The sequence below is a fragment of the Enterobacter sp. HSTU-ASh6 genome (assembly GCF_026319105.1).
In the GTDB taxonomy this organism is placed as follows: domain Bacteria; phylum Pseudomonadota; class Gammaproteobacteria; order Enterobacterales; family Enterobacteriaceae; genus Enterobacter; species Enterobacter sichuanensis.
The window spans coordinates 1-57671 of the sequence record NZ_WSPD01000021.1 but is presented as its reverse complement, the minus strand read 5'-3'; the positions used below and the strand labels follow the sequence as shown (position 1 = coordinate 57671).

50 protein-coding genes and 7 tRNA genes (1 of these 57 running past the window's edge) are annotated in these 57671 nt (G+C 55.1%); 36 read left to right on the top strand and 21 right to left on the bottom strand.

Annotation, left to right across the window (positions count from 1 at the left end; translation table 11 throughout):
• The 6 genes from odhB to sdhC form a co-directional block, all read right to left on the bottom strand.
• A protein-coding gene (odhB, locus tag GM298_RS20145) for a 2-oxoglutarate dehydrogenase complex dihydrolipoyllysine-residue succinyltransferase (RefSeq protein WP_047958039.1) crosses the window boundary here: on the bottom strand, positions 1-646 show its 5' portion. The gene continues 575 nt to the left of window position 1, outside the view; 646 of the gene's 1221 nt are visible here — the first part of the coding sequence; it begins with the start codon at positions 644-646; its stop codon lies beyond the left edge, outside the window.
• 14 nt (positions 647-660) lie between these two features.
• Positions 661-3468: a 2-oxoglutarate dehydrogenase E1 component gene (gene sucA, locus GM298_RS20140; protein WP_045286158.1), complete on the bottom strand. Its 2808-nt coding sequence runs from the start codon at positions 3466-3468 to the stop codon at positions 661-663.
• Positions 3469-3706: 238 nt separating this feature from the next.
• Positions 3707-4423 carry a succinate dehydrogenase iron-sulfur subunit SdhB gene (sdhB, locus tag GM298_RS20135; RefSeq protein ID WP_014883037.1) on the bottom strand — a complete coding sequence of 239 codons (717 nt, stop codon included), beginning with the start codon at positions 4421-4423 and terminating at the stop codon, positions 3707-3709.
• A 15-nt stretch (positions 4424-4438) separates the two neighbouring features.
• Complete coding sequence (gene sdhA, locus GM298_RS20130) at positions 4439-6205, bottom strand: succinate dehydrogenase flavoprotein subunit (protein ID WP_025756374.1); 1767 nt, start codon at positions 6203-6205, stop codon at positions 4439-4441.
• Complete coding sequence (gene sdhD, locus GM298_RS20125; protein ID WP_012016623.1) at positions 6205-6552, bottom strand: succinate dehydrogenase membrane anchor subunit; 348 nt, start codon at positions 6550-6552, stop codon at positions 6205-6207. Before sdhD ends, sdhA begins: the two co-directional genes overlap by 1 nt.
• Complete coding sequence (gene sdhC, locus GM298_RS20120; RefSeq protein ID WP_020684965.1) at positions 6546-6950, bottom strand: succinate dehydrogenase cytochrome b556 subunit; 405 nt, start codon at positions 6948-6950, stop codon at positions 6546-6548. The genes sdhD and sdhC overlap by 7 nt, the downstream gene beginning before the upstream one ends.
• Before the next feature lie 639 nt (positions 6951-7589).
• Here sdhC and GM298_RS20115 point away from each other — a divergent pair.
• Positions 7590-8873 (top strand): citrate synthase, encoded by a 1284-nt coding sequence (locus GM298_RS20115; protein ID WP_025756373.1) that lies wholly within the window; start codon positions 7590-7592, stop codon positions 8871-8873.
• Positions 8874-8958: 85 nt separating this feature from the next.
• Here the strand turns inward: GM298_RS20115 and nei are convergent, their stop codons facing one another.
• From nei to GM298_RS20080, 7 genes are all read right to left on the bottom strand, one after another.
• Positions 8959-9750, bottom strand: coding sequence for an endonuclease VIII (gene nei / locus GM298_RS20110; protein WP_025756372.1), 792 nt, complete (start codon positions 9748-9750; stop codon positions 8959-8961).
• Positions 9751-9760: 10 nt separating this feature from the next.
• Positions 9761-10507, bottom strand: coding sequence for a 5-oxoprolinase subunit PxpA (pxpA, locus tag GM298_RS20105; protein WP_126801396.1), 747 nt, complete (start codon positions 10505-10507; stop codon positions 9761-9763).
• Positions 10494-11426, bottom strand: a complete 933-nt coding sequence (gene pxpC, locus GM298_RS20100; RefSeq protein ID WP_025756370.1) for a 5-oxoprolinase subunit PxpC — start codon at positions 11424-11426, stop codon at positions 10494-10496. Before pxpC ends, pxpA begins: the two co-directional genes overlap by 14 nt.
• Complete coding sequence (gene pxpB / locus GM298_RS20095) at positions 11420-12076, bottom strand: 5-oxoprolinase subunit PxpB (protein WP_266155130.1); 657 nt, start codon at positions 12074-12076, stop codon at positions 11420-11422. The genes pxpC and pxpB overlap by 7 nt, the downstream gene beginning before the upstream one ends.
• 14 nt (positions 12077-12090) lie before the next feature.
• On the bottom strand, positions 12091-12834 hold the full coding sequence (locus GM298_RS20090) for a type 2 GTP cyclohydrolase I (protein WP_025756368.1): 744 nt from the start codon (positions 12832-12834) through the stop codon (positions 12091-12093).
• A gap of 10 nt (positions 12835-12844) precedes the next feature.
• Positions 12845-14257 carry a deoxyribodipyrimidine photo-lyase gene (phrB, locus tag GM298_RS20085; protein ID WP_025756367.1) on the bottom strand — a complete coding sequence of 471 codons (1413 nt, stop codon included), beginning with the start codon at positions 14255-14257 and terminating at the stop codon, positions 12845-12847.
• A 605-nt stretch (positions 14258-14862) separates the two neighbouring features.
• Positions 14863-15069: a YbfA family protein gene (locus tag GM298_RS20080; RefSeq protein ID WP_014069366.1), complete on the bottom strand. Its 207-nt coding sequence runs from the start codon at positions 15067-15069 to the stop codon at positions 14863-14865.
• Between the two features lie 308 nt (positions 15070-15377).
• On the opposite strand from GM298_RS20080, the gene kdpF reads away from it, so the two are divergent.
• The 9 genes from kdpF (at position 15378) to potE (ending at position 27310) form a co-directional block, all read left to right on the top strand.
• The gene (kdpF, locus tag GM298_RS20075) at positions 15378-15467 is read left to right on the top strand and encodes a K(+)-transporting ATPase subunit F (protein ID WP_015386886.1); all 90 of its coding nucleotides are present in this window, start codon (positions 15378-15380) and stop codon (positions 15465-15467) included.
• Complete coding sequence (gene kdpA, locus GM298_RS20070) at positions 15467-17146, top strand: potassium-transporting ATPase subunit KdpA (protein ID WP_025756366.1); 1680 nt, start codon at positions 15467-15469, stop codon at positions 17144-17146. The genes kdpF and kdpA overlap by 1 nt, the downstream gene beginning before the upstream one ends.
• Positions 17147-17164: 18 nt before the next feature.
• On the top strand, positions 17165-19213 hold the full coding sequence (gene kdpB / locus GM298_RS20065) for a potassium-transporting ATPase subunit KdpB (protein WP_088244128.1): 2049 nt from the start codon (positions 17165-17167) through the stop codon (positions 19211-19213).
• 12 nt (positions 19214-19225) lie between these two features.
• Entirely contained in the window at positions 19226-19801 is a 576-nt protein-coding gene (gene kdpC, locus GM298_RS20060; RefSeq protein ID WP_025756364.1) for a potassium-transporting ATPase subunit KdpC, read from the top strand.
• The gene (gene kdpD, locus GM298_RS20055; protein WP_045286152.1) at positions 19802-22489 is read left to right on the top strand and encodes a two-component system sensor histidine kinase KdpD; all 2688 of its coding nucleotides are present in this window, start codon (positions 19802-19804) and stop codon (positions 22487-22489) included.
• Positions 22486-23163, top strand: coding sequence for a two-component system response regulator KdpE (gene kdpE / locus GM298_RS20050; RefSeq protein WP_266155126.1), 678 nt, complete (start codon positions 22486-22488; stop codon positions 23161-23163). Before kdpD ends, kdpE begins: the two co-directional genes overlap by 4 nt.
• A gap of 278 nt (positions 23164-23441) precedes the next feature.
• Positions 23442-23546 carry a leader peptide SpeFL gene (gene speFL, locus GM298_RS20045; RefSeq protein WP_003858645.1) on the top strand — a complete coding sequence of 35 codons (105 nt, stop codon included), beginning with the start codon at positions 23442-23444 and terminating at the stop codon, positions 23544-23546.
• A gap of 255 nt (positions 23547-23801) precedes the next feature.
• Positions 23802-26000, top strand: coding sequence for an ornithine decarboxylase SpeF (gene speF / locus GM298_RS20040; RefSeq protein WP_266155125.1), 2199 nt, complete (start codon positions 23802-23804; stop codon positions 25998-26000).
• Positions 25997-27310: a putrescine-ornithine antiporter gene (gene potE, locus GM298_RS20035; RefSeq protein WP_266155124.1), complete on the top strand. Its 1314-nt coding sequence runs from the start codon at positions 25997-25999 to the stop codon at positions 27308-27310. The genes speF and potE overlap by 4 nt, the downstream gene beginning before the upstream one ends.
• Before the next feature lie 90 nt (positions 27311-27400).
• Here potE and pgm read toward each other — a convergent pair whose 3' ends face one another.
• Positions 27401-29041 carry a phosphoglucomutase (alpha-D-glucose-1,6-bisphosphate-dependent) gene (gene pgm / locus GM298_RS20030; protein ID WP_266155123.1) on the bottom strand — a complete coding sequence of 547 codons (1641 nt, stop codon included), beginning with the start codon at positions 29039-29041 and terminating at the stop codon, positions 27401-27403.
• Positions 29042-29065: 24 nt separating this feature from the next.
• Positions 29066-29614: a replication initiation negative regulator SeqA gene (seqA, locus tag GM298_RS20025; RefSeq protein ID WP_025756358.1), complete on the bottom strand. Its 549-nt coding sequence runs from the start codon at positions 29612-29614 to the stop codon at positions 29066-29068.
• Positions 29615-29797: 183 nt separating this feature from the next.
• Here seqA and ybfF point away from each other — a divergent pair, with 183 nt between their 5' ends.
• The 4 genes from ybfF (at position 29798) to fur (ending at position 32410) form a co-directional block, all read left to right on the top strand.
• Entirely contained in the window at positions 29798-30571 is a 774-nt protein-coding gene (gene ybfF, locus GM298_RS20020; protein WP_266155122.1) for an esterase, read from the top strand.
• A 128-nt stretch (positions 30572-30699) separates the two neighbouring features.
• Positions 30700-30987, top strand: a complete 288-nt coding sequence (gene ybfE / locus GM298_RS20015; protein WP_023334913.1) for a LexA regulated protein — start codon at positions 30700-30702, stop codon at positions 30985-30987.
• A gap of 155 nt (positions 30988-31142) precedes the next feature.
• Positions 31143-31673: a flavodoxin FldA gene (fldA, locus tag GM298_RS20010; protein WP_008501067.1), complete on the top strand. Its 531-nt coding sequence runs from the start codon at positions 31143-31145 to the stop codon at positions 31671-31673.
• A 290-nt stretch (positions 31674-31963) separates the two neighbouring features.
• On the top strand, positions 31964-32410 hold the full coding sequence (fur, locus tag GM298_RS20005; protein WP_014169146.1) for a ferric iron uptake transcriptional regulator: 447 nt from the start codon (positions 31964-31966) through the stop codon (positions 32408-32410).
• A 107-nt stretch (positions 32411-32517) separates the two neighbouring features.
• On the opposite strand, the gene chiQ is transcribed toward fur, so the two are convergent.
• The 4 genes from chiQ to nagE all read right to left on the bottom strand — a co-directional run bounded on the left by chiQ (position 32518) and on the right by nagE (position 38596).
• Positions 32518-32847 carry a ChiQ/YbfN family lipoprotein gene (chiQ, locus tag GM298_RS20000; RefSeq protein WP_025756356.1) on the bottom strand — a complete coding sequence of 110 codons (330 nt, stop codon included), beginning with the start codon at positions 32845-32847 and terminating at the stop codon, positions 32518-32520.
• 46 nt (positions 32848-32893) lie between these two features.
• Complete coding sequence (chiP, locus tag GM298_RS19995) at positions 32894-34291, bottom strand: chitoporin ChiP (protein ID WP_025756355.1); 1398 nt, start codon at positions 34289-34291, stop codon at positions 32894-32896.
• Between the two features lie 446 nt (positions 34292-34737).
• Positions 34738-36405: a glutamine--tRNA ligase gene (glnS, locus tag GM298_RS19990; RefSeq protein WP_025756354.1), complete on the bottom strand. Its 1668-nt coding sequence runs from the start codon at positions 36403-36405 to the stop codon at positions 34738-34740.
• Positions 36406-36574: 169 nt separating this feature from the next.
• Positions 36575-38596, bottom strand: coding sequence for an N-acetylglucosamine-specific PTS transporter subunit IIBC (nagE, locus tag GM298_RS19985; RefSeq protein WP_266155121.1), 2022 nt, complete (start codon positions 38594-38596; stop codon positions 36575-36577).
• A 328-nt stretch (positions 38597-38924) separates the two neighbouring features.
• On the opposite strand from nagE, the gene nagB reads away from it, so the two are divergent.
• The 5 genes from nagB (at position 38925) to asnB (ending at position 44870) form a co-directional block, all read left to right on the top strand.
• Positions 38925-39725, top strand: coding sequence for a glucosamine-6-phosphate deaminase (gene nagB, locus GM298_RS19980; protein WP_013097568.1), 801 nt, complete (start codon positions 38925-38927; stop codon positions 39723-39725).
• Between the two features lie 55 nt (positions 39726-39780).
• Positions 39781-40929 (top strand): N-acetylglucosamine-6-phosphate deacetylase, encoded by a 1149-nt coding sequence (nagA, locus tag GM298_RS19975; protein WP_025756352.1) that lies wholly within the window; start codon positions 39781-39783, stop codon positions 40927-40929.
• Positions 40930-40937: 8 nt separating this feature from the next.
• Positions 40938-42158, top strand: coding sequence for a DNA-binding transcriptional regulator NagC (gene nagC / locus GM298_RS19970; protein ID WP_025756351.1), 1221 nt, complete (start codon positions 40938-40940; stop codon positions 42156-42158).
• Between the two features lie 45 nt (positions 42159-42203).
• Positions 42204-42956 carry a ribonucleotide monophosphatase NagD gene (gene nagD, locus GM298_RS19965; protein ID WP_025756350.1) on the top strand — a complete coding sequence of 251 codons (753 nt, stop codon included), beginning with the start codon at positions 42204-42206 and terminating at the stop codon, positions 42954-42956.
• Between the two features lie 249 nt (positions 42957-43205).
• Positions 43206-44870, top strand: coding sequence for an asparagine synthase B (asnB, locus tag GM298_RS19960; RefSeq protein WP_025756349.1), 1665 nt, complete (start codon positions 43206-43208; stop codon positions 44868-44870).
• Here the strand turns inward: asnB and GM298_RS19955 are convergent.
• Positions 44861-45055, bottom strand: a complete 195-nt coding sequence (locus GM298_RS19955; RefSeq protein ID WP_025756348.1) for a hypothetical protein — start codon at positions 45053-45055, stop codon at positions 44861-44863. The genes asnB and GM298_RS19955 overlap by 10 nt on opposite strands.
• A gap of 42 nt (positions 45056-45097) precedes the next feature.
• Here GM298_RS19955 and GM298_RS19950 point away from each other — a divergent pair.
• The 7 genes from GM298_RS19950 to GM298_RS19920 all read left to right on the top strand — a co-directional run bounded on the left by GM298_RS19950 (position 45098) and on the right by GM298_RS19920 (position 45795).
• Positions 45098-45174: transfer RNA gene (locus GM298_RS19950), tRNA-Met, on the top strand.
• Between the two features lie 9 nt (positions 45175-45183).
• Positions 45184-45268: transfer RNA gene (locus GM298_RS19945), tRNA-Leu, on the top strand.
• A gap of 23 nt (positions 45269-45291) precedes the next feature.
• Positions 45292-45366 (top strand) — tRNA-Gln (locus GM298_RS19940).
• Positions 45367-45398: 32 nt separating this feature from the next.
• Positions 45399-45473: transfer RNA gene (locus GM298_RS19935), tRNA-Gln, on the top strand.
• 17 nt (positions 45474-45490) lie between these two features.
• A tRNA-Met gene (locus GM298_RS19930) sits at positions 45491-45567 on the top strand.
• A gap of 42 nt (positions 45568-45609) precedes the next feature.
• A tRNA-Gln gene (locus GM298_RS19925) sits at positions 45610-45684 on the top strand.
• A gap of 36 nt (positions 45685-45720) precedes the next feature.
• A tRNA-Gln gene (locus GM298_RS19920) sits at positions 45721-45795 on the top strand.
• 122 nt (positions 45796-45917) lie between these two features.
• Here the strand turns inward: GM298_RS19920 and ubiF are convergent.
• Positions 45918-47093, bottom strand: coding sequence for a 3-demethoxyubiquinol 3-hydroxylase (gene ubiF, locus GM298_RS19915; protein WP_266155120.1), 1176 nt, complete (start codon positions 47091-47093; stop codon positions 45918-45920).
• Positions 47094-47228: 135 nt separating this feature from the next.
• On the opposite strand from ubiF, the gene miaB reads away from it, so the two are divergent.
• The 10 genes from miaB to rihA all read left to right on the top strand — a co-directional run bounded on the left by miaB (position 47229) and on the right by rihA (position 57502).
• Positions 47229-48653 (top strand): tRNA (N6-isopentenyl adenosine(37)-C2)-methylthiotransferase MiaB, encoded by a 1425-nt coding sequence (gene miaB, locus GM298_RS19910; RefSeq protein WP_025756346.1) that lies wholly within the window; start codon positions 47229-47231, stop codon positions 48651-48653.
• 163 nt (positions 48654-48816) lie between these two features.
• Complete coding sequence (locus GM298_RS19905; protein WP_025756345.1) at positions 48817-49863, top strand: PhoH family protein; 1047 nt, start codon at positions 48817-48819, stop codon at positions 49861-49863.
• On the top strand, positions 49860-50327 hold the full coding sequence (gene ybeY / locus GM298_RS19900) for an rRNA maturation RNase YbeY (RefSeq protein ID WP_266155119.1): 468 nt from the start codon (positions 49860-49862) through the stop codon (positions 50325-50327). Before GM298_RS19905 ends, ybeY begins: the two co-directional genes overlap by 4 nt.
• Before the next feature lie 89 nt (positions 50328-50416).
• Positions 50417-51295: a CNNM family magnesium/cobalt transport protein CorC gene (gene corC, locus GM298_RS19895; RefSeq protein ID WP_025756344.1), complete on the top strand. Its 879-nt coding sequence runs from the start codon at positions 50417-50419 to the stop codon at positions 51293-51295.
• A gap of 5 nt (positions 51296-51300) precedes the next feature.
• The gene (lnt, locus tag GM298_RS19890) at positions 51301-52839 is read left to right on the top strand and encodes an apolipoprotein N-acyltransferase (protein ID WP_266155116.1); all 1539 of its coding nucleotides are present in this window, start codon (positions 51301-51303) and stop codon (positions 52837-52839) included.
• 399 nt (positions 52840-53238) lie between these two features.
• Positions 53239-54144, top strand: coding sequence for an amino acid ABC transporter substrate-binding protein (locus GM298_RS19885; protein WP_266155114.1), 906 nt, complete (start codon positions 53239-53241; stop codon positions 54142-54144).
• A 155-nt stretch (positions 54145-54299) separates the two neighbouring features.
• Positions 54300-55040, top strand: a complete 741-nt coding sequence (gene gltJ / locus GM298_RS19880; protein ID WP_008501048.1) for a glutamate/aspartate ABC transporter permease GltJ — start codon at positions 54300-54302, stop codon at positions 55038-55040.
• The gene (gltK, locus tag GM298_RS19875) at positions 55040-55717 is read left to right on the top strand and encodes a glutamate/aspartate ABC transporter permease GltK (protein ID WP_025756342.1); all 678 of its coding nucleotides are present in this window, start codon (positions 55040-55042) and stop codon (positions 55715-55717) included. The genes gltJ and gltK overlap by 1 nt, the downstream gene beginning before the upstream one ends.
• Positions 55714-56439: an amino acid ABC transporter ATP-binding protein gene (locus GM298_RS19870; protein ID WP_008501046.1), complete on the top strand. Its 726-nt coding sequence runs from the start codon at positions 55714-55716 to the stop codon at positions 56437-56439. The genes gltK and GM298_RS19870 overlap by 4 nt, the downstream gene beginning before the upstream one ends.
• Positions 56440-56560: 121 nt before the next feature.
• Positions 56561-57502 (top strand): pyrimidine-specific ribonucleoside hydrolase RihA, encoded by a 942-nt coding sequence (gene rihA, locus GM298_RS19865; protein ID WP_266155111.1) that lies wholly within the window; start codon positions 56561-56563, stop codon positions 57500-57502.
• Positions 57503-57671: the final 169 nt, after the last annotated feature.

Here is a 57671-nt window from a genome sequence, read left to right as displayed (position 1 = left end):
CCATGATTGGCTTCATGTTCACTTCGTTGAAGGTGGTCAGCATCGCCGTGGAATTTTTCGCTTCCAGCAGACGCTCAGCCACACGCTTACGCAGGCGAGTCATAGGGACACGTTTTTCGCTGCGCGCGCCCAGAGCAGGCTGGGCTGCAGGGGCTGCCGCTGGCGCTTTCGCTTCTGCCTGAGCAGGCGCTTTCGCCAGGTGTTTGTCGATGTCTTCGCGGGTCAGACGACCGCCCACACCGGTACCTTTAATGGCTGCCGGGTCAAGGCTGTGTTCAGCCAGCAGGCGACGGATCGCCGGGCTGAGCGCGTCGTTAGACTGTTCTTCCAGAGAAGCCTGCTGGCGCTGAGCCGGTGTAGAGGCTTTCTCTTCAGATTTCGCGCTGGACTCTTTGCCCGCGCTGTTGCCTTCACGCAGGCGACCCAGGATCTGACGAGAGGTGACGGTGGTACCTTCATCTTCCAGCACTGCGTCCAGAACGCCATCCGCCGAAGCCGGTACTTCCAGTACCACTTTGTCAGTTTCGATTTCTACCAGCACTTCATCACGCTTAACGGCATCGCCTGGTTTTTTGTGCCAGGTAGCGACGGTCGCATCTGCTACAGATTCAGGCAGGTCGGGAACAAGAATATCTACGCTACTCATTATGTATCCTTTAATTAATCGACGTTCAGCGCGTCATTGACCAGATCTTGTTGCTGCTTCTGGTGAACGGACATATACCCTACCGCCGGAGAGGCGGAGGCCGGGCGACCTGCATAGCGCAGGGCTGACCCAAATGGAATCACTTCACGGAAATGATGCTGGCTGCAGTACCATGCGCCCTGGTTGAGCGGCTCTTCCTGGCACCAGACAAAATCATGTACGTGAGCGTACGGTTTCAGCGCTTCCTGCACCGCCTGGTGCGGGAACGGATAAAGCTGTTCGATACGCACGATGGCGACATCTTTCTGATCGTTCTTACGGCGCTGTTCAAGCAGGTCGTAATAAACCTTACCAGAACACATCACCACGCGCTTCACGGCCTGCGGATCCAGCTCATCAATTTCACCGATAGCCGGCAGGAAGGTGCCGTTGGCCAGCTCATCCAGGCTGGAAACCGCCAGCGGGTGACGCAGCAGGGATTTCGGCGACATCACCACCAGCGGACGGCGCATACCGCGCAGCGCCTGACGACGCAGCATGTGGTAAACCTGAGCCGGGGTTGACGGTACGCAGACCTGCATGTTCTGCTCAGCGCAGAGCTGCAGATAACGTTCCAGACGCGCGGAGGAGTGTTCCGGGCCCTGACCTTCATAACCGTGCGGCAGCAGCATCACCAGGCCACACATACGGCCCCATTTCTGCTCGCCGGAAGAGATGAACTGGTCGATAACCACCTGCGCACCGTTGGCGAAGTCACCGAACTGCGCTTCCCAGATAGTCAGGGTACGCGGTTCAGCCGTGGCGTAACCGTATTCGAAGGCCAGCACCGCTTCTTCAGACAGCACGGAGTCCCAGACCTTGAACTGGCCCTGACCGTTGTGCACGTGCTGCAGCGGGGTGTACGTTGAACCGTTGGACTGGTTATGCACGACCGCGTGACGGTGGAAGAAGGTGCCACGGCCCGCATCTTCACCGGACAGACGAACAGGAATACCTTCGTCAACCAGTGTCGCGTAAGCCAGGGTTTCCGCGCCGCCCCAGTCGAACAGCTTCTCGCCTGCGGCCATAGCCTGGCGATCAGCATAAATTTTCGCCACGCGAGACTGCATCTCAATAGCGTCTGGTACGGTGCTGATGCGTTTAGCCAGCTCCTGCAGGCGCTTCATCTCGACCTTGTTCGGGTAGCTCTCATCCCACTCGTGGTTGAGGTACGGCGACCAGGTAAAGGAGTGCATGTTCATCGGACGCAGCTCTTTCACCACGCATTCACCTGCATCCAGCGCGTCGCGGTAGAGGTTGACCATCTCGGTCGCATCTTCCAGCGTCGCCACTTTTTCGCTTTCCAGCTTGTCAGCGTAGATTTTGCGCGGGGTCGGGTGTTTTTTGATTTTCTGGTACATCAACGGCTGGGTTGCACTCGGCTCGTCGGCTTCGTTGTGGCCGTGACGGCGGTAGCAGAACAGGTCGATGAACACATCGCGTTTGAAGGTGTTACGGAAGTCCAGCGCCAGACGGGTCACGAAGGCGACCGCTTCCGGATCGTCCGCGTTAACGTGGAAGATCGGCGCCTGAACCATCTTACCGATGTCGGTACAGTATGGGGTAGAACGCGCATCCAGCGGGTTAGAGGTGGTGAAGCCCACCTGGTTATTGATGACGATACGCACGGTACCGCCCACTTCATAACCACGCGCTTTTGACATGTTCAGGGTTTCCTGAACCACGCCCTGTCCTGTGACCGCCGCATCACCGTGGATGGTGATTGGCAGCACTTTATTGCTGCTTGGCTCGTCCAGACGATCCAGACGCGCACGCACGGAACCGATAACCACCGGGCTGACGATCTCCAGGTGTGACGGGTTAAACGCCAGCGCCAGGTGAACCAGACCGCCTTCGGTTTCGATATCAGACGAGAAGCCCATGTGATACTTCACGTCGCCGGTGCCAAGGTGTTCTTTATGTTTGCCCGCGAATTCGTCGAACAGGTCCTGCGGTTTTTTACCCAGCACGTTGACCAGTACGTTCAGACGACCACGGTGCGCCATGCCCAGCACCACTTCACGAGTGCCGCTCTTGCCTGCGTGACGAATCAGCTCTTTCAGCATCGGCACCAGCGCATCGCCGCCTTCCAGCGAGAAGCGTTTTGCGCCCGGGAATTTCGCGCCCAGATAGCGCTCAAGCCCTTCCGCTGCCGTCAGTTCATTGAGGAAGCGTTTTTTCTCGTCAGCCGAGAAGGTCGCGTGGCCTGCTACGGATTCGATGCGCTGCTGGATCCAGCGTTTCTCTTCGGTAGAGGTAATGTGCATGTATTCCGCGCCGATGGAGCCGCAGTAGGTTTGCTTGAGCGCGTCAATCAGATCGCCCAGCTTCATCGTGTCTTTGCCGATGGCAAAGGAACCTACGTTAAAGCTTTCCTGGAAATCGGCCTCGGTCAGATCGTGATACGCCGGATCGAGATCGGCCACACGGTCTTGTTTCCACAGTCCCAGCGGATCGAGATTCGCATGCTGGTGACCACGGAAGCGATAAGCGTTGATAAGCTGCAGGACTTTAACCTGCTTCGCATTGGTGTCAGGGTCGGAAATCGCAGAAGAGTAACGTGAGGCATCCTTCGCCAGACGACGGAAATAATCACGTGTTTTGGAATGGAATTGATCCGGTTTGACTCCCGTGCCAGGCAACTGCTGGAACATGGAACGCCAGTTTGCGTCCACTGAGTCAGGATCGGTTAAGAAGTCTTCATAGAGCTGTTCTATCCAGCTCTGGTTGGCACCAGAGAGGTAAGAAGAGTCCAGCCAGGCTTTCATTGCGCCGTTCTGCATCGTGATCCCTTAAGCATTTTTATGCTTACTTTCGCCGTAGAAACTACCACGTACACACCGTGTACGTGCCGGGGTTCACCTGCGAGCTCTTTTCATTTGGCCCGCGAAGGAACCTTTAGAAACTGTCTAAACTTCAGGGCAGTTTTTAAAGGTTTCTGCATTTTGCCCGGTGGCGCTACGCTTACCGGGCCTACAGACTCGTAGGCCGGATAAGCGCAGCGCCGTCCGGCAAATTTACTTACGCACTGCGCTGCAGCAGCATCGACTTAATATGGCCGATGGCGCGCGTCGGGTTCAGCCCCTTCGGACACACACTGACGCAGTTCATGATGCTATGGCAGCGGAATACGCTGAAAGCGTCACTCAGTCCTTCCAGACGGCTTTCGGTTTCGGTGTCGCGGCTATCGATCAGGAAGCGATAGGCAGCCAGCAGACCGGCCGGGCCGATAAACTTGTCCGGGTTCCACCAGAACGACGGGCAGGACGTTGAACAACATGCACAAAGAATACACTCGTACAACCCATCGAGTTTTTCACGCTGCTCTGGAGACTGTAAGTGCTCACGAGCGGGTGGATTTTGCCCATTATTCAATAAGTAAGGCTTAATCTTCTCATATTGTGCATAGAATTGCCCCATGTCTACCACCAAATCACGCACGACCGGCAGACCTGGCAGAGGACGGATAACAATTTTCTGACCCGGACGCTGCAGCGCTGAAATTGGCGTGATGCAGGCCAGGCCATTTTTGCCGTTCATGTTCACACCGTCAGAGCCACAGACCCCTTCACGGCATGAGCGACGGAACGACAGGGTCGGATCTTTCTCTTTCAGCTGGATTAAGGCATCCAGCAGCATCATGTCACGACCTTCTTCCGCTTCCAGGGTGTAGTCCTGCATACGCGGAGCATCATCAACATCCGGGTTATAACGATAAACTGAGAATTCGAGTTTCATTATCCTGTCTCCGCATTAGTAAGTACGAATCTTCGGCGGGAACGCCGGACGCAGTTTCGGTTCCATATTGACGCTACGACGCGTCATGGATTCCGACTCTGGCAGATACAGGGAATGGCACAGCCAGTTTTCATCGTCACGCTCCGGGAAGTCGAAGCGGCTATGGGCGCCACGGCTTTCGGTACGGAAGTTTGCCGCCATCGCGGTCGCGAACGCGGTTTCCATCAGGTTATCCAGCTCCAGACACTCTACGCGCTGGGTGTTGAACTCGCTGGAGGTGTCATCCAGACGGGCGTTTTTGAGACGCTCGCGGATCGCTTTCAGCTGCTCAAGACCTTTGGCCATCGCGTCGCCTTCGCGGAATACCGAGAAGTTGTGCTGCATGCACTCCTGCAGCGCTTTACGGATTTCCACCGGATCTTCGCCGTTACGGTTACCGTTCCAGCGGTTGAGGCGCTCAAGAGAGGCATCAATTTCGTCGTCGGTCGCATCACGCAGCGCACCCTGCTCGGCAATGGATTCCTGCAGATGCAGACCCACCGCACGACCAAACACCACCAGGTCCAGCAGGGAGTTGCCGCCCAGACGGTTAGCACCGTGTACCGATACGCAGGCGATTTCGCCCACTGCGAACAGGCCAGGGATAACCACATCTTCGCCCTGCTCGTTTACGGTCAGCGCCTGACCGGTCACCTTGGTCGGAATACCGCCCATCATGTAGTGACAGGTTGGGATGACAGGGATCGGCTCTTTCACCGGGTCGACATGTGCGAAGGTGCGCGACAGTTCCAGGATGCCCGGCAGACGGGATTCCAGCACCTCTTTACCCAGGTGGTCGAGTTTCAGCTTCGCGTGAGGACCCCATGGGCCATCACAGCCGCGGCCTTCACGGATTTCGATCATGATGGAACGCGCCACCACGTCACGACCCGCCAGGTCTTTCGCATTCGGGGCATAACGCTCCATAAAGCGCTCGCCATGTTTGTTCAGCAGGTAACCCCCTTCACCGCGGCAACCTTCCGTTACCAGCACGCCCGCACCGGCGATACCGGTTGGGTGGAACTGCCACATCTCCATATCCTGCACCGGCACGCCCGCGCGGATAGCCATACCGACCCCGTCACCGGTGTTGATGTGGGCATTGGTGGTGGACTGGTAAATACGGCCTGCACCACCGGTCGCCAGCACGGTTGCGCGGGCTTTGAAGTAAACGACTTCACCGGTTTCGATGCACAGTGCGGTACAACCGACGATTGCGCCATCGGCGTTTTTCACCAGATCCAGCGCGTACCACTCGGAAAAGATGGTGGTGTGATTTTTCAGGTTCTGCTGATACAGGGTGTGTAGCAGTGCGTGACCGGTACGGTCAGCCGCCGCCGCGGTACGTGCCGCCTGCTCGCCGCCGAAGTTTTTCGACTGGCCGCCAAACGGACGCTGATAGATGGTGCCATTTTCCAGACGGGAGAACGGCAGACCCATGTGGTCCAGCTCCAGAATCGCTTCCGGGCCGGTTTTACACATATATTCGATGGCATCCTGGTCACCGATGTAATCGGAACCTTTTACCGTGTCGTACATGTGCCATTCCCAGTTATCTTCATGGGAGTTACCCAGCGCAACGGTAATACCGCCCTGCGCAGACACAGTATGGGAACGGGTTGGGAAGACTTTAGAGAGCAGCGCACAGCTCTGGCCGCTCTGGGAAATTTGCAGTGCGGCACGCATACCTGCGCCACCCGCACCAATGACGACAGCATCAAATTCTCTGACTGGCAGTTTCATTACACACCCCACACCACAACAAATCCATAAATAACGTAAACCACCAGAGCAACAACAATGGCCAGTTGCAGAGGGAGGCGAATCGCCAGAGGTTTAACGTAATCGGTCAGCACCTGCCACATACCAATCCAGGCATGAATAAGGATGGAGAACAGCGCCAGCAGGGTGAACACTTTGGTGAAGGCCGATCCGAAGAACCCACTCCAGATTTCCCACGTAAGCTCCCCGCTGGTGGCGAAGAAACCGATCATATAGATGATGTAAAGGGTGAGAACGATGGCGGTAGCACGGACCAGAATGAAGTCATGTACGCCGTTGCGTCCTAATGCGGAGGCGTTGCTTACCATACGAGAACTCCTGCGAGAAGTGAAAGCACGACTGTAATCACAAATGAAATGTTAGCGGAGCGTTTCCCGGCTTCGAAGGTCTCTTCGAGATAGCCAAAGTCCATCAGCATATGGCGAACACCCACCACAACGTGGTACGCCAGTGCGGTCAGAATGCCCCACATGATGAATTTCACGAAGAAGCTGTTCATGATGGCCGAGGCCTGGAGGAATCCTTCAGGGGAAGAGAGGCTGGTACCCAGTAACCACAGCAGAATGCCGACCGCCACAAACGTAATCACACCTGAAACACGGTGCAGAATGGACGCTATTGCTGTTACAGGGAACCGGATCGTTTTCAGATCCAGATTGACAGGTCTTTGTTTTTTCACATTTCTTATCATGAATAACGCCCACATGCTGTTCTTATTGTTTCCTTCCTCCGGACTGCGATGCGGGTCAAGCAGCGTTCCTTTTCTATAACTGCGCGTCATGCAAAACATTGCTTCCAGATGCTAAAACGACACGTTACAACGCTGGGTGGCTCGGGATTGCAGGGTGTTCCGGAGACCTGGCGGCAGTATAGGCTGTTCACAAAATCATTACAATTAACCTACATACAGTTTGTTGGGTTTTCTCTGGAACAGTGATCAGGGTCACGATAACAACATCTTTTTAATTTTTAATCATCTGATTTGACAAATGTTAAACAATATTGTTACAAACGTCATCAGAAAAGGCATATAATGCGCAAAAGTTATGAGGTCTCTCTTTCACCTGACAAATAGTTATGTAACAGTGTGATGGTATTGACCGAAGTTATCAGGACAGTTATTAGTGATATACAGGTTTGAATAATTCGGACTGCAAAAACGCTGATTTGCTGTGGTTTCACTGATATTTCATTCGTTTACCTGCAAGGCGCCATAGCTCTGTACCCTGGTTTGTCCTCGTGAGCTGAGCGGTAAGCCAAATAACAATCTGGTAACGATGATTAACAGCTGAAGGCAAATCCGGTAAAGCGCAGTCTTAAGCATAAGGCGCTAAGGAGACCGTAAATGGCTGATACTAAGGCAAAACTCACCCTAAATGGTGATGATGCTATTGAACTGGATGTGCTAAAAGGCACGCTCGGTCAGGATGTTATTGATATCCGTACGCTGGGTTCCAAAGGGATGTTTACCTTTGACCCTGGATTTACTTCTACCGCATCTTGCGAATCCAAAATCACCTTCATTGACGGTGACGAAGGTATCCTGCTCCATCGCGGCTTCCCTATCGATCAGTTAGCCACCGAATCCAACTATCTGGAAGTGTGCTATATCCTGCTGAACGGCGAAAAACCGACACAGGCTCAGTTCGATGAATTTAAAACCACCGTGACCCGTCACACCATGATCCATGAGCAGATCACCCGTCTGTTCCATGCGTTCCGTCGTGACTCTCACCCGATGGCGGTGATGTGCGGGATTACCGGTGCGCTGGCGGCGTTTTACCACGACTCTCTGGACGTGAATAACCCGCGTCACCGTGAAATCGCCGCTTACCGTCTGCTGTCCAAAATGCCTACCATGGCGGCGATGTGTTACAAGTACTCCATCGGCCAGCCGTTTGTGTACCCACGCAATGACCTCTCCTACGCGGGTAACTTCCTGCGCATGATGTTCTCCACGCCGTGCGAAGAGTACGAAGTGAACCCGGTACTGGAACGCGCGATGGACCGTATTCTGATCCTGCACGCTGACCACGAACAGAACGCATCGACCTCTACCGTTCGTACCGCAGGCTCTTCAGGCGCTAACCCGTTCGCCTGTATCGCTGCGGGCATCGCCTCCCTGTGGGGACCGGCGCACGGCGGCGCGAACGAAGCGGCACTGAAGATGCTGGAAGAGATCAGCACCGTTGAGCACATTCCTGAATTCGTGCGTCGCGCGAAAGATAAGAATGACTCCTTCCGCCTGATGGGCTTCGGTCACCGTGTTTACAAAAACTACGACCCACGCGCAACCGTGATGCGCGAGACCTGCCACGAAGTGCTGAAAGAACTGGGCACGAAAGATGATCTGCTGGAAGTGGCGATGGAGCTGGAACACATCGCGCTGAACGACCCGTACTTCATCGAGAAGAAACTCTATCCGAACGTCGATTTCTACTCTGGCATTATTCTGAAAGCGATGGGTATTCCGTCCTCCATGTTCACCGTGATCTTCGCCATGGCCCGTACCGTTGGCTGGATTGCGCACTGGAACGAAATGCACAGCGAAGGCATGAAAATCGCCCGTCCTCGTCAGCTGTACACCGGCTACGAGCAGCGTGATTTTAAGTCTGATCTGAAGCGCTAAAAGTCAAGCCCGGTGGCGCTACCGCTTACCGGGCCTACAAATGCGAAACGTAGGCCGGGTAAGGCGTAGCCGCCACCCGGCTTTTTTATTTTTGACAATGCGGACACCAGTAAAACGGTCTTGAGGAGAGCATTGTCCTCTCTATAATCCCGCCGCACCGCTCGCACTTTTTCCCCGCCCGATGAAATACCTTGAACCGGAAAAGCGCGCCGTGATGCTTATTCTCGTCCACCACCCCGCGCGTGTTGTACGACAGCCGCGGAATGTCCAGCAGCGCGTGGGACAGCGCCTCCAGCTGTTCATCGCTCAGCTGAGAAGCTTTGTGCTGCGGTGCCAGCCCGACTTCCCAGAGGATTTCCACCCGCAGGTAGTTGCCAAGTCCGGCCAGAAACGCCTGATCGAGGAATAACCCGGAAAATTGCCGGTTGCGGAATTTGGGAGACAACAAGCGGGCTTTGACATCGCTCGCCGTCAGGCGCATATCCAGCACATCGGGCCCGACCCGCTGTAAAAACGGATGCGTAAGCAGTTGCTCAGGCGTTAACATTTCGATATCAGATGCGCTGTACAGCAGGATCGCTTTCTCTGCCGTTTGCAGCCTGACGCGCAGCACGCGGGTGGTTTGCGGCTGTTCATCCGCGTTAACCACGCGCCACACGCCGTAAAGCTGGTTGTGGCTATATAACGTCAGGTTATGGGAAAAGTGCGTAAGCAACGCTTTTCCGCGCGTTTCAATATGCGTCACCGTTTGCCCCACCAGCGGGGCTTCAAACGGTTTCAGTTGAGGGAAAGCAAACCAGACATCCGTCAGCGGTTTACCTTTTATCGCCGCCTCGAGGCTATCCGCCGCGCGACGGATCTCCGGGCCTTCTGGCATTTTTCTGTCCTTATGATGATCGGGCGCTAACGAGAATACCTTGCTCTGCAAAAGCCGCCCGTAAGCGGCGCGCAAACTGCAGCGCATGCTCGCCATCGCCGTGTAAACAAACCGTTTCCGCCTGTACGCTGGCCGTTGAGCCATCCGTCGCGTTGACGGTCCCCTCACGCACCATCTGAAGGGTCTGCGCCAGCGCCTGAGACGCATCGGTGATTAATGCGCCGGGCTTGGACCGGGGGACCAGGCTACCATCAGGCAAATACCCTCTGTCGGCAAAGACTTCCTGACGCGTGGTTAACCCCAGACGCTGCCCCGCACGAATAAGCTCGCTTCCCGCCAGGCCAACCAGTATCAGCTGCGGGTTGCAGTCCCGTACCGCGCGGGCGATGGCGTCAGCCAGAACGGGATCTTTTGCCGCCTGATTGTAGAGCATGCCGTGCGGCTTCACGTGACGCAGCACCCCCTTCTCGGCGCGAACAATCGCCTCCAGTGCGCCTGTCTGATAGAGCGTCTGGGCGTAAACCGTCTCCGGTGGGAGATCCATCGCGGTACGGCCAAAATTCTCCCGATCCGGAAAGCTCGGGTGAGCCCCCACCGCCACGCCGTTTTTGATGGCGTTTCGCACGCTCTCAAGCATCGTTTGGGCATCGCCCGCGTGAAAACCGCAGGCAATGTTGACCGACGAAACCAGCGTCATCAGTTCAGCGTCAGCACTACCGCCCTCGCCCAGATCGGCGTTTAAATCAATCTTTACCATCGAGCCTCCACGCCAGTTGTTCCAGATAACGCTGCTGATCCTGACGCGCCTTGAGCGCCTCCTCCAGCGAACATTGCACGAAGTGAATCGGCTGCCCCAGGGGGATTTGCGCAAGATGATAGCGATCGGCTTCAATAATGCAGGCAATACGCGGGTAACCGCCCGTTGTTTGCGCGTCATTCATCAACACTATCGGTTGACCGTTCCCCGGCACCTGGATGACGCCGGGCAATAAGCCGTGGGAAAGCAATTCACGCTCTGTCGTACGGGTCAGTGGCTGCCCCTGCAAACGGTACCCCATGCGGTTACTTTGTGGGCTGAGCTTCCACGGCGAGCGCCAGAAGGACTCTTTAGAGACCTCGTCGAACTCATGGTATTCCGGCCCCGGTAAGGCGCGGATCTGGTTGCCCCAGAGCAGTTGCTTCACCCCCTGAGCCGTCGAGAAGTGGCGCGCAGAGGGGTGAATCGCCAGACGGTCGCCATCGCGTAGCAACCGTCCTTCGTGACCGCCAATGCCGGCTTTCTGATCGGTACTGGCTGACCCCAGCACCGCCGGCACGTCAATCCCGCCCGCGACCGCAAGATAGCTGCGCACCCCGTGCAGAGGACGCTTAAGCGTTAAACGCTGTCCGGCTTTCGCACGTAGCCGCCAGCCGGTCCAGACCGCTTTGCCATCCAGCGTGGCATCGCACCCGGCGCCGGTTAAGGCAAACCAGGTCTCCTGACCAAACTCAATGACACACTGCCCGAGCGTAATTTCGAGCGCAGCCGTATTGCCGGGGTTGCCCACCAGCACATTAGCAATCTCCAGCGCGGGCCTGTCCAGCGCGCCGCAATAGCTCACGCCAGACTGGCGCATGCCAAAGCGGCCCGCATCCTGAACGGAAGTGTAAAGCCCAGCTCGAATAAGCGTTAACATACCCCCTCCTTCTGCGGAATAAAGCGGAGGGTATCGCCGGCACGCAACAGGACCGGCGATGCCTGTCCGGGTTCAAATAACGGCATGGACGTATGTCCGATAAGCTGCCAGCCGCCAGGCGAAGCCAGGGGATAAATACCGGTCTGCTCGCCGCCTATTGCGACGGTGCCAGCCGGTACACTCAGGCGAGGCTCCGCGCGACGCGGCGTATGCAGCCGCGGGGAGAGCCCGCCAAGGTAAGGGAAGCCCGGCTGAAATCCCAGGAACCAGACAACGTAATCAACCGAAGCGTGCAGCTCGACGACCTGCTTTTCCGTTAACCCGCAGTGTTCCGCGACAACCGGGAGATCGGGTCCCCCCGCGCCACCGTACACCACCGGGATCTCAATCGTTCTGGAGTCAGGCTCCAGCGCTTCACTCTCTTCCCACCAGCGCTGTAAACGTTCGATAGCATCCAGCGCCAGCGTGTGCGGGCTACGCAGCACGACGGTAATGTTATTCATACCTGGAATGGCCTCAATCACCTCTGGCATGTCGGCCAGACGCTGGGTCAACCGCCAGATTCGCTTTTGCGTCGCCAGCGTAACAGGCGGCTCCAGCTCCAGTACCACTGCGGTTTCACCCAGAAGATAACAACGCGCTCGCTGCACTTAACTACCTCTCATCAGGCCGGATTAGGGATATCAATAAAGGTCACATCCAGATCGGTATTTTCCGTCAGCCACTCACTGAGGGCGCGAATGCCGCCACGCTCCGTCGCATGGTGGCCTGCCGCGTAGAAATGGAGCCCCTGCTCCCGGGCGGAGTGAACCGTCTGCTCAGAAACTTCACCGGTAATAAACGCATCGACACCGAAGCGCGCGGCGCTATCGATAAAGCCTTGCCCGCCCCCGGTACACCAGGCGACACGCTTCACGAGATCGGGCCCGGTATCGCCGCACCACAGGGGACGACGCCCGAGACGCGCTTCGATCCATGAGGCCAGTTCCAGCCCCGGCACCGGCATCGCTAACTCGCCCCACGGCACCAGCGGCTCAATTTCGCCCATCACGGTTATGCCTAATAATCGCGCCAGCTGGACGTTATTCCCCAGCTCCGGATGCGCATCCAGCGGCAGATGGTAACCGTACAGGTTGATGTCATTCGCCAGCAGCGTTTTCAGACGGTTGCGCTTCATACCGCGGATAATCGGCGATTCGTTTTTCCAGAAGTAGCCGTGATGAACAATCACCGCGTCGGCTTCCTGACGAACCGCCTCGTCCAGCAGCGCCTGGCTTGCCGTCACGCCGGTGATAATTTTCTGCACCGTTTCGCGTCCTTCCACCTGCAGGCCATTCGGACCGTAGTCGCTAAAGGAGACGGTATTCAGTTTTTCGTTAATCAGGCTTTCCAGTTCGCTGTTTTTCATCATCACTCTCTCAAGCTTTGCGGGCGGCTTCATAGGCCGCCAGCGTGGCGACGCGCGCCTGTTTATGGTCGACAATCGGACGCGGATAATCGAGCTTCACGCCCTGTTTATCCGCCCATGTCCACGGGTCGTGGATCGCTTTAGCAGGAACATTCCTGAGCGCGGGTAACCAGTGGCGAATAAAGTCGCCGTTGGCATCAAATTTTTGCCCCTGGGTCGTGGGATTAAAAATGCGGAAATAAGGGGCCGCATCGGTACCGGTAGAGGCCGCCCACTGCCAGCCGCCGTTATTCGCCGCCAGATCGCCATCGATCAGCCGGGAAATAAAATAGCGCTCCCCGACACGCCAGTCGATAAGCAGATCTTTTACCAGGAAGCTGGCGGTAATCATCCGCAGGCGGTTGTGCATCCACCCGGTTTCATTCAGCTGGCGCATCGCGGCGTCCACAATCGGATAGCCTGTTTCACCTTTCTGCCAGGCCTCTAAAAGCGCTACATCGTGCTGCCATTTTACGTTATCGGTCCAGGGAATGAATGGACGATGCTTACATAAATCAGGGTGATACGTCATCAGATGGCGATAAAACTCGCGCCAGATAAGTTCGTTCAGCCACACCGAGCCTGAGCCACCATCCAGCGCCTGAGGCTGCTCCGCCAGAAGACGATGTAAACACTGGCGAGGAGAAAGGACGCCCAACGCCAGGCTCGCGGATAAACGGCTGGTTCCTTCAATCGCCGGGAAATCCCTGCGCGCGTCATAGTCTCCTGCGCCCTGTTTGCAAAACTGGCGCAGCTTCGCGATAGCGGCCTTCTCGTTTGCGGGAAACAGAAGCGCATCGAATGCCTGTTGGGGATAGTTAAACGTTAATTCAGGCAGATCGGTTATGGCATCCCCTCTGGTGGAGGGCGCGGGTACGCACTCCGGCAGCACCTCTTTAAGGCGTTTCACAAAGGCATTTTTAAAGGGCGTAAACACCTTGTACATTTCATGGCTGCCGGTCATGACGCTGCCCGGCGCCAGCATCACGCTGTCATCAAATCCCTGACACTGAACCTCGCTCAGTAACGTCTCCAGCTGGCGATCCCGCTGACGCTCGTTCAGTTCGTACTGGTAGTTATAAAAAAGATGCGTGACATCATTCTGCTGGCAAACTTCCTGTATCGTCAGAAGCTGCGCAGCGAAGTCACTGACCTCTCTATAAATCAATGGAATGCCTTTTTCGGCAAGCGAGCGTTGCAAGTCGTTCAGATGTGCACTGAGAAAAGCCGCCTGTCGCGGCGCCATATCATGCTGCTGCCACTGGCCAGGCGTAGCAATAAACAGCGCCAGCACCCTGGCATCCTGAGAGCGGCAGGCTGCCGCGAGAGCGATGTTGTCATGTACGCGCAGGTCCGCGCGAAACCAAACCAGATGGGTGGGCATAAAACTCCAGGCAAATATCCATTATGTCCGTAAGGGCACGCCACCAAAGGAAAAAGCGGCGAGCTTTTACTGTACTTTGCCATGAAGTGTAGACGGGATGAAATAAAAAAGGCCGCCCGAGGCGGCCTTAACGCTACTTGTCCTGCGCTATCGAGGTGAAAGCAATGAACGTAATCGGTTCATCATGCTTTACCACAAGTACGCTGGCGACAATGAACGCAATGCATATATAGCGTTTCACTATGCGGTCCCTGCAGCTTACCGCTCCACCGTTCACCACCGGTGATAAATCGGTGGACACAAGCTCTGTGTGGAGCCTGACTCACGGTTGTGGAAATACCTCTCCCGTGACCGGTGCCCATTTGCGAGATGGCGGAAAGGGACGCTGCATAGTAATCTCCGCACGCACGAAGCGTAATCCATTGCAATTGTTTTTAAGAATATATTTAGGATCCAAGCGTTTGAATCTTCAGCTTGCAGAAGTATGCTTGAAAACCTCTGTGTGAGAGCCTGAAAAATCACCCAACGGACCGCGAATCCCGAGGGACAAAAAAACCGCCACATTGCTGTTGGCGGTTTTTTTATTGCTGTGTGTCGTCTTAGTATCAGTAGAAATCGCAGGTCGCTTTCTCGGCCTGGTCCATCCACACCGGCTTCTCGCTGGTTTTCGCCCAGACGCGGTGCAGATAGCTGTAAAAACGTGCACGATCTTTCCAGAACAGCATCACCGGCAGGGCCAGTACACCAGCCACTACGGCGAAAGTGCGACGCATGAACACGATATGAGCCGGATACTCTTTATAAAGATCCATATTTTCTCCCCTATAGTTGGCCGGAAACGTCATCCGGAAAATTCAAAATCTGTGACCTGGCTAAAATAATATCGCTTTGTTTGTAATTTTACTACTCATCCGACCACTTATTTTCGTCTGTTTAGTGAAAATTTACCTTCACGCCGTAATTAAGTTACAAAAAAGTTAACGATTTACTTATCAATAGTTAAATTGTGGCTTTTGCCATTTTTATACTTTTTTTACACCCGCCCTTCTCATTTTTGCGAAATCTTTGCGCCGCAAATCCTACCGTTAGAGCAACAACAAAAGTCACCCGGAGGTGGATTGTGAGTGCAGGTCTTATTACCGGCATCGTGCTGGTGTTCCTGTTATTGGGTTATCTGGTTTATGCCCTGATTAACGCGGAGGCATTCTGATGGCTGCTCAGGCGTTTTTGCTTATTGCCAGCTTCTTAGCGGTATTGTTGGTTCTGGCAAGGCCGCTGGGATCGGTACTGGCACGGCTGATTAACAACGTCCCCTTGCCCGGCACGGGAAGCGTTGAAAAAGGGATCTGGCGTGTACTGGGAATCGACGATCGGGAGATGAACTGGCGTGAATACCTGTTCGCCATTCTGCTGCTCAATATCGCGGGGCTCATTGCGCTTTTTGCCATGCTGATGCTGCAGGGCAACCTGCCGCTGAATCCGCAACACTTACCGGGTTTGTCCTGGCATCTTGCGCTGAACACGGCGGTCAGCTTTGTCACCAACACCAACTGGCAGTCCTATGCCGGTGAAACCACGCTCAGCTACTTCAGCCAGATGGCCGGGTTAACCGTGCAGAATTTCCTCTCTGCTGCCAGCGGTATCGCGGTGATCTTCGCCCTGACGCGTGCGTTTGCGCGTCAAAAAATCAGTACCCTTGGAAATGCCTGGGTCGATTTGACACGCATTACCCTGTGGATCCTGCTGCCGATTGCGCTGCTGATCGCGCTGTTCTTTATTCAGCAAGGCTCCCTGCAAAACCTGCTGCCTTACACGTCATATACCACCCTTGAAGGCGCAAAACAGCTCCTGCCGATGGGCCCGGTGGCGTCACAGGAGGCCATCAAGATGCTGGGGACGAACGGAGGGGGATTCTTTAACGCCAACTCGTCGCATCCGTTTGAGAACCCCACCGCACTAACCAATTTTGTGCAGATGCTGGCGATCTTCCTGATCCCCGCCGCGCTCTGCTTCGCCTTTGGCGATGTGGTCAACGATCGCCGTCAGGGGCGCACCCTGCTCTGGACCATGTCGCTTATCTTTGTAGTCTGCGTAGCGCTGGTGATGTGGGCCGAATGGCAGGGTAATCCGCACTTCCTTTCACTGGGTGCCGATAGCGCGATCAACATGGAAGGGAAAGAGAGCCGCTTTGGCATTCTCGCCAGCAGTCTGTATGCGGTGGTTACCACGGCAGCCTCTTGTGGGGCGGTTAACGCCATGCATGACTCGTTTACCGCACTGGGTGGCATGATCCCGATGTGGCTGATGCAGATTGGCGAAGTGGTGTTTGGCGGCGTGGGCTCCGGTCTTTACGGCATGCTGCTGTTCGTACTGCTGGCGGTGTTTATTGCCGGTCTGATGATTGGCCGCACACCGGAATACCTGGGGAAAAAAATCGACGTTCGCGAAATGAAATTAACCGCACTGGCGATTCTGGTCACCCCGGCGCTTGTACTGCTCGGCACCGCACTGGCCCTGATGACCGAGGCCGGACGCAGCGGCATTTTTAACCCCGGGATCCACGGCTTTAGCGAAGTGCTCTATGCCGTCTCCTCTGCCGCCAACAACAACGGCAGTGCCTTTGCAGGCTTAAGCGCCAACTCACCGTTCTGGAACTGTCTGCTGGCGTTCTGCATGTTTGTGGGTCGCTTCGGGATCATTGTGCCGGTTATGGCGATTGCCGGATCGTTGGTGAATAAAAAAATTCAACCGACCACTACCGGCACATTGCCGACCCACGGCGCGCTGTTTATCGGCCTGCTGACGGGCACCGTGTTGCTGGTCGGCGCCCTGACCTTTATCCCCGCCCTCGCGTTAGGCCCGGTCGCGGAATACCTCTCTTTACGCTGATTTTGCGGAGAAATTGTCATGAGTCGTAAACAACTGGCCCTGTTCGAACCGTCATTAGTTCGCCAGGCGCTCATGGATGCGGTGAAAAAACTCAGCCCGCGCGTGCAGTGGCACAACCCGGTGATGTTTATTGTCTGGGCGGGAAGCGTCCTGACCACCGCCCTGGCGATCGCCATGGGAACGGGCCACATGCCGGGAAACGCGATGTTTACCGGAGCCATCAGCCTGTGGCTGTGGTTTACCGTGCTGTTCGCCAACTTCGCAGAGGCGCTGGCGGAAGGTCGGAGTAAAGCCCAGGCCAACAGCCTGAAAGGAGTGAAAAAAACCGCCTTCGCGCGCAAGCTACGTGAACCAAAATACGGCGCGCAGATGGACCACGTCCCGGCGGATGAACTGCGTAAAGGCGATGTGGTGCTGGTGGAAGCGGGCGACATCATCCCCTGCGACGGGGAAGTTATTGAGGGGGGCGCATCGGTGGACGAAAGCGCCATCACCGGGGAATCTGCGCCGGTGATCCGTGAATCCGGCGGCGATTTCGCCTCCGTGACGGGCGGGACACGCATTCTCTCCGACTGGCTGGTGATCCAGTGCAGCGTTAACCCGGGAGAGACCTTCCTCGACAGGATGATCGCCATGGTGGAAGGCGCGCAGCGTCGGAAAACCCCGAACGAAATTGCGCTGACCATCCTGCTGGTGGCCTTGACCATCGTCTTCCTGCTGGCAACGGCAACGCTCTGGCCGTTCTCCGCCTATGGCGGCACCGCGGTCACCGTCACTGTTCTGGTGGCACTGCTGGTCTGTCTGATCCCCACCACCATTGGTGGTCTGCTGTCGGCCATCGGCGTGGCCGGTATGAGCCGCATGCTCGGTGCCAACGTCATCGCCACCAGCGGGCGGGCGGTGGAAGCCGCCGGTGACGTGGATGTCTTGCTGCTGGATAAAACCGGGACCATCACCCTGGGTAACCGCCAGGCGTCAGACTTCTTTCCCGCCCCGGGCGTGGATGAAAAAACGCTGGCGGATGCCGCCCAGCTCTCTTCCCTTGCCGATGAAACCCCGGAAGGCCGCAGCATTGTGATCCTCGCCAAACAGCGCTTCAACCTGCGCCAGCGCGACGTGCAGAGCCTGCATGCCACTTTCGTGCCCTTCACGGCGCAAACCCGCATGAGCGGCATCAACATCCAGGACCGCATGATCCGTAAAGGTTCCGTTGACGCCATCCGTCGCCACATTGAGGCCAACAACGGTCATTTCCCACCGGAAGTGGACAGCCTGGTCGAGAGCGTGGCCCGTCAGGGAGCGACGCCGCTGGTGGTGGCCGAAGGGGCGCGCGTGCTCGGGGTCATTGCCCTGAAGGACATCGTCAAAGGCGGCATCAAAGAGCGCTTTGCCCAGCTGCGCAAGATGGGGATCAAAACGGTGATGATCACCGGGGATAACCGGCTGACTGCCGCGGCGATTGCCGCCGAAGCGGGCGTGGATGATTTTCTTTCCGAAGCCACCCCGGAAGCCAAACTGGCATTGATTCGTCAATATCAGGCGGAAGGCCGTCTGGTGGCGATGACCGGTGACGGGACCAACGATGCCCCTGCCCTCGCACAGGCTGACGTGGCGGTAGCGATGAACTCCGGTACCCAGGCCGCAAAAGAGGCGGGCAACATGGTCGACCTGGACTCCAACCCTACCAAGCTGATTGAAGTGGTGCACATCGGCAAGCAAATGCTGATGACCCGCGGTTCGCTGACCACGTTTAGCATCGCCAACGACGTGGCGAAGTATTTCGCCATCATTCCGGCCGCGTTTGCTGCGACTTATCCGCAGTTAAACGCGCTGAATGTGATGCATCTGCACTCCCCGGCCTCGGCCATTCTGAGCGCAGTGATTTTTAACGCCCTGATTATTGTCTTCCTGATCCCGCTGGCGCTGAAAGGCGTGAGCTATAAGCCGCTCACCGCCGCCGCCATGCTGCGCCGTAACCTGTGGATTTACGGCCTGGGCGGGCTGGTGGTGCCCTTCATCGGTATCAAGGTTATTGACCTGCTGTTGACGCTGTTCGGCCTGGTTTAAAAGGTGAATCAAATGACGATGTTACGCCCCGCTATACTTCTGTTTATTCTGCTGTCTCTTATTACCGGCGGGTTGTACCCGTTGGTGACCACCGCGCTGGGCCAGTGGTGGTTTAAGGATCGGGCCAACGGCTCGCTGATTATGCAAAATGGCGAAAACCGCGGTTCGCGCCTGATTGGTCAGAACTTTACGGATGCCCGCTACTTCCAGGGACGCCCTTCCGCCACTGCCGAAAGCCCGTATAATCCGATGGCATCCGGCGGCAGTAACCTGGCGGGCAGCAACCCTGAGCTGGACAAAGCCGTCACTGAGCGCGTGGCCGCTCTTCGCGCCGCTAATCCACAGGCCAGTCAGCATGTTCCCGTGGAGCTGGTAACCGCCTCGGCCAGCGGGCTGGACTATAGCCTGACGCCGGCAGCGGTGGCATGGCAGATCCCGCGCGTCGCCGCTGCCCGTCAGTTGACCGTTGAGCAGGTTAGCCAGCTTGTTGCCGAGCACACGCAAAAGCCGCTGGTCAGCTTTATCGGCATGCCCGTGGTAAATATTGTTGAGCTGAATCTGGCGCTGGACGCGCTAAGGAAAAACTAAATGACCGACGAGCCCATGCGCCCGGATCCGGACAGGCTGCTCGAACAAACAGCTGAAGCCCATCGCGGCAAACTGAAAATTTTCTTTGGCGCCTGCGCAGGCGTCGGGAAAACCTTCGCCATGCTGACAGAAGCCCAGCGGCTTCGGGCACAGGGGCTCGATATTCTGATCGGCGTGGTTGAAACCCACGGCCGCAAAGAGACCGCATCGCTGCTGAAGGGGCTGGCCACTCAGCCGCCCCGACGCATCAGTCATCGTGGTCGGTTAGTCACCGAATTCGATCTCGATGCCGCCCTCGCCCGCCGTCCCGCCCTTATCCTGATGGACGAACTGGCGCACAGCAATGCGCCAGGCTCACGCCATCCAAAACGCTGGCAGGACGTGGAAGAGTTACTGGAAGCCGGCATCGATGTATTCACGACGGTTAACGTTCAGCATCTCGAAAGCCTGAACGACGTGGTGAGCGGCGTGACCGGCATTCAGGTCCGTGAGACGGTGCCCGATCCCTTCTTTGATTCCGCGGACGAAGTGGTGCTGGTCGACCTGCCCCCCGATGATTTGCGCCAGCGCCTGCATGAAGGCAAAGTCTATATCGCCGGTCAGGCCGAACGCGCCATCGAACATTTCTTCCGTAAAGGCAACCTGATTGCCCTGCGCGAGCTGGCCCTGCGCCGCACCGCCGACCGGGTGGACGATCAAATGCGCGCCTGGCGTGACCTGCAGGGACAGGAACGCGTCTGGCATACACGGGACGCCATCCTGCTGTGCGTGGGACACGGCAGCGGCAATGAAAAACTTGTCCGCACCGCCGCTCGCCTGGCGGCCAAATTTGGCAGCGTCTGGCACGCGGTGTATGTCGAAACGCCGCAGTTGCACGCGCTGCCTGAAAACCAGCGTCGCGCTATTCTGAGTTCGCTGCGCCTGGCGCAGGAGCTGGGCGCGGAAACCGCCACCCTTTCCGATCCTCAGGAAGATAAAGCCATTCTGCGCTACGCGCGTGAGCATAACCTGGGGAAAATCGTGATTGGCCGTCGCCAGCATCGCCGCTGGTTTAGCCGCGAATCCTTTGCCGACAAACTGGCCCACCGCGCGCCGGATCTGGATCTGGTGATCGTGGCGCTGGATGACAAACCCACGCCGTTACCCAACCGCGCACCGGACAGCCGCACCTTCAGCGATAAGTGGCGCATTCAGCTCCGCGGCTGTCTTGTGGCCGTGGTGCTCTGTGCCCTGATCACCGTCATTGCCAGCCAGTGGCTGATAGCCTTTGATGCCGCCAACCTGGTGATGATCTACCTTCTTGGCGTGGTGGTGGTGGCGCTCTTTTACGGACGCTGGCCGTCGGTACTGGCGACGGTTATCAACGTCATCAGCTTCGATCTGTTCTTTATTGCCCCCCGCGGAACGCTCGCCGTGTCGGATGTGCAGTACATACTCACCTTTGCGGTAATGCTCACCGTCGGGCTGGTGATCGGGAATCTGACGGCGGGCGTACGCTATCAGGCGCGTATCGCCCGCTACCGCGAACAGCGCACCCGCCATCTCTATGAGATGTCGAAATCGCTGGCGGTGGGCCGTACCCCGCTGGATATTGTGCAGACCAGCGAGCAGTTTATCCGCTCGACGTTTCATGCCAGCAACCTGATTTTACTCCCGGACGAACATGGCAAGCTGCGCCCGCTGACGTCGGCCTCGGGCATGACGCCCTGGGACGAGGCTATCGCGCGCTGGAGCTTTGACAAAGGGTTACCGGCTGGCGCAGGGACCGACACCCTGCCCGGCGTGCCCTATCAAATTCTGCCCCTGCGCAGTGCCGATAAAAATCAGGGGCTGGTCATCGTTGAGCCCTCCAACCTGCGCCAGCTGATGATCCCTGAACAGCAGCGGCTGCTGGAAACCTTCACCCTGCTGGTGGCCAGCGCGCTGGAACGGCTGGCGCTCACCGCCAGCGAAGAGCAGGCCCGGCTGGCAAGCGAACGTGAAAGTATTCGTAACTCGCTGCTGGCGGCGCTGTCTCATGACCTTCGAACCCCGCTCACCGTCCTGTTTGGTCAGTCAGAAATCCTGACGCTGGACCTGGCGGCGGAAGGCTCTAAACACGCCCTTCAGGCCAGCGAGATCCGCCAGCACGTGCTGAATACCACGCGCCTGGTGAATAACCTGCTTGATATGGCGCGTATCCAGTCAGGCGGTTTTAACCTCAAAAAAGAGTGGCTCACGCTTGAAGAGGTGGTAGGCAGCGCCCTGAAAATGCTCGAGCCTGGCCTCGGTGGGCGGCATATCGCGCTCAACATGCCCGAGCCACTCACCCTGATTCACGTTGATGGCCCGCTGTTTGAACGCGTGCTGATCAACCTGCTGGAAAATGCCGGCAAATATGCCGGTGCCAGTGCACGGATTGGCGTGGATGCGACGGTGGAAGAAGGAACGCTGCATCTTGACGTCTGGGATACTGGTCCGGGCATTCCTGCCGGGCAGGAGCTGGCAATCTTTGAAAAATTCGCGCGCGGCAATAAGGAGTCGGCCATTCCAGGCGTTGGGCTGGGGCTGGCCATTTGCCAGGCGATCATTGACGTTCACGGCGGGTCCATTTCCGCAGAGAATCGTCCGGAAGGCGGTGCGCGTTTTTGTGTTACACTTCCTCTGGAAACCCCGCCAGAACTTAATGAATTACCAGAGGATTTGTGATCAACGTTCTGATTGTTGAAGATGAGATCGCCATTAGCCGGTTTCTGCGCGCTGCGCTGGAAGGAGATGGCCTGCGCGTGCATGATGCGGGTACGCTTCAGCGGGGTTTAATTGAAGCCGCCACCCGCAAACCGGACCTGGTGATCCTCGATCTTGGTCTACCGGACGGCGACGGCATCGATTTCATTCGGGAAGTCCGCCAGTGGAGCCAGATGCCGATTCTGGTGCTCTCCGCCCGCACAGAAGAGACGGATAAAATTGCCGCGCTGGATGCCGGGGCGGATGACTACCTGATTAAACCCTTTGGTATCGGCGAACTGCAGGCACGCCTTCGCGTGGCGCTGCGTCGTCACAGTGCCTCTACGCCTGCCGACCCCACTTACACGTTTGGTGATATCCGGGTTGACCTTGCCGCACGACGCATTGTGCGCGGTGAAGAGGAGATCCATCTCACGCCAATCGAGTTTCGCCTGCTCGCCGTGCTGCTCAACAACCACGGCAAGGTGCTCACCCAACGCCAGCTATTAAGTCAGGTATGGGGCCCCAATGCCGTAGAACATAGTCACTATTTGCGCATATATATGGGGCACCTTCGTCAGAAACTCGAAATCGATCCCGCTCGCCCTCGCTATTTATTAACTGAAACCGGTATCGGTTATCGGTTTATGCTATGAATAACTATTCATTTTATTTTAAATAAAAACAAAACCAACCAGAAAAATAGTCCAAAAATAACTCACCGTTATTTTATCGGGTTATTTTCGCTCATTTAAGACATTAACAATACAATCCATTAACAGACCATCAACAAATCAGCATTTTGATCTGCGATATTCATCAAAAACGAATATTTATTTCTGATTTGATCGGTTAACGGTGATCTATTTCACAGTTAATAGCCTTTTCCTGGATAAAATGACCATGCTTTCAATTACTGAAAGGAAAATGAAACATGGAAAACAACAATCGTTTAATGCCCCATATAAGGCGGACAACACATATCATGATGTTTGCCCACCGAAACTGCTTTGACTTTCATCTCTTTAATGCCCGGTAGTCCTTCGACTTCTGGCGCACTCGCTTACAGGTTATCCTGAAACTCCCTATTTTACAGGCTGTTGCCTGTAACCTCGTGCGCTCATTTAACGTGATTCAGACTCATCCGCACCGGGCGGACTGAATTGCCATCATAAAAAAGCAATTCACTGATTTTTAATCAGCGGCCTCCTTTTGCTTTTTTTTCCGGAAAATTATCGATTTCTTTTTTGCAAGAAATCGAGGGACTTTTATTACCTAAAATAAAGAGAGAAAGATGAACAGTTTAAAAATTGCAGCCAGCCGTGCCTGTCCGGATTGTTTTACCACCCAGCGTGAACTGGTGGATGTGCGGGCCTCGGATTATATTGATGTTGCCGCTATTGTTCTGGCCGTCAGCGATATTACCGACGGTATACTGGACGAAATAGAAGCCACCGGATTTGGTATTCCTGTTTTTGTCGCGACGCACAAAGAAGAGATCATCCCGGCAGACTATTTATCACGCATTCATGGCGTATTTGAGTATTCAGACACCAGCAACGACTTTTATGGACGTCAACTTGAAGCGGCAGCGCAGAAGTATGAAACCCAGCTGCGCCCGCCGTTTTTCCGCGCCCTGGTCGATTATGTGAAACAGGGCAACAGCGCGTTTGACTGCCCGGGGCATCAGGGCGGGCAATTCTTCCGCCGTCACCCTGCCGGGAACCAGTTTGTCGACTTCTTTGGCGAGACGCTTTTCCGTGCCGATCTGTGCAACGCCGACGTGGCGATGGGCGACCTGCTGATCCACGAAGGCGCACCGTGCATCGCCCAGCAGCATGCGGCCAAAGTCTTTAATGCCGATAAGACTTACTTCGTACTGAATGGCACTTCATCATCTAACAAAGTGGTGCTTAACGCCCTGCTCACGCCGGGTGACCTGGTCTTGTTCGACCGTAACAACCATAAATCCAACCATCACGGTGCCCTCCTTCAGGCAGGCGCTACGCCGGTCTATCTGGAAACCGCGCGCAACCCGTACGGTTTTATCGGTGGTATTGACGCCCACTGCTTTGATGAACGTTATCTGCGCGAGCTTGTGGCAGAGGTGGCGCCTGGCCGTGCACGCGATGCGCGTCCATTCCGCCTAGCGGTGATCCAGCTGGGTACCTACGATGGCACCATCTATAACGCCCGTCAGGTGGTGGATAAGATTGGTCATCTGTGCGATTACATCCTGTTTGACTCGGCCTGGGTGGGTTACGAGCAGTTTATTCCGATGATGGCCGACTGCTCTCCGCTGCTGCTGGAGCTGAACGAAAACGATCCGGGGATCCTGGTGACCCAGTCTGTGCACAAACAGCAGGCGGGCTTCTCACAGACCTCGCAAATCCACAAGAAAGACAGCCACATCAAAGGTCAACAGCGCTATGTCCCGCATAAGCGGCTGAATAACGCCTTTATGATGCACGCCTCCACCAGCCCGTTCTATCCGCTGTTTGCCGCGCTGGACATCAACGCCCGGATGCATGAAGGCCAGAGCGGCCGCAACATGTGGATGGATTGCGTGGTGAACGGTATCGAAGCGCGAAAATTAATTCTGGAGAACTGCCACTACCTGCGTCCGTTCGTACCCGAAACGGTAGATGGTCGTCCCTGGGTAAGCTGGGACACGGCGGAAATTGCGACCGACCTGCGTTTCTTCCATTTCGTGCCGGGTGAACACTGGCACGCTTTTGAAGGCTACGCTGAGCACCAGTATTTTATCGACCCGTGCAAGCTCTTGCTGACCACGCCGGGCATTAACGCCCGCACCGGCGAGTATGACAATTTTGGCGTGCCTGCCACTATCCTCGCCAACTTCCTGCGTGAAAATGGCATTGTGCCGGAGAAATGCGATCTCAACTCGATCCTGTTCCTGCTCACGCCAGCGGAAGATATGGGCAAACTGCAGCAGCTGGTGGCGCAGCTGGTCCGCTTCGAAAAACTGCTCGAGAGTGATGCCCCGCTAAAAGAGGTGCTGCCTTCCATCTGCAGACAACATCCGGATCGCTACGCGGATTACACCCTGCGCCAGATCTGCCAGGAGATGCATGACCTGTACGCCCGCCACAACGTGAAACAGCTACAGAAAGAGATGTTCCGCAAATCCCACTTCCCACGCGTGATGATGAACCCGCAGGACGCGAATTACGCCTATCTGCGCGGCGAGGTCGAACTGGTATCCCTGCGCGACGCGGAAGGCCGCATCGCCGCTGAAGGCGCCCTTCCTTATCCGCCAGGGGTGCTATGCGTTGTCCCGGGGGAAGTCTGGGGCGGTTCCGTGCTGCGCTACTTTGCCGCGCTGGAAGAAGGCATCAACCTGTTACCGGGCTTTGCGCCCGAGCTGCAAGGGGTCTACGTCGAAGAGTGCGAGGGTCGCAAACAGGTTCGCTGCAATGTCATCAAACAACCCGCCGCTCAGCCCGCGCTGCTGAAAGGAGAGACATTATGAGTAAGTCCAATAAGATGGGCGTAATGCAGCTCACCATCCTCACTATGGTGAATATGATGGGATCGGGGATCATCATGCTGCCCACCAAGCTTGCAGAAGTGGGGACCATTTCGATTATCTCCTGGCTGGTGACCGCCTTAGGTTCAATGGCGCTGGCATGGGCGTTTGCCAAGTGCGGAATGTTCAGCCGCAAGTCAGGCGGTATGGGGGGCTATGCCGAATATGCCTTTGGTAAGTCCGGCAACTTTATGGCCAACTATACCTACGGGGTGTCACTGCTAATCGCTAACGTGGCCATTGCTATTTCCGCCGTCGGTTACGGCGCAGAGCTGTTTGGCGCGACGCTTAGCCCGGTACAGATTGGTTTAGCCACCATCGGCGTACTGTGGATCTGCACCGTGGCCAACTTTGGCGGCGCGCGCATCACCGGCCAGCTCAGCAGCATCACCGTCTGGGGCGTAATCATCCCGGTTGTCGGCCTGTGCATCATCGGCTGGTTCTGGTTCAGCCCGACCCTGTACGCTAACTCCTGGAACCCGCACCATGTACCGTTCTTTACCGCAGTGGGCTCTTCTATCGCCATGACGCTATGGGCCTTCCTCGGCCTGGAATCCGCCTGTGCGAATGCGGAAGTGGTGGAGAACCCGGAAAAGAACGTCCCGATTGCCGTTCTCGGCGGCACGCTCGGCGCGGCGGTGATCTATATCGTCTCGACGAACGTGATTGCAGGCATCGTGCCGAACATGGACCTAGCAAACTCCACGGCGCCGTTCGGGCTGGCTTTTGCGCAGATGTTCACTCCAGGCGTCGGGAAAGTGATCATGGGTCTGATGGTGATGTCCTGCTGCGGGTCACTTCTCGGCTGGCAGTTTACTATCGCTCAGGTATTTAAATCTTCGGCTGATGAAGGCTACTTCCCGAAAATCTTCTCCCGCGTGACCAAAGCCGATGCGCCGGTGCAGGGCATGTTAGCGATTGTCATCTTCCAGAGCGGATTGTCGCTGATGACCATCAGCCCGTCGCTGAACAGCCAGTTCAACGTGCTGGTCAACCTGGCGGTCGTGACGAATATCATTCCATATATTCTGTCGATGGCGGCGCTGGTGATTATTCAGAAGGTCGCGAAAGTGGAACCACGCAAAGCGCGCGTGGCGAACATCGTGGCGTTGATTGGGGCGATTTACAGCTTCTATGCGCTCTACTCATCCGGGCAGGAGGCGATGCTGTATGGTGCGATGGTGACCTTTATGGGTTGGACGCTGTACGGTCTGGTGTCACCACGGTTTGAATTGAAGAATAAGCACAGTTGAAAAAAAGCCCGGTGGCGCTAGCGCTTACCGGGCCTACGATCGTTGTTGTAGGCCGGGCAAACGCAGTGCCGCCCGGCACACAAACCGCACTTACGCGTTTTTCAGCACTTCGCTGACAATCTCTACCGCTTCTTTCTCAATCTGCTGACGGTGCTCAGCGCCAAGGAAACTTTCGCAATAGATTTTATACGCATCTTCCGTACCGGATGGACGTGCCGCGAACCAGCCGTTGTCGGTCATCACTTTCAGTCCGCCAATGGATGCACCGTTACCCGGTGCCGCCGTCAAACGGGCAGAGATCGGGTCGCCCGCCAGGGTGCTTGCGCTGACCATCTCAGGAGAGAGTTTCGACAGCGCCGCTTTCTGGGCAGACGTCGCGCTGGCCTGAATACGGTTATAGCTCGGCGCACCAAAGCGTGCCGCCAGGTCGTTATAATGTTCCTGCGGGTTTTTACCGGTGACCGCGGTGATTTCCGCCGCCAGCAGGCACATGATGATGCCGTCTTTATCGGTTGACCACGGCGTGCCGTCGAAGCGCAGGAAAGATGCCCCCGCGCTCTCTTCACCACCGAAGCCGAAGCTGCCGTCGTGCAGACCGTCAACAAACCATTTGAAGCCAACCGGTACTTCCACCAGCTTGCGCCCCAGCGCATCGACCACGCGGTCGATCATGGCTGAAGAGACCAGCGTCTTACCGACAGCCACCTCTTTGCCCCACTGCGGACGGTGCTGGAACAGGTAGTTAATCGCAACCGCCAGATAGTGGTTCGGGTTCATCAGTCCGGCCGGGGTGACAATACCGTGGCGGTCATAATCCGGGTCGTTAGCAAACGCCAGGTCGAATTTATCGCGCAGCGCCAGCAGGCCCGCCATGGCACACTCTGAGGAACAGTCCATACGGATCGCGCCATCTTTATCGAGGTGCATAAAGCGGAAGGTCTGATCGACGTGATCGTTCACGATGGTCAGGTCCAGCTTGTAATGCTCTGCGATACGTTTCCAGTATTCAATACCGGAGCCGCCCAGCGGATCCACGCCCAGCTTCAGCCCGGCTTTCTGAATTGCCGCCATATCGACGATATCCGCCAGCCCTTCCACGAACGGCTGAACCAGATCCTGTTCTTTCACGTGACCCGATGCCATGGCGGCATCCAGAGAAATACGTTTCACGCCTTTCAGGCCATCTGCCAGCAAGGCGTTGGCGCGATCTTCCACCACTTTGGTGACGTTGGTGTCAGCCGGACCACCGTTAGGCGGGTTGTATTTGATGCCGCCGTCTTCCGGCGGGTTGTGGGATGGCGTGATAACGATGCCGTCCGCCAGCGCGCCACCTTTTTTGTTGTGCACAAGGATAGCGTTAGAGACCGCAGGCGTTGGGGTAAAACCGTTGTTCTCCTGAACAATCACATCGACGCCGTTTGCCACCAGCACTTCCAGCACCGAAATAAAGGCAGGTTCAGACAGTGCATGGGTATCTTTCCCCACGTAGCACGGACCGGTAACGCCGTTTTTAGCGCGCTCTTCTGCAATGGCCTGAGCAATGGCCAGAATGTGCGGTTCGTTAAAGCTGTGGCGCGCCGCGCTACCGCGGTGGCCAGATGTACCAAACTTCACTGCGTGTTCTGCGTTGCCCACGACCGGTTTCAGCACGTAATACTGCGCGGTCAGCTGAGCGACGTTAATCAAATCGCTTTGTTGTGCAGGTTGGCCTGCACGGCTGTGATTTGCCATTACCGGGTCCTTCTGATGCAAGGGTTAAATTGTACCGCAAACCTTTTCAGTCAATTCCGCCGGGAACTGCATGGACTGCATGATGTGTTCAATCATGCTGCACTTGCGGCCCGTATTGGTATTGGTGATCACCCAGTACGGAGTGCCAGGGACATGTTTGGGTTTGGTTTGGTTGCCATTTTGCAGCAGCGTCTGCTCATCACCCGCGAAATAGACGCGAGTACGACCGTGAAGCGACTCGGTCGCCTCAGCAAACGCATTGTTATCCAGTGAATAAAGTGTAGACAGCACCAGCATAAAGCGGTTAACCGCCTTTTTCTGCTCCGCATATTCATCGGACAGGAGCAGCTCGCGCATCGCGCGCACTTTATCTTTTGCCGGTGTCACGGCAGGTTTTGCTTGTGCGACAACGCCCGGCTGAGACACGACATCTTTGGTGACTGGGGTAGCAGGCTGTGAAGCGGCGGAAATTTTAAGCATGCGCCGTAAAATGTCGGACGCGCTCTCCCCGATATGCCGCGTCTGGCTGGCAATATACTGATAGAGTTCGTCATCAACTTCGATTGTTTTCATCTTAATCCAGTGCGATATCTTATCTGAATACAAGTCATTGGGATTATAAGGTCAAATCCCAACAGCGGATAGCGTCAAACCAGGTTGGCCACAAAAGTCAGATTAAACTGGAACCTTGCAGCCGGGCGGCAGAATGGTCAACATGATACCCTAACCTGACATACGTAAAAAAAGAACTTTGCCATGAAATTGAATACCCGAGCGCAAACTGCACAATCGCCGAACAATAATTCTCCCATCGTACTGGTTCACGGGCTTTTTGGCAGTCTGGATAACCTGGGCGTGCTGGCGCGCGATCTGGTTACTGACCACGATATTTTGCAGGTCGATATGCGCAATCACGGTCTTTCCGGGCGTTCAGACGAGATGACCTATGTCGCGATGGCGCAGGATCTGCTGGATACGCTGGACGCCAACAGCCTGCAGAAGGTAACCCTCATCGGGCATTCAATGGGCGGCAAAGCGGTGATGGCCCTCACAGCGCTTGCGCCGGAGCGTATTAACGGCCTGGTGGTGATTGATGTCGCGCCTGTCGATTACGACGTTCGCCGTCATGACGAAATTTTTGCCGCCATCAATGCGGTCACCGAAGCGGGTGTCGCGACCCGCCAACAGGCGGCGGCCGTCATGCGTGACCATCTGGATGAAGAAGGCGTTGTGCAGTTCCTGTTGAAATCGTTTGTGGACGGACAATGGCGTTTTAACGTGCCGGTGCTCTGGGCGCAGTACAACAACATCGTGGGCTGGGAAACGGTACCGGCCTGGCCACACCCTACCCTCTTCATTCGTGGCGGTAACTCTCCTTATGTTACCGACGCGTACCGCGAGGCCATACTGGCGCAATTCCCGCAGGCGCGTGCCCACGTCATTGCCGGTGCCGGACACTGGGTTCATGCCGAAAAACCTGACGCCGTGTTGCGTGCCATTCGTCGCTATCTCTCTGATACGGCAAATTGATTAAAAAGAGAGCGACTGGAAGACTGCGGGCTTCCAGTCGTTGGCGCGCCGTTTTTGGTGATGTATGATGGCGCGCTTATCGCCCGGGCATTAGCAGGGCGGCGTGTTTCCCCCGAAGTCTCAGAATCATGGCCAAAGAACAAACGGACCGTACGACACTAGATCTGTTCGCGAATGAGCGTCGCCCGGGACGACCCAAGACGAATCCGCTTTCGCGCGATGAACAGCTGCGTATCAATAAACGCAATCAGCTTAAACGCGATAAAAATCGTGGGCTTAAGCGTGTCGAACTGAAGCTTAACGCCGACGCCGTCGATGCGCTGAACGAGTTGGCTGACGCGCGCAATATCAGTCGCAGCGAACTCATTGAAGAGATGTTGATCGCCCAGCTTGAGACGTTGCGCAGCCAGGCATAAGTCTGAAAATCCCCTTAATGACCCTTTTCATGTAGCACAGAGTGCAGTCCTGCGTGATAGCTGTTTCCGCAGGGTTGCCAGTTCTGCTATTATTGCCCTTATCCGTGGCCAAATTGCGCCACCATACTATTAAGTTTCAAGAGGTTATTTTACTCATGGCAATCATCGGCATTTTCTTCGGCAGTGATACCGGCAATACCGAAAACATCGCAAAAAACATTCAAAAACAGCTCGGTAAAGACGTTGCTGATGTGCATGACATCGCCAAGAGCAGCAAAGAAGACCTCGAAGGCTATGACATCCTGCTGCTGGGCATTCCGACCTGGTACTACGGCGAAGCCCAGTGCGACTGGGATGATTTCTTCCCGACGCTGGAAGAAGTGGACTTCAACGGTAAACTGGTTGCCCTGTTTGGCTGTGGCGATCAGGAAGACTACGCCGAGTACTTCTGTGACGCACTGGGCACTATCCGCGACATCATCGAGCCAAATGGCGCCGTGATTGTTGGCCACTGGCCGACTGCCGGCTACCACTTCGAAGCGTCTAAAGGCCTGGCGGATGACGACCATTTCGTGGGTCTGGCCATCGACGAAGACCGTCAGCCTGAACTGACCGCAGAGCGTGTTGAGAAGTGGGTGAAGCAGATCCGCGAAGAGCTGCACCTGGACGATATTCTCAACGCCTGAGTTTTATCACGGCGCAACGGCGGTTGCGCCCATGTTCCAGGTCAAACCGATTAAATTAATCGCTACAATCTTTTAACTTTTTCGTCCAGACCTGTACAATGTCTCCCTGATAAAACGTGGTTTTCCATTGCGCAAGTTTGTTGGTGATACCACGTTTTTATAAGCATATTTTGCCTGAGACTTGCAGTTTTCATTTAGCCATGGCAGTTCTATAATGAGACGCATTATCCCAGGTGCATTTTCTGTCACTTCCTAAGAAGTGAATCGTTTAGCAACAGGACAGATTCCGCATGACTGACAACAATACCGCATTAAAGAAGGCTGGCCTGAAAGTTACGCTTCCTCGGTTAAAAATCCTCGAAGTGCTTCAGGGTCCAGACAATCACCATGTCAGTGCGGAAGACCTTTATAAACGTCTTATCGACATGGGTGAAGAGATTGGGCTGGCTACCGTTTATCGCGTGCTGAACCAGTTTGATGACGCGGGCATTGTTACCCGTCATAATTTTGAAGGCGGGAAATCTGTCTTCGAACTGACCCAGCAACAGCACCACGATCACCTGATCTGCCTCGATTGCGGCAAGGTCATTGAATTTAGCGATGATTCCATCGAAGCGCGTCAGCGTGAAATCGCGGCGCGTCATGGCATCCGTCTGACCAACCACAGCCTGTACCTGTATGGTCACTGTGCTGAAGGCGATTGCCGTGAAGATGATCACGCGCACGACGCAAAATAATTTGTGTTCATGCTCTGAGCCAGCCGCAAGGTTGGCTTTTTTTTGGCCTGTTTTCAGGCATAAAAAAACCCGGCAAGCGCAGCGCCACCGGGCAGGGTAACAGCGAATCAGTTACTGTTATTGCTACGAATCTCTTTCCAGATCTGATCGCAACGCTTCGCCACTTCCTGATCGTTACCGGTTTTACGCGCCTGGATACAGGCCTGGTAATCCATCACGCGCACCGTCTCCTGCGTCGCGAACTGCTCATGCGCTTTCTCTTTCTTCAGCACATTCAACACGCTCTGACAGGCTTCAATTTTCTCCGGCGAACCCTCAGCAGTATTGATACATGCGCTATAAGCCTCTTTCAGCCGGGAATCTTCTTCCGGTGCCTGAGTCTGAGCACACGCCACCAGTCCCGACGCCAGCAGCGCGACAATTACGATTTTTTTCATCATGTACAGTCTCCTGTCCGGCGGGCACTGCCCGCCAGACGATTCATCAGAAGATGGTGAACGGTGCGATAACCATGAATTTCACGTCACGTTCATCCTGGAAGATGTTGCCGTAACCGCCCGCATAGCTCGGGATATCGGAGTGGTTGTCATACTGGGTGAAGTGCAGTTTGAACATCGTGCCTTTTGCGCGACCATCCTGCAGGGTATAGATCGCATCCAGGCTGTAGGAGGACTCTTTCAGGCGATAGTTTGGATCGTAGTAAGCGTCTGGTGTGGCCATATCGGCAGGTTTTGCATCCCAGGCGTAAGCGTAAGAAGCCCCCACCGCCCAGCCAGGCAGGTTCCAGTTTTTCAGGTCATACATCGCACCGAAGAAGACCGCTTTCTCGCCGTCGGCGTTGAAGTCTGAACGGTTATCCCACCAGATATCAAGACGTCCGTTGGACGATGCATAGGTCGGGGTCATACGCTGCAGGAAGTAACCCTGCTGCCCTTCCGCCTTCACCCACGTTCCTTCCAGACGTAAATCAACCTGGCCTACCTTGTAGCCGAATGTCAGAGCCTGTAACCATGCTGTACCGTCATAGATGTCGTTGACACCACCATCACTGACTTTATCGCGCGTGCCGTAGAACTGATAGCTGGTGCTCAGCGGGCTCCCGGCGATATCAAATTTGTAACTGGCTTTGGCAAAGTACTGATCGACGTAACCTTCTGCCTGACCAAATGCCGCTTCAAGAACCAGATCGTTTTTGAAGTCGTATTTCGCGCCCAGCGAGTGCAGGTAATCGACTTTGGTTTTTTTATCGTTCTGGTAGAACTTGTCCATTTCGATGTGCCATGGAGCTTTGTACTCGTTGGTCCACATGTAAGAGAAGCTCAACGCACCCGCATCACCATAGTCGAAGTTCGCCCCGGCTTCGGCCCCCTGATAAGTGCCCGGCATAAAGCTCCAGTGCGGCGCTAACAGCGTCTGGCCGGTTGGCTGAATATAGCCCCCGCGCGCCCATACCGGGCCGTATTTAAATTTCGCTGCGGCCTTGTAAAGGCTGATACCGCTTTTATCTCCAGACCAGTCTTCTTTATAGGCTTTGTTGCTGGAGGAGAAGGCAATTTCGTTAGGGTGGGCGCTGTCGCCGTTTTCCGCCATTTCGATCGCGGTGAACGCAGCAATATCCAGACCGAACATATCCGCGGCGTAGCCTGACTGGAAGTCCAGGTTGGCGTTCCAGGTGGAGTGAGAAAGGTTGGTTTTGTATTTGTCTTCGGTAACGTCTTTACGGTCACGCTCACGCTGCCAGTAATAAATACCGCCCGTGAGGGTAGAATCTTCGATGAAACCCGCCGCTTTTGCCTCTGGGGTAACGACCAGGCCCGACATAGCTGTCACACCGGCAATAGCCAGCGCCAGCGCACTACGTTTGCCACTGAACGTACGCATAGATTATTCCTCTTTGACGAATTAAAACGCCTGAAACGGCGAAAATAAAAAAGACCCAATGGTCAGGGGTAGTTTTAAATACCCTCGAATTAACTACCGTCTTTAGGTTATTTTTCGCGACGCGAATTATCAATGCTTTTCAGCGGGCAAAAGTCAGGATTATGACGAAGTGCACATAATTGGTAGTGCTTTGTAACATTTACCGGAGGACGAGATTTGGCGGGGTAAGACATTAAATATCAGTAGTTAAAATCGTTAAACTCTGTAACGTTTTCCTCATTCTGTTTTTATGCAAACAAACAAACTTTTTTCAGGAAAATAAGTAGCACCACATTGACCTGATATTTTCACCGAAAGGTTTACAGCCCGGCTTTAACGATATGATCATAAATAAAAAAAACGCCGCAATACGCGGCGTTTGTCTCTCATTGACCAATACAGCGTTATTATTCGCCGATCTTAGTCCAGGTATCGCGCAGACCTACGGTACGGTTAAATACCGGTTTTTCCGCCGTGCTGTGACGGCTGTCGAGGCAGAAGTAACCTTCACGTTCGAACTGGAACGCTTTGCCCGCTTCAGCCGCTTTCAGTGATGGCTCCGCATAGCCCTGTTTGATAACCAGTGATTCCGGGTTAATGGTCGCCAGGAAGTCTTCAGCCGCACCCGGGTTAGGCACGCTGAACAGACGATCGTAGAGGCGAATTTCGACCGGCAGCGCGTGGGGCGCACTCACCCAGTGAATAACGCCTTTTACCTTGCGTCCGTCCGCCGGATCTTTGCTCAGGGTCTCTGCGTCGTAAGAGCAGAAGATGGTGGTGATGTTACCTTCCGCATCTTTCTCCACACGCTCGGCTTTGATGACGTAAGCATTACGCAGACGCACCTCTTTACCCAACACCAGACGCTTGTACTGCTTGTTAGCTTCTTCGCGGAAGTCAGCACGATCGATCCAGATTTCACCGCTGAACGGCACGTCACGGCTTCCCATTTCCGGTTTGTTCGGATGGTTAGGCATGGAGACCAGCTCGCTTTCACCCTGCGGATAGTTCTCGATAACCAGTTTCACCGGGTCGATAACCGCCATCGCGCGCGGTGCGTTTTCGTTGAGGTCTTCGCGAATGCAGGATTCCAGAGACGCCATTTCAATTGTGTTGTCCTGCTTGGTCACGCCAATGCGTTTGCAGAACTCACGAATAGACGCGGCAGTATAACCACGACGACGCAGACCAGAGATGGTCGGCATACGCGGGTCATCCCAACCCTCAACGTGCTTGTCGGTGACCAGCAGGTTCAGCTTACGCTTGGACATCACGGTGTATTCCAGATTCAGACGAGAGAACTCGTACTGACGCGGATGCACAGGAATGGTGATGTTATCCAGTACCCAGTCGTACAGACGACGGTTGTCCTGGAACTCCAGCGTACACAGCGAATGGGTGATACCTTCCAGCGCATCGCTGATGCAGTGGGTGAAGTCGTACATCGGATAGATGCACCACTTGTTACCGGTCTGGTGGTGTTCAGCGAACTTGATACGGTACAGCACCGGATCGCGCATTACGATGAACGGAGACGCCATGTCGATTTTGGCACGCAGACACGCTTTGCCTTCTTCGAAGCCACCCGCACGCATTTTTTCAAACAGCGCCAGGTTCTCTTCCACGCTGCGATCGCGGTAGGGGCTGTTTTTACCCGGTGCGGTCAGCGTACCGCGATATTCACGGATTTCATCCGCAGACAGCTCGTCGACATACGCCAGACCTTTGTTGATCAGCTCAACCGCATAGGCGTACAGCTGATCAAAATAGTCAGAGGAGTAGCAGATATCGCCAGACCAGTTGAAGCCCAGCCATTGCACGTCGTTCTTGATCGACTCAACGTATTCGATGTCTTCTTTTACTGGGTTGGTGTCATCGAAACGCAGGTTGCACTGTCCGTTATAGTCCTGGGCAATGCCAAAGTTCAGGCAAATTGATTTTGCATGACCAATGTGCAGATAGCCGTTCGGCTCCGGCGGGAAACGGGTATGGATCGTGGTGTGCTTACCACTGGCCAGATCTTCATCGATGATCTGACGAATAAAGTTACTCGGGCGGGCTTCTGCCTCACTCATCGTGGATTCCTCAAAGCGTAAACAACGTATAACGGCATATGATCTTATAAGCCGGACGTAGTGACAACCCTTAAAACGGCTCTGAAGAAAATAATGGGGGCATTTGCTGCAAAAAAAAGCGGCGGAGGAGATCCCCCGCCGCTTAAGGCATGACTCTACTCAGGAGCGATTACTTGCCTTTAATCTCATACAGCGGTGTTTGGCCCGCAACAACCTGACCTTTCGCCTGAATGACCAGGCCACTGAAGTCGTCGATGTTGCTGCAAACCACCGGGCTTATCATGGAGCGCGCATTGGTGTTCAGTAAGTCCAGATCCATTTCCAGAATCGGCTGCCCGGCGACCACTTCAGCGCCCTCTTCCACCAGGCGAGTAAAGCCCTGACCGTTCAGCGCTACGGTATCGATACCCATGTGGACAACGATCTCTGCGCCATTTTCTGTTTCGAGGCAGAACGCGTGGTTGGTGTTGAAGATTTTCACAATGGTACCGGCAGCAGGAGACACAACGGTTTTGTCCGTTGGTTTCACCGCGACACCGTCACCCACCGCTTTGCTGGCGAATGCTTCATCAGGCACCTGCTCAATCGCCACGACTTCACCGGTGACAGGAGAAACCAGCGCAGCAACGGTTTTGGCGTTTGGTACGGCCTGCGGTTTTGCAGCAGCAGGTGCGGCAGCGGGGGCAGCGCCTGCTTCAGCGGCGGCAACCGGGCCAGTTGTTTTCATGGCGTTGGCAATTTTTTCCGCAACGAAGCCGACAATAATCTGCACGCTGGTTTTGTTCAGGCGGATAACGCCGGACGCGCCCAGACGTTTTGCCAGCGCTTCATTCACCAGAGAGGAATCTTTCACGTTCAGACGCAGACGGGTGATACAGGCATCAATGCCGGTCAGGTTGTCAGAACCCCCGACAGCGGCGATGTACTGACGCGCCAGACCAGAAACATCCTGATCCTGCGCACCGCTCACGTTCACGTCCTGACCATCCGCTTCGCTACCGGCCACAGCCAGCTCGCGACCCGGGGTCATCAGGTTGAATTTGGTGATAGTGAAACGGAACACCACGTAGTAGATCGCGAAGAACACCAGACCTTGTGGAATCAACATCCACCAGTGGGTCGCCAGCGGGTTACGGGAAGAAAGCACCATATCCACCAGACCCGCACTGAAGCCAAAGCCCGCAATCCATTGCATGCTGGCAGCGATAAACACGGAGATACCGGTCAGCACAGCGTGGATCACATACAGTACAGGTGCCACGAACATGAAGGAGAATTCCAGCGGTTCGGTGATACCGGTGAAGAAGGCCGCAAACGCCCCCGCCATCATAATACCCAGCACTTTCGCTTTGTTCTCTGGACGCGCGCAGTGGTAGATAGCCAGCGCAGCACCCGGCAAACCAAACATCATGATTGGGAAGAAGCCAGCCTGGTAGCGACCGGTGATACCGACAACCGCTTTACCGGCTTCGATGGACTGTGCGCCACCCAGGAAGTTAGGGATATCGTTAATACCCGCAACGTCGAACCAGAACACGGAGTTCAGCGCGTGGTGCAGACCAACCGGGATCAGCAGACGGTTGAAGAACGCGTACACGCCCGCCCCGATGGAGCCCAGTTTCTGAATGTGCTCACCGAAGTTAACCAGACCGTCGAAGATCATCGGCCAGATGTACATCATGATGAACGCAACGACGATCATCACGAACGAGGTCAGGATTGGCACCAGACGACGGCCGCTAAAGAAGGAGAGCGCTTTTGGCAGTTCAACGCTACTGAAGCGGTTATACAGTTCGGCGGAGATGATACCTACAAGGATACCGACAAACTGGTTGCTGATCTTACCGAATGCCGCCGGCACCTGGTCCGCCGGAATTTTTTGGATCATCGCCACTGCTGCTGGTGAGCAGAGCGTGGTTAAGACGAGGAAACCGACAAAACCGGTCAGCGCAGCGGCACCGTCTTTGTCTTTGGACATACCATAAGCTACACCAATTGCAAACAACACGGACATGTTGTCGATAATGGCGGAGCCTGACTTGATAAAGAACGCCGCCAGCGCGCTGGTGCTACCCCAGCCGTTGGGGTCGATCCAGTAGCCGACACCCATCAGGATGGCTGCGGCAGGCAGCGTGGCGACCGGCACCATCAGTGCGCGACCAACCTTTTGTAAATAACCTAGAATACTCACTTTCTTCCCCCTATGAGACCCCGTTTAAGGCGTGTTCTCAGCTCTGTTTTTTATTGTGTCACGAACTATAGATACAGTTGATGATTCACTGGCATTGTGAGTGTGTGAAAAATTAATTCGTATCGCAAATTAAACACCTGCTTTTTGTGATTTTTGTCACCAAATATCGTTTCTCACCCTCCCTTTCACTGGCTAACAACGAAAACTTATTTTATCATTCGAAAAATCAAGACGGATTGATCCGGCCTGAAAGGTTCCAGGTTACGCTTACGTATCAGGTCCCGATAGCCATCCGCCCACTCTTTTACTTTAACTCTTGAGGTGAACAATGAGACTGATTCCCCTGGCCACTGCTGAACAAGTCGGTAAATGGGCCGCTCGCCATATCGTTAACCGCATCAACGCGTTCAAACCGACCGCCGATCGTCCTTTCGTACTTGGCCTCCCGACGGGCGGCACACCGCTGACCGCGTATAAGGCCCTGGTTGAGATGCACAAAGCAGGCCAGGTTAGCTTCAAACATGTTGTAACCTTCAATATGGACGAATACGTCGGCTTACCGAAAGATCATCCGGAAAGCTACCATAGCTTTATGCACCGCAATTTCTTTGATCACGTTGATATTCCAGCTGAAAATATTAACCTGCTGAATGGAAACGCGCCTGATATTGACGCAGAATGCCGTCAGTATGAAGAAAAAATCCGTTCTTACGGTAAAATCCACCTGTTTATGGGCGGTGTGGGTAATGACGGTCACATCGCATTTAACGAGCCGGCATCGTCTCTGGCGTCCCGTACCCGTATTAAAACGCTGACCCATGACACGCGCGTGGCAAACTCCCGCTTCTTTGATGGCGATGTGAACCAGGTTCCAAAATACGCCCTGACCGTAGGCGTAGGCACCCTGCTGGATGCCGAAGAAGTGATGATTCTGGTGCTGGGCAGCGTGAAGGCGCAGGCGCTCCAGGCAGCCGTTGAAGGCAACGTTAACCATATGTGGACCATCAGCTGCCTGCAGCTGCATCCAAAATCAGTCATCGTCTGCGACGAGCCATCCACGATGGAGCTGAAGGTAAAAACGTTGAAATACTTCAACGAGTTAGAAGCTGAGAACATCAAAGGTCTGTAATTGAATAACCGCCTCTTCAACAAGAGGCGGCCGCTTTTTTTAACCGGGGGTCGTTATGTACGCTTTAACCCACGGTCGGATTTATACCGGCCATGATATTCTGGATGACCATGCGATTGTTATCGCCAATGGCCTGATTGAACGTGTTTGCCCGCTGGCAGAGCTGCCGCCGGAGATTGAACAGCGCTCACTCAATGGAGCAGTAATCTCCCCCGGTTTCATCGACGTACAGCTGAACGGCTGCGGCGGTGTGCAATTTAATGACTCCGCCGATGCGGTAACGGTCGAAACGCTGGAGATCATGCAGAAAGCCAACGAGAAATCTGGCTGCACCAGCTATCTGCCAACGCTCATCACCAGCAGTGATGACCTTATGAAACAGGGTATCCGTGTGATGCGTGAATACCTGGCCAAACATCCCAATCAGGCACTGGGTCTGCACCTTGAAGGACCATGGCTCAATATGGTTAAGAAAGGGACGCATAACCCGGATTATGTGCGCAAACCGGATGCGGAGCTGGTGGATTACATGTGTGCGAACGCTGATGTGATCACCAAAGTCACGCTGGCACCTGAAATGACCGGCACTGACGTCATCAGCAAACTGGCCGCCGCCGGGATTGTGGTTTCAGCAGGCCACTCTAACGCCACGCTGAAAGAGGCGAAAGCCGGTTTCCGCGCGGGCATTACCTTTGCGACGCACCTTTATAACGCCATGCCGTATATCACGGGGCGTGAACCGGGTCTGGTCGGTGCGATTCTGGATGAGCCAGACGTATACTGCGGCATTATCGCCGACGGTTTACACGTCGATTACACCAACATTCGCAATGCCAAGCGGCTGAAAGGTGACAAGCTTTGTCTGGTCACGGATGCCACCGCACCGGCAGGTGCAAATATTGAGCAGTTCATTTTTGCCGGTAAAACAATATACTACCGCAATGGACTGTGTGTGGATGAAAACGGTACGCTGAGTGGTTCCTCTTTGACCATGATTGAAGGGGTGCGTAACCTGGTGGAACATTGCGGGATTGCGCTTGATGAAGTCCTGCGTATGGCCACCCTCTATCCAGCTCGCGCAATGGGCGTGGATAAACAGCTTGGCGGAATTGCACCAGGTATGGTTGCAAACCTGACGGCATTCACACACGATTATAAAATTATTAAGACCATCGTTAATGGTAACGAGGTCGTCACTGAGTAAGTAAAAGTATGACACCTGGCGGACAAGCTCAAATCGGTAATGTCGATCTCGTTAAACAACTTAACAGTGCGGCGGTATATCGCCTGATTGACCAACACGGTCCAATCTCACGTATCCAGATAGCCGAACAAAGCCAGCTTGCTCCCGCCAGCGTGACAAAAATTACCCGCCAGCTCATCGAGCGCGGTCTGATCAAAGAAGTCGATCAGCAGGCCTCTACCGGGGGCCGCCGCGCGATCTCCATTGTTACCGAAACCCGTAATTTTCAGGCGATCGGCGTCCGGCTGGGTCGTCATGACACCACGCTCACGCTCTACGATCTGAGCAGCAAAGCCATTGCGGAAGAACACTACCCCCTTCCGGAACGCACCCAGGAAACACTGGAGCATGCGCTGCTGAACACCATCGCGCTGTTTATTGAAAGCTGTCAGCGCAAGATCCGCGAACTCATCGCCATCTCGGTGATCCTGCCCGGTCTGGTCGATCCGGAAAGCGGCGTGATCCGTTATATGCCGCACATTCAGGTTGAAAACTGGGGGCTGGTCGACGCGCTGGAAAAGCGTTTCAAAGTGACCTGCTTTGTGGGCCATGACATTCGCTCTCTGGCGCTTGCTGAGCACTACTTTGGTGCGAGTCAGGACTGCGAAGACTCTATTCTGGTGCGCGTTCACCGCGGTACGGGCGCCGGCATTATCTCTAATGGCCGTATTTTTATTGGTCGCAACGGCAACGTCGGTGAGATTGGCCACATTCAGGTTGAACCCCTCGGGGAGCGCTGCCACTGCGGAAACTTCGGTTGCCTTGAAACCATTGCCGCCAACACCGCCATCGAGCAGCGCGTCCGCCATCTGCTGGAACAGGGTTACCAAAGCCGCGTGACGCTGGACGACTGCAAGATAGGCACCATCTGTAAAGCCGCCAATAAAGGCGACGCGCTGGCCTGCGAAGTGATCGAACAGGTGGGACGCCATCTGGGGAAAACCATCGCCATCGCCATTAACCTGTTTAACCCGCAAAAAGTGGTGATCGCAGGTGAAATTGTGGAGGCGGAAAAGGTCCTGCTCCCCGCCATTGAAGGCTGTATTAACACCCAGGCGCTGAAAGCATTCCGCCAGAACCTCCCGGTGGTTCGTTCAAAGCTTGACCATCGCTCGGCGATTGGCGCGTTCGCGCTGGTCAAACGGGCTATGCTCAACGGAATTCTGCTGCAGCATTTGCTGGAAAGTTAATCGGACCTTATAGTAACGCCTTCTTTTTTTGATGTCGGAATGTCCATGACCATTAAGAATGTAATTTGTGATATCGACGGCGTGCTGATGCACGACAACGTTGCCGTGCCGGGTGCTGCGGAGTTTCTTCACCGTATCATCGACAAAGGAATGCCTCTGGTTCTTCTCACGAACTACCCTTCTCAGACCGGTCAGGATCTCGCAAACCGCTTTGCGACGGCGGGTGTCAACGTCCCGGACAGCGTGTTTTATACCTCGGCGATGGCCACGGCGGATTTTCTGAAGCGTCAGGAAGGGAAAAAAGCCTACGTGGTTGGTGAAGGGGCGCTGATCCACGAGCTGTACAAAGCGGGCTTTACCATCACCGATGTCAACCCGGACTTTGTGATCGTAGGTGAAACGCGCTCCTACAACTGGGAGATGATGCATAAAGCCTCTTTCTTTGTGGCTAACGGCGCGCGCTTTATTGCCACCAACCCGGATACCCATGGCCGCGGCTTTTATCCGGCCTGCGGCGCGCTGTGCGCCGGTATCGAGAAAATCTCCGGGCGCAAGCCGTTCTATGTCGGCAAGCCAAGCCCGTGGATCATTCGCGCCGCGCTCAACAAGATGCAGGCCCACTCTGAAGAGACCGTGATTGTCGGCGACAACCTGCGCACCGATATTCTGGCCGGTTTCCAGGCCGGTCTGGAGACGATTCTGGTGCTCTCCGGCGTCTCTCAGCTTGATGACATCGATTCAATGCCGTTCCGGCCAAGCTGGATTTACCCCTCCGTCGACGAGATTGACATTATCTGATACCGAACCACGCCTCAGGGCGTGGTTCTTTATTTTTATGTACGCAAAACATAACCCCATCTAACGAAAAGACACATTTATTGAATAATCATCAATAAATGCGCTCATCACATACGCATTTTTCACTGTTCCGCAAACGCCATTGCACTATTTCCGTTTTCACCCGTAAAACGCTTGCGCGCCCTGCCCCTTTGCGGCATTTTCATAAGCAAGCAACATCACAATGCAACAGGGTTAACGGAGAAGGTTATGTGTTCTATTTTTGGCGTACTGGATATTAAAACTGACGCGGGCGAACTGCGTAAAAAAGCACTCGAACTGTCCCGCCTGATGCGCCATCGCGGCCCGGACTGGTCCGGCGTTTACGCCAGTGACAAAGCCATTCTGGCACACGAACGTCTGTCAATCGTCGACGTCAATGCCGGTGCACAGCCGCTGTATAACGAGAAAAAAACGCACGCGCTGGCGGTTAACGGTGAGATTTACAACCACCAGGCGCTGCGCGCAGAGTACGGTGACCGCTACGCGTTCCAGACCGGCTCTGACTGTGAAGTCATCCTGGCGCTGTATCAGGAGAAAGGACCCGAGTTCCTGGACGACCTTCAGGGTATGTTTGCATTCGCCCTGTACGACAGTGAAAAAGACGCTTACCTGATTGGCCGTGACCATATCGGTATTATCCCGCTGTACATGGGCCATGATGAACACGGCAACTTCTATGTCGCGTCTGAGATGAAAGCCCTGGTGCCGGTTTGCCGCACCATTAAAGAGTTCCCGGCGGGCAGCTACCTGTGGAGCAAAGATGGCGAGATCCGTCAGTATTATCAGCGCGACTGGTTCGACTATGATGCCGTAAAAGACAACGTCACGGACAAAGCCGAGCTGCGCCAGGCGCTGGAAGACTCAGTAAAAAGCCACCTGATGTCTGACGTGCCCTACGGCGTGCTGCTCTCCGGCGGTCTGGACTCCTCCGTGATCTCGGCAATCACCAAGAAATTTGCCGCCCGCCGTGTGGAAGATCAGGAGCGCTCTGAAGCCTGGTGGCCGCAGCTGCACTCCTTTGCCGTGGGTCTGGAAGGAGCGCCTGACCTGAAAGCCGCGCAGGAAGTGGCAAACCATCTGGGGACGGTGCACCATGAGATTCACTTCACCGTGCAGGAAGGTCTGGATGCGATCCGCGATGTGATCTATCACATTGAAACTTATGATGTGACCACCATTCGCGCCTCCACGCCAATGTACCTTATGTCGCGCAAGATCAAGGCGATGGGCATTAAGATGGTGCTCTCCGGTGAAGGCTCTGATGAAGTGTTCGGCGGCTACCTGTACTTCCACAAAGCGCCAAACGCCAAAGAGTTACACGAAGAGACGGTGCGTAAACTGCAGGCGCTGCACATGTTTGACTGCGCACGAGCTAACAAAGCGATGTCCGCCTGGGGCGTAGAAGCACGCGTTCCGTTCCTGGATAAGAAATTCCTTGATGTGGCGATGCGCATCAACCCGCAGGATAAAATGTGCGGCAACGGCAAAATGGAAAAACATATCCTGCGCGAATGTTTTGAATCCTACCTGCCGGCAAGTGTGGCATGGCGTCAGAAAGAGCAGTTCTCTGATGGCGTAGGCTACAGCTGGATCGATACCCTGAAAGAGGTGGCGGCGAAACAGGTTTCAGACCAACAACTGGAAACCGCCAGCTTCCGCTTCCCGTACAACACGCCGGGCTCTAAAGAAGCGTATCTGTACCGTGAGATCTTCGAAGAACTGTTCCCGGTACCAAGTGCTGCAGAGTGTGTGCCAGGGGGGCCGTCCGTCGCCTGCTCTTCCGCGAAAGCCATTGAATGGGATGAATCTTTCAAAGCGATGAACGATCCATCAGGCCGCGCGGTAGGCGTTCACCAGTCTGCCTATAAATAATCAATCATTTCATCATCAGGCCCTGCGGGGCCTGATTTTTTTTGCTCCACTTTTCCTCCGCTAAAACCGATTAATAACCAATAATTGCCGAATATTCGGCCACGCTGTTCGCAACCTAACCAAACAGTCACATTCCCGCCATTTTCGTTGAAAAAGGTGTTGACGCTGCAAGGGTCTATACGCATAATGCGCCCCGCAACGCCGATAAGGTAACGCGAAAAAAAGATGGCTACGTAGCTCAGTTGGTTAGAGCACATCACTCATAATGATGGGGTCACAGGTTCGAATCCCGTCGTAGCCACCATCTTTTTTTGCGGGAGTGGCGAAATTGGTAGACGCACCAGATTTAGGTTCTGGCGCCGCAAGGTGTGCGAGTTCAAGTCTCGCCTCCCGCACCATTCCCGGGTAAGCGTTGCACGGATGGGGTATCGCCAAGCGGTAAGGCACCGGTTTTTGATACCGGCATTCCCTGGTTCGAATCCAGGTACCCCAGCCATATTTCTTCGATTTTGCGGTTCTCCGCGGTATTGGGGTATCGCCAAGCGGTAAGGCACCGGTTTTTGATACCGGCATTCCCTGGTTCGAATCCAGGTACCCCAGCCATCGAAGATTGCAGTACTGGCTACGTAGCTCAGTTGGTTAGAGCACATCACTCATAATGATGGGGTCACAGGTTCGAATCCCGTCGTAGCCACCAAATTTAGATTATCGATTGATTTCGGTAATGAAAAAAAATTGTTGGGGTATCGCCAAGCGGTAAGGCACCGGATTCTGATTCCGGCATTCCGAGGTTCGAATCCTCGTACCCCAGCCAATTTAAAAAGTCGTTAAGCAGTCTGTTTAACGCAATTGGGGTGTCGCCAAGCGGTAAGGCTCTGGTTTCTGATACCAGCATTCCGGGGTTCGAATCCCTGCACCCCAGCCACTTAGTCACAAAAAAGCCCGCTCTGCGGGCTTTTTTGTTTTTGTTGCTCAGAATAGTGCGGCCTGATGCCCCCTCACCCTAACCCTCTCCCCAACGGGGAGAGGGAATAGACGGAGCAAAGATTAGAGCCCCAGGGCGTATTTCAGGGCCTGTCTTTTCAAACCCCCGGCACGCTCTGCCGCCATCAATCCAATATTACGCAGAATGCGCACCGGGGCTAAGTCATTGCTGAACCCGGCATAGAACAGATCCATTCCCGACTGCATGATAAAGTTATCCGCCATACGGCGCGTCTGATACCGCTTCAGGACCTGATGACTGGACCAGTTCTCCGCATGCCCGCGGGCGCTGCCCAGCACATCCAGTAACGCATCGACGTCGCGATACCCCAGATTTACCCCCTGCCCGGCCAGCGGATGAATGGTATGTGCCGCATCGCCCACCAGCGCCAGCTCTTCTCTGGCATACTGCAATGCGTGACGCCGCGTGAGCGGGAACGCCCCTGCGGCAACCGGTATAACATTGCCCAGACGGCTCGGGAAGTTCAGATGAATTTCCCGCTGCAATTGCTCCATTGAAAGCCCCTGCAGCTGGCGAATGCGCGCCGGTTTGTCGTACCACACCAGCGACGCCCAGTTATCGAACAGCGGTAAGAAGGCGTGCGGACCATTCGGGGTAAAGTGCTGCCAGGTGCTCTCTCCCGGCGCATTCTCACACTGAACGGTAATCAACATACAGGACTGCTCGTACTGCCAGGCATGCACCCCGATACCCGCCATCTGCCTGACCTGCGAGTTAGCCCCATCGGCCCCGACGACCAGCTTCACGGCCAGTTCATCGCCGCTGTCGAGCGTCAGCACATAGCCACTCTCGAGAGGGTGCAGCGCCTTCAGCGACGCAGGCACACGCAGCGTCACCTTCGGGTGCGCCTCCAGCGCCTGCCAGAGTGCCCGCTGGAGCACGTTATTTTCCACCATATAGCCCAGGCGCGGTAACTTCAGCTCAGCGGCATCAAACGCGACGTGGGCATTTTCCCACTCCCAGGTTTCAAGACGGCTGTAAGGATGGGCGCGCATCGCCAGCACCGACTCCCAGACGCCCAGCCCCCGCAGCAGATCAACGGACGCTGCGCTGATCGCGGAGATGCGCACATCCGGTTTGGCCGCCGGATCGTAGTGCCCAGGCGCAGCCTGTTCAATTACCGTTACCTCAAATCCCTGCTGCGCCAGCCCCAGCGCCAGCGCGCCGCCGACCATACCGCCGCCGACAACGGCAACTTCGGTGTGTTGGAGTGTCATGGTCAATTTTCCTTATTGCAGAATCCCTTAAGTTTACCGGATTTTTTCGGTCATGAGACACATAACCTTCATACTGGTCACAACCCCACCAAAGCATTACAATACGCGGCTTGCAATCCTGAGCTGAGCAAGTCGATGACTAAAAAACTCCATATAAAAACCTGGGGCTGTCAGATGAACGAATACGATTCATCCAAGATGGCCGATCTGCTGGACACCACCCACGGATACCAGCTGACTGAAAATGCGAAAGAAGCCGATGTGCTGCTGCTAAATACCTGTTCAATTCGCGAAAAAGCGCAGGAAAAAGTCTTTCACGTGTTAGGCCGCTGGAAACTTCTTAAACGAAAAAATCCGGACCTGATCATCGGCGTGGGTGGCTGCGTTGCGTCGCAGGAAGGTAAGCTGATCCGCCAGAGAGCCCCGTATGTGGATATTGTCTTTGGCCCTCAGACCCTGCACCGCCTGCCTGAAATGATCAACAAGGTGCGCGGCGATCGTAGCCCGGTCGTTGACGTCAGCTTCCCGGAGATCGAAAAATTTGACCGTCTGCCAGAGCCGCGCGCCGATGGCCCGACCGCGTTCGTCTCTATCATGGAAGGCTGCAACAAATACTGTACTTACTGCGTGGTGCCGTATACCCGTGGTGAAGAGGTCAGCCGCCCGGCAGATGACATCCTGTTTGAAATTGCACAGCTTGCCGCCCAGGGCGTTCGCGAAGTCAACCTGCTGGGTCAGAACGTTAACGCCTGGCGCGGTGAGAACTACGACGGCACCACCGGCAGCTTTGCCGAACTGCTGCGTCTGGTGGCCGCGATTGACGGCATCGATCGTATTCGCTTTACCACCAGCCATCCGATGGAATTTACCGACGACATCATTGACGTCTACCGCGATACGCCGGAACTGGTGAGTTTCCTGCACCTGCCGATTCAGTGCGGTTCCGATCGCGTGCTGAACCTGATGGGCCGTCCGCATACGGTGCTGGAGTACAAATCCATCATCCGTAAGCTGCGTGAAGCCCGCCCGGATATCCAGATAAGCTCAGACTTTATTGTCGGCTTCCCTGGCGAAACCGCTGATGACTTCGAACGCACCATGAAGCTCATCGGCGAAGTGAATTTTGACGTCAGCTACAGCTTCATCTTCTCACCGCGTCCTGGCACCCCTGCGGCCGATATGGTTGACGATGTACCGGAAGAAGAGAAAAAACAGCGTCTGTACATTCTGCAGGAGCGCATTAACCAGCAGGCCAACGCCTGGAGCCGCCGCATGCTCGGCACCGTCCAGCGTATTCTGGTGGAAGGCACCTCGCGCAAGAGCATCATGGAACTCTCCGGACGTACCGAGAACAACCGCGTGGTCAACTTTGAAGGTACCCCGGACATGATCGGTAAATTTGTGGATGTCGAGATTGTTGAAGTATTGACCAACTCGCTGCGTGCGAAAGTGGTACGTACCGAAGATGAGATGGGCCTGCGTATTGCAGAGTCACCAGAATCGGTGATTTCCCGTACCCGCAAAGAAAATGATTCTGGCGTGGGAATTTACCAGCCTTAATCCTTCAGGCCTGCCTCTTCGGCAGGCCTTGTATTTCCTCTCATCGTCCCCAATATCATCCGCAACGCTTGCGCCTTTATTCTGTGGCGTGAATAATTTCGGTAATGACCGTTTTATTACGTCCTGTCGCAACGGATCAGTTAACCAATCAAAGAGGAACAGTTTGAACATAGATACGCGTGAAATTAGCCTGACGCCCGCAGACAACGCTCGCCTGCTGAGCCTGTGCGGGCCGTTTGATGACAACATCAAACAACTGGAGCGACGTCTGGGTATCGAAATCAATCGTCGCGATAATCATTTCAAACTTACCGGACGCCCTATCTGCGTCAACGCCGCCGCGGACATTCTGCGTAGCCTGTATGTCGATACCGCCCCGATGCGCGGCGAAATTCAGGATATCGAACCGGAACAGATCCACCTCGCCATTAAAGAGGCGCGCGTGCTTGAGCAGAGCGCGGAAAGCGTGCCGGACTACGGCAAGGCCATCAACATCAAAACCAAACGTGGCGTCATCAAGCCGCGGACGCCAAATCAGGCGCAGTACATTGCCAACATTCTTGATCATGACATCACCTTCGGCGTCGGTCCGGCAGGTACGGGGAAAACCTATCTGGCCGTTGCCGCCGCGGTTGATGCGCTGGAGCGCCAGGAGATTCGCCGTATTCTGCTGACCCGTCCGGCTGTGGAAGCGGGCGAGAAACTGGGCTTCCTGCCCGGCGATCTGAGCCAGAAGGTTGATCCTTACCTGCGCCCGCTGTACGACGCGCTGTTCGAGATGCTGGGCTTTGAGAAAGTCGAGAAGCTCATTGAGCGTAACGTAATCGAAGTGGCCCCGCTCGCCTACATGCGCGGCCGTACGCTCAACGACGCGTTCATCATTCTTGATGAGAGCCAGAACACCACTATCGAACAGATGAAGATGTTCCTGACGCGTATCGGCTTCAACTCGAAGGCAGTCATTACCGGTGACGTGACGCAGATCGACCTGCCGCGCAGCACGAAATCGGGTCTGCGCCACGCCATCGAAGTGCTGGCCGAGGTCGACGAAATTAGCTTTAACTTCTTCCACAGTGAAGACGTGGTACGCCACCCGGTGGTCGCGCGTATCGTTAACGCCTATGAAGCCTGGGAAGAGGCAGATCAGAAGCGTAAGGCCGAACTGGCCGCAGAACGTAAGCGCGAAGCGCAGGAGCAAGAACAGAAATGAGTCAGGTGATCCTCGATTTACAGCTGGCCTGTGAAGATAATTCCGGCATGCCAGATGAGGCACAGTTTCAGAAATGGCTGGATGCCGTTATCCCCCAGTTTCAGGAAGAATCAGAAGTCACGATTCGTCTGGTGGATGAAGCAGAAAGCCACGAGCTTAACCTGACCTACCGCGGGAAAGATAAGCCAACCAACGTGCTCTCTTTCCCGTTCGAAGCTCCGCCGGGTATCGAGATGCCGCTGTTGGGCGATCTGATCATCTGCCGTCAGGTGGTTGAACAGGAAGCCAAAGAGCAACAAAAGCCGCTGGAAGCCCACTGGGCGCATATGGTAGTACATGGCAGCCTGCATCTGCTCGGCTACGATCATATTGAAGACGACGAAGGGGAAGAGATGGAGTCCCTTGAGACAGAGATAATGCTTGCTCTGGGCTATGAGGATCCGTACATTGCCGAGAAAGAATAGTCCGTCACCTGACTGACTAACATGCCGCCACGAAAGGAGATTGCGTGGCGGTAAACGTTGAACTAACAAGAGAACCCTTAACAAACGCCATGAGCGACGACAATTCACACAGTAGCGACACGACAACCAGTAAAAAGGGATTTTTCTCCCTCATTCTGAACCAGCTTTTCCACGGCGAACCGAAAAACCGTGATGAACTGCTGGAGCTGATTCGTGATTCCGGGCAGAACGACCTTATCGACGAAGATACGCGCGAAATGCTCGAAGGGGTTATGGACATCGCCGACCAGCGCGTTCGCGATATCATGATCCCCCGATCACAGATGATCACCCTGAAACGCAACCAGACGCTGGACGAGTGCCTCGATGTGATCATCGAATCCGCCCACTCGCGTTTCCCGGTCATCAGCGAAGACAAAGATCACATCGAAGGGATTTTGATGGCGAAAGATCTGCTGCCGTTTATGCGCAGCGATGCCGAAGCCTTCAGCATGGAAAAAGTGTTACGCCAGGCCGTGGTTGTGCCGGAAAGTAAACGTGTGGATCGGATGCTGAAAGAGTTCCGCTCTCAGCGTTACCACATGGCGATTGTTATTGATGAATTCGGTGGCGTTTCCGGTCTTGTCACGATCGAAGATATTCTTGAGCTGATTGTCGGCGAAATCGAAGATGAGTATGACGAAGAGGAAGATATCGACTTCCGTCAGCTCAGCCGCCATACCTGGACCGTGCGTGCGCTGGCCTCCATCGAGGACTTCAACGACGCCTTCGGGACCCACTTCAGCGATGAAGAGGTCGATACCATTGGCGGGCTGGTGATGCAGGCCTTTGGTCATCTTCCGGCGCGCGGTGAGACCGTTGACATCGACGGTTACCAGTTCAAAGTGGCCATGGCCGACAGCCGACGTATTATACAGGTTCACGTCAGAACGCCGGACGATTCACCGGTGCCAAAACTGGAAGAGTAATGTAAATGGCATTTGCCCCACTGTTTGAACGCCAGCGCGTCCGTTTGCTGCTGGCGCTGTTACTCGGAGCCAGCGGTACGCTGGCTTTTTCTCCTTACGATATCTGGCCTGCGGCCATCCTCTCCCTGATGGGACTACAGGGTTTAACCCTGAATCGTCGCCCCGTCCAGGCTGCCGCCATCGGCTACTTCTGGGGGCTGGGGCTGTTTGGCTCAGGCATCAACTGGGTCTATGTCAGCATCGCCCAGTTTGGCGGTATGCCCGGCCCGGTTAACGTCTTCCTGGTGGTACTGCTCGCCGCTTACCTCTCGCTGTATACCGGTTTATTCGCAGGCATCCTTTCTCGCCTGTGGCCCAAAACCAGCTGGCTACGCGTCGCCATTGCCGCGCCCGTGGTCTGGCAACTCACCGAGTTCCTGCGCGGTTGGGTACTGACGGGCTTCCCGTGGCTGCAGTTCGGCTACAGTCAAATTGACGGCCCGCTAAAAGGCCTGGCGCCGGTGATGGGCGTTGAAGCCATCAACTTCCTGCTGATGGTGGTCAGCGGCCTGCTGATACTGGCGCTGGTCACGCGCTGCTGGAAACCGCTGGTGGTGGCGCTCGTATTGTTCGCCCTGCCTTTCCCGCTGCGCTATATCCAGTGGTTCACGCCAGAGCCCGGGCGTGCCATGCAGGTTTCTATGGTGCAGGGAAATATCCCGCAGTCCATGAAGTGGGACGAGAAAGAGCTGCTGAATACGCTGAAGATTTACGCCAACGCCACCGAAGAGGTGATGGGAAAATCACAGCTGATTATCTGGCCGGAGTCGGCGATCCCCGATCTGGAACTCAACCAGCAGCCGTTTCTGAACATGATGAACGATCTGCTACTCGCGCGCGGCAGCACGTTGATTACCGGCATTGTGGATGCGCGTCTGAACCAGCAGAACCGCTACGACACCTACAACACCATCATTACGCTCGGTAAAGACAGCGAATACAGTTACCACTCGACTGACCGGTATAACAAGAATCACCTGGTACCGTTTGGTGAGTTTGTTCCGCTGGAGTCGATTCTGCGTCCGCTGGCCCCCTTCTTTGACCTGCCGATGTCCTCTTTCAGCCGCGGGCCATACGTTCAGCCCCAGTTGCACGCGCACGGCTTTGCTCTGACGGCGGCCATTTGCTACGAAATCATTCTCGGCGAACAGGTGCGGGATAACTTCCGTCCGGACACGGACTTCCTGCTGACCATCTCTAACGATGCGTGGTTCGGTAAGTCGATTGGCCCGTGGCAGCACTTCCAGATGGCGCGCATGCGCTCCCTGGAGCTGGCGCGTCCATTGCTGCGCAGCACCAATAACGGCATTACCGCCGTGATTGGGCCGCAGGGTGAAATTCAGGCCATGATCCCTCAGTTCACCCGCGAAGTGCTGACCACGACAGTCACGCCAACAAGCGGGTTAACGCCATATGCGCGTACCGGCAACTGGCCACTGTGGATCCTGACCGCGCTGTTTGGCTTTGGCGCCGTGTTGATGAGTCTGCGTCAGCGTCGTAAATAACCTTACCTTCTGTTGCCGGGTGGCGCTGATGCTTACCCGGCCTACATTTTTGCTCCCGTAGGTCGGGTAAGGCGTAGCCGCCACCCGACAATCCTCTCCGAATTCATTTCTGGCACGCCTATTGCTTTGTTTATTCAGGTAAACGCAGTTTGGCTTGATGTGCAACTTTGTCGCACCAGCGTAGATCACCGGTAGCACCGAAACGGTGCAACGGGAGATATTTGCCTCTGAATGGTGCGGCGCGCTTCGCAAAAATAAACAATAACGCAGCAAAATCTTTACATTAAGCCAGACTAAATGTTAACAAGCTTGCATAACACTGCACTCGCATCGCGCGAGATATAACAACATCACAATGGGTATCAATGCGTCACTGGCGCTGATAAGAAGGAGTTGGGTATGCAATTACGTAAACTGGCCACAGCAATGCTGGTGATGGGAATGTCTGCTGGCGTGGTCCACGCTGAAGAAGCGCCGGCAGCCGGCAGCACTCTCGATAAGATTGCCAAAAACGGCGTGATCGTGGTCGGCCACCGTGAATCTTCTGTCCCGTTCTCTTACTACGACAACACGCAAAAAGTCGTAGGTTATTCACAGGATTACTCCAACGCCATCGTTGAAGCTGTGAAGAAAAAGCTGAACAAACCTGACCTGCAGGTGAAGCTGATCCCAATCACTTCACAGAACCGTATTCCACTGCTGCAAAACGGCACCTTTGATTTTGAGTGTGGTTCCACCACCAACAATCTCGAGCGTCAGAAACAGGCCGCCTTCTCGGACACCATCTTTGTTGTGGGCACCCGCCTGCTGACGAAGAAAGGCGGTGAGATCAAAGACTTCGCTGACCTGAAAGGGAAAGCGGTCGTGGTCACCTCCGGTACCACTTCAGAAGTGCTGCTGCACAAGCTGAATGACGAGAAGAAAATGGATATGCGCATCATCAGCGCTAAAGACCATGGCGACTCCTTCCGTACCCTGGAAAGTGGTCGTGCCGTCGCGTTTATGATGGACGACGCCCTGCTGGCGGGCGAGCGTGCAAAAGCGAAGAAACCGGACAACTGGGATATCGTCGGTACCGCGCAGTCGAAAGAAGCCTACGGCTGTATGCTGCGTAAAGACGATCCGCAGTTCAAAAAGCTGATCGATGACACCATCGCCCAGGTGCAAACCTCCGGCGAAGCGGAAAAATGGTTCGACAAATGGTTCAAGAACCCGATTCCACCAAAAAACCTGAACATGAACTTTGAACTGTCCGACGACATGAAGGCCCTGTTCAAATCACCCAATGACAAAGCTCTTAACTAATTAGAACAACAGGGGCGGGATCTCCTGCCCTCTCGATTGTCGGGAAGCACGGACAGACTATACGTTGAGTGGTCGTTCCCCACTCAGCACGAAAAATGAGCTTCTCACCAATCTTCGAGGGTAGCGCTGCTACCCTTTTTTTTCTGGAGTTTATTATGTCAATCGACTGGAACTGGGGCATATTCCTGCAACAAGCCCCGTTCGGCAACACCACCTATCTTGGCTGGCTGTGGAGCGGATTTCAGGTTACCGTGGCATTATCGATAACGGCGTGGATTATCGCGTTTCTTGTCGGTTCGCTGTTCGGTATTCTGCGTACCGTCCCTAACCGTTTCCTTTCAACACTGGGCACCCTGTACGTGGAACTGTTCCGTAACGTTCCGCTCATCGTGCAATTCTTTACCTGGTATCTGGTTATCCCGGAACTGCTGCCTGAAAATATTGGCATGTGGTTCAAATCGGAACTGGATCCGAATGTACAGTTCTTTGTCTCCTCGATGATGTGTCTGGGGCTGTTTACCGCTGCGCGCGTTTGCGAGCAGGTGCGTGCCGCCATTCAGTCATTACCCCGTGGACAAAAAAATGCGGGCCTGGCGATGGGGTTGACCCTGCCGCAAACCTACCGCTACGTGCTGCTGCCTAACGCCTACCGCGTGATCGTCCCACCGATGACCTCTGAGATGATGAACCTGGTGAAAAACTCGGCCATCGCCTCAACCATCGGTCTGGTCGATATGGCGGCTCAGGCGGGCAAGCTGCTGGATTACTCCGCGCACGCGTGGGAATCCTTCACCGCAATCACGCTCGCGTATGTTCTGATTAACGCTTTCATCATGCTGGTGATGAACCTGGTTGAACGCAAAATTCGCCTGCCGGGCAATATGGGGGGCAAATAATGTACGAGTTTGACTGGAGTTCTATCGTTCCCTCTATGCCATACCTGCTTGATGGCCTGGTGATTACCTTAAAAATCACGCTTATTGCCATCATCGTCGGTATTGTCTGGGGTACCCTGCTGGCTGTCATGCGCCTGTCGAGCTTTAAGCCGCTCGCCTGGTTTGCAACCGCCTACGTCAACGTTTTCCGTTCCATCCCGCTGGTGATGGTGCTGCTGTGGTTTTATCTGATTGTGCCCGGCTTCCTGCAAAACGTGCTGGGGCTGTCACCGAAAACCGATATCCGTCTGATCTCCGCGATGGTGGCGTTCTCGATGTTTGAGGCCGCCTACTATTCAGAGATTATCCGTGCGGGCATTCAGAGTATCTCCCGTGGACAGTCCAGCGCCGCGCTGGCACTGGGGATGACGCACTGGCAGTCCATGCAGCTCATTATTCTGCCGCAGGCGTTTCGCGCCATGGTTCCACTCCTGCTGACCCAGGGTATCGTACTGTTCCAGGATACCTCCCTGGTCTACGTGCTGAGTCTGGCAGACTTCTTCCGTACCGCGTCCACCATCGGTGAACGTGATGGTACGCAGGTCGAGATGGTGCTCTTCGCGGGAGCGGTCTATTTTGTGATTAGTTTAAGCGCGTCGCTGTTGGTCAGCTGGCTGAAGAAAAGGACGGTACAATGATTTCCCTGAAAAATGTTTCTAAATGGTATGGGCACTTTCAGGTGCTGACCGACTGCTCCACCGAAGTGAAAAAAGGCGACGTGGTGGTGGTGTGCGGACCGTCCGGTTCCGGTAAATCGACGCTGATCAAAACCGTCAACGGACTGGAGCCGGTGCAGCAGGGTGAGATCGTGGTCAACGGCACCAAAGTTAACGACAAGAAAACCAACCTCGCCCAGCTTCGCTCTCACGTTGGGATGGTGTTCCAGCATTTTGAGCTGTTCCCTCACCTCTCCATTATTGAGAACCTGACCCTGGCGCAGGTGAAAGTGCTTAAGCGTGATAAAAAAGCATCGCGCGAGAAAGGCCTGAAACTGCTGGAACGCGTTGGGCTCGCGGCCCATGCCGATAAGTTCCCGGCACAGCTCTCTGGTGGCCAGCAGCAGCGTGTGGCGATCGCCCGCGCGCTGTGTATGGATCCCGTGGCGATGCTGTTTGACGAACCCACGTCGGCCCTCGATCCGGAGATGATCAACGAAGTGCTGGACGTTATGGTTGAGCTGGCACATGAAGGGATGACCATGATGGTGGTAACCCATGAGATGGGCTTCGCCCGTAAAGTGGCCAACCGCGTGATCTTTATGGACGAAGGGAAGATCGTGGAAGACTCACCGAAAGAGGAGTTCTTCGCTAACCCCAAATCAGAACGTGCGAAAGATTTCCTCGCGAAAATCCTGCATTAATCTTCTCAGTGCGCAATCTGCGGATTGCGCACTGCCTCACGCTTTCGCTCACTTCTTCTCGTCGTGTGTCCCATTGCAGCGTTAACCTTGTCACAAAATAACGCTATGAATGGAGAACGCTATGGCACAACCTATTATTTTCGATTGCGACCCGGGTCATGATGACGCGATCGCGCTCGTCCTTGCACTTGCCTCCCCTGAGCTCGATGTCAAAGCCGTCACCTCTTCTGCCGGAAACCAGACGCCGGATAAAACCCTGCGTAACGTTTTGCGCATGCTGACGCTGCTTAACCGCACGGATATTCCTGTCGCTGGCGGTGCCCTCAAGCCCCTGATGCGTGAATTAATTATTGCGGATAACGTGCACGGTGAAAGTGGGCTGGACGGTCCGGCGCTGCCGGAGCCGGGCTTCACGCCGCAAAACTGCACCGCCGTGGAGCTGATGGCAAAGGTGCTGCGTGAGAGCGCGGAACCCGTCACCCTGGTGGCAACGGGACCGCAAACCAACGTCGCGCTGCTGTTGAACAGCCATCCGGAACTGCACGGCAAAATTGCCCGTATCGTCATCATGGGCGGGGCGATGGGGCTCGGTAACTGGACGCCGTCCGCTGAGTTCAACATTTTTGTCGACCCGGAAGCGGCGGAGATCGTCTTCCAGTCCGGTTTGCCGATTGTGATGGCAGGGCTGGACGTTACCCACCGCGCACAGATTATGGCCGACGACATTGAACGTTTCCGTTCCGTGGGTAACCCGGTCGCCACAACCGTGGCTGAGCTGCTCGACTTCTTTATGGAGTATCACAAAGCCGAGAAGTGGGGATTCCACGGCGCACCGCTGCATGACCCCTGCACGATCGCCTGGCTGTTAAAGCCGGAGATGTTTACCGCGGTGGACCGATGGGTAGGCGTTGAGACACAGGGGAAATATACCCAGGGCATGACGGTGGTGGACTACTACTCGCTGACGGGGAATAAACCGAATACAACGGTGATGGTGGATATTGACAGACAGGCGTTTGTGGATTTGCTGGCGGAGAGACTGGCTTACTACAGTGCGCCCTGATGCCCTCACCTCAGCCCTCTCCCACGGGAGAGGGAGCAGACACTAAAAACGGCAACATAGTTGCCGTTTTGCGTTTACCTTGTGCGGCCTGATGCCCTTGTATGTTTAAAGTCACTTCAGTTACCCGTCAACAGACGGGTAAACTGTCACTGAGTTTGACCTGATGCCA

Coding starts and splice junctions, on each gene's coding strand:
- sucA (WP_045286158.1), bottom strand. CDS start 3,468: ATGCAGAACGGCGCAATGAAAGCCTGGCTGGACTCTTCTTACCTCTCT.
- sdhB (WP_014883037.1), bottom strand. CDS start 4,423: ATGAAACTCGAATTCTCAGTTTATCGTTATAACCCGGATGTTGATGAT.
- sdhA (WP_025756374.1), bottom strand. CDS start 6,205: ATGAAACTGCCAGTCAGAGAATTTGATGCTGTCGTCATTGGTGCGGGT.
- sdhD (WP_012016623.1), bottom strand. CDS start 6,552: ATGGTAAGCAACGCCTCCGCATTAGGACGCAACGGCGTACATGACTTC.
- sdhC (WP_020684965.1), bottom strand. CDS start 6,950: ATGTGGGCGTTATTCATGATAAGAAATGTGAAAAAACAAAGACCTGTC.
- GM298_RS20115 (WP_025756373.1), top strand. CDS start 7,590: ATGGCTGATACTAAGGCAAAACTCACCCTAAATGGTGATGATGCTATT.
- nei (WP_025756372.1), bottom strand. CDS start 9,750: ATGCCAGAAGGCCCGGAGATCCGTCGCGCGGCGGATAGCCTCGAGGCG.
- pxpA (WP_126801396.1), bottom strand. CDS start 10,507: ATGGTAAAGATTGATTTAAACGCCGATCTGGGCGAGGGCGGTAGTGCT.
- pxpC (WP_025756370.1), bottom strand. CDS start 11,426: ATGTTAACGCTTATTCGAGCTGGGCTTTACACTTCCGTTCAGGATGCG.
- GM298_RS20090 (WP_025756368.1), bottom strand. CDS start 12,834: ATGAAAAACAGCGAACTGGAAAGCCTGATTAACGAAAAACTGAATACC.
- phrB (WP_025756367.1), bottom strand. CDS start 14,257: ATGCCCACCCATCTGGTTTGGTTTCGCGCGGACCTGCGCGTACATGAC.
- GM298_RS20080 (WP_014069366.1), bottom strand. CDS start 15,069: ATGGATCTTTATAAAGAGTATCCGGCTCATATCGTGTTCATGCGTCGC.
- kdpA (WP_025756366.1), top strand. CDS start 15,467: ATGGCTGCTCAGGCGTTTTTGCTTATTGCCAGCTTCTTAGCGGTATTG.
- kdpB (WP_088244128.1), top strand. CDS start 17,165: ATGAGTCGTAAACAACTGGCCCTGTTCGAACCGTCATTAGTTCGCCAG.
- kdpC (WP_025756364.1), top strand. CDS start 19,226: ATGACGATGTTACGCCCCGCTATACTTCTGTTTATTCTGCTGTCTCTT.
- kdpD (WP_045286152.1), top strand. CDS start 19,802: ATGACCGACGAGCCCATGCGCCCGGATCCGGACAGGCTGCTCGAACAA.
- speFL (WP_003858645.1), top strand. CDS start 23,442: ATGGAAAACAACAATCGTTTAATGCCCCATATAAGGCGGACAACACAT.
- speF (WP_266155125.1), top strand. CDS start 23,802: ATGAACAGTTTAAAAATTGCAGCCAGCCGTGCCTGTCCGGATTGTTTT.
- potE (WP_266155124.1), top strand. CDS start 25,997: ATGAGTAAGTCCAATAAGATGGGCGTAATGCAGCTCACCATCCTCACT.
- pgm (WP_266155123.1), bottom strand. CDS start 29,041: ATGGCAAATCACAGCCGTGCAGGCCAACCTGCACAACAAAGCGATTTG.
- seqA (WP_025756358.1), bottom strand. CDS start 29,614: ATGAAAACAATCGAAGTTGATGACGAACTCTATCAGTATATTGCCAGC.
- ybfF (WP_266155122.1), top strand. CDS start 29,798: ATGAAATTGAATACCCGAGCGCAAACTGCACAATCGCCGAACAATAAT.
- ybfE (WP_023334913.1), top strand. CDS start 30,700: ATGGCCAAAGAACAAACGGACCGTACGACACTAGATCTGTTCGCGAAT.
- fldA (WP_008501067.1), top strand. CDS start 31,143: ATGGCAATCATCGGCATTTTCTTCGGCAGTGATACCGGCAATACCGAA.
- fur (WP_014169146.1), top strand. CDS start 31,964: ATGACTGACAACAATACCGCATTAAAGAAGGCTGGCCTGAAAGTTACG.
- chiQ (WP_025756356.1), bottom strand. CDS start 32,847: ATGAAAAAAATCGTAATTGTCGCGCTGCTGGCGTCGGGACTGGTGGCG.
- chiP (WP_025756355.1), bottom strand. CDS start 34,291: ATGCGTACGTTCAGTGGCAAACGTAGTGCGCTGGCGCTGGCTATTGCC.
- glnS (WP_025756354.1), bottom strand. CDS start 36,405: ATGAGTGAGGCAGAAGCCCGCCCGAGTAACTTTATTCGTCAGATCATC.
- nagB (WP_013097568.1), top strand. CDS start 38,925: ATGAGACTGATTCCCCTGGCCACTGCTGAACAAGTCGGTAAATGGGCC.
- nagA (WP_025756352.1), top strand. CDS start 39,781: ATGTACGCTTTAACCCACGGTCGGATTTATACCGGCCATGATATTCTG.
- nagC (WP_025756351.1), top strand. CDS start 40,938: ATGACACCTGGCGGACAAGCTCAAATCGGTAATGTCGATCTCGTTAAA.
- nagD (WP_025756350.1), top strand. CDS start 42,204: ATGACCATTAAGAATGTAATTTGTGATATCGACGGCGTGCTGATGCAC.
- asnB (WP_025756349.1), top strand. CDS start 43,206: ATGTGTTCTATTTTTGGCGTACTGGATATTAAAACTGACGCGGGCGAA.
- GM298_RS19955 (WP_025756348.1), bottom strand. CDS start 45,055: ATGCGTATAGACCCTTGCAGCGTCAACACCTTTTTCAACGAAAATGGC.
- ubiF (WP_266155120.1), bottom strand. CDS start 47,093: ATGACACTCCAACACACCGAAGTTGCCGTTGTCGGCGGCGGTATGGTC.
- miaB (WP_025756346.1), top strand. CDS start 47,229: ATGACTAAAAAACTCCATATAAAAACCTGGGGCTGTCAGATGAACGAA.
- ybeY (WP_266155119.1), top strand. CDS start 49,860: ATGAGTCAGGTGATCCTCGATTTACAGCTGGCCTGTGAAGATAATTCC.
- corC (WP_025756344.1), top strand. CDS start 50,417: ATGAGCGACGACAATTCACACAGTAGCGACACGACAACCAGTAAAAAG.
- lnt (WP_266155116.1), top strand. CDS start 51,301: ATGGCATTTGCCCCACTGTTTGAACGCCAGCGCGTCCGTTTGCTGCTG.
- GM298_RS19885 (WP_266155114.1), top strand. CDS start 53,239: ATGCAATTACGTAAACTGGCCACAGCAATGCTGGTGATGGGAATGTCT.
- gltJ (WP_008501048.1), top strand. CDS start 54,300: ATGTCAATCGACTGGAACTGGGGCATATTCCTGCAACAAGCCCCGTTC.
- gltK (WP_025756342.1), top strand. CDS start 55,040: ATGTACGAGTTTGACTGGAGTTCTATCGTTCCCTCTATGCCATACCTG.
- GM298_RS19870 (WP_008501046.1), top strand. CDS start 55,714: ATGATTTCCCTGAAAAATGTTTCTAAATGGTATGGGCACTTTCAGGTG.
- rihA (WP_266155111.1), top strand. CDS start 56,561: ATGGCACAACCTATTATTTTCGATTGCGACCCGGGTCATGATGACGCG.